At 66.4% G+C, this 57,100-nt stretch carries 51 protein-coding genes (1 of these 51 cut by a window edge); 28 read left to right on the forward strand and 23 right to left on the reverse strand.

The genetic code is table 11. The features are described from left to right. Positions 1–249: 249 nt before the first annotated feature. Positions 250–1,626: a cbb3-type cytochrome c oxidase subunit I gene (locus NFW30_RS14645; protein ID WP_295357096.1), complete on the reverse strand. Its 1,377-nt coding sequence runs from the start codon at positions 1,624–1,626 to the stop codon at positions 250–252. A gap of 18 nt (positions 1,627–1,644) precedes the next feature. Continuing rightward, a complete protein-coding gene (locus NFW30_RS14650; protein WP_295357099.1) occupies positions 1,645–2,094 on the reverse strand; it encodes a cytochrome c in 450 nt (149 codons plus the stop codon). A gap of 473 nt (positions 2,095–2,567) precedes the next feature. On the opposite strand from NFW30_RS14650, the gene NFW30_RS14655 reads away from it, so the two are divergent. From NFW30_RS14655 to dsbD, 4 genes are all read left to right on the forward strand, one after another. After that, positions 2,568–3,050 carry a DUF4124 domain-containing protein gene (locus tag NFW30_RS14655; protein ID WP_295357102.1) on the forward strand — a complete coding sequence of 161 codons (483 nt, stop codon included), beginning with the start codon at positions 2,568–2,570 and terminating at the stop codon, positions 3,048–3,050. A 197-nt stretch (positions 3,051–3,247) separates the two neighbouring features. Next, positions 3,248–4,012, forward strand: a complete 765-nt coding sequence (locus tag NFW30_RS14660; protein WP_295357105.1) for a class II aldolase/adducin family protein — start codon at positions 3,248–3,250, stop codon at positions 4,010–4,012. A gap of 131 nt (positions 4,013–4,143) precedes the next feature. After that, the gene (cutA, locus tag NFW30_RS14665) at positions 4,144–4,476 is read left to right on the forward strand and encodes a divalent-cation tolerance protein CutA (protein WP_295357107.1); all 333 of its coding nucleotides are present in this window, start codon (positions 4,144–4,146) and stop codon (positions 4,474–4,476) included. A 17-nt stretch (positions 4,477–4,493) separates the two neighbouring features. Then, positions 4,494–6,260, forward strand: coding sequence for a protein-disulfide reductase DsbD (gene dsbD, locus NFW30_RS14670; RefSeq protein ID WP_295357110.1), 1,767 nt, complete (start codon positions 4,494–4,496; stop codon positions 6,258–6,260). Between the two features lie 7 nt (positions 6,261–6,267). Here the strand turns inward: dsbD and NFW30_RS14675 are convergent, their stop codons facing one another. Both NFW30_RS14675 and NFW30_RS14680 read right to left on the reverse strand, forming a co-directional pair. Further along, positions 6,268–7,605 (reverse strand): hypothetical protein, encoded by a 1,338-nt coding sequence (locus tag NFW30_RS14675; RefSeq protein WP_295357112.1) that lies wholly within the window; start codon positions 7,603–7,605, stop codon positions 6,268–6,270. 88 nt (positions 7,606–7,693) lie between these two features. Continuing rightward, positions 7,694–9,601 carry a potassium transporter Kup gene (locus tag NFW30_RS14680; RefSeq protein WP_295357114.1) on the reverse strand — a complete coding sequence of 636 codons (1,908 nt, stop codon included), beginning with the start codon at positions 9,599–9,601 and terminating at the stop codon, positions 7,694–7,696. A gap of 194 nt (positions 9,602–9,795) precedes the next feature. On the opposite strand from NFW30_RS14680, the gene NFW30_RS14685 reads away from it, so the two are divergent. Next, on the forward strand, positions 9,796–11,172 hold the full coding sequence (locus NFW30_RS14685; protein WP_295357115.1) for a CorA family divalent cation transporter: 1,377 nt from the start codon (positions 9,796–9,798) through the stop codon (positions 11,170–11,172). Positions 11,173–11,190: 18 nt separating this feature from the next. Here the strand turns inward: NFW30_RS14685 and hemL are convergent, their stop codons facing one another. Genes hemL through NFW30_RS14700 form a run of 3 tightly spaced genes read right to left on the reverse strand, consistent with a single transcriptional unit; the run spans position 11,191 to position 13,952 of the window. Beyond that, complete coding sequence (gene hemL / locus NFW30_RS14690; protein WP_295357117.1) at positions 11,191–12,471, reverse strand: glutamate-1-semialdehyde 2,1-aminomutase; 1,281 nt, start codon at positions 12,469–12,471, stop codon at positions 11,191–11,193. After that, positions 12,443–13,105, reverse strand: coding sequence for a thiamine phosphate synthase (gene thiE / locus NFW30_RS14695; RefSeq protein ID WP_295357118.1), 663 nt, complete (start codon positions 13,103–13,105; stop codon positions 12,443–12,445). The genes hemL and thiE overlap by 29 nt, the downstream gene beginning before the upstream one ends. Beyond that, positions 13,098–13,952, reverse strand: a complete 855-nt coding sequence (locus tag NFW30_RS14700) for a hydroxymethylpyrimidine/phosphomethylpyrimidine kinase (RefSeq protein ID WP_295357120.1) — start codon at positions 13,950–13,952, stop codon at positions 13,098–13,100. The genes thiE and NFW30_RS14700 overlap by 8 nt, the downstream gene beginning before the upstream one ends. 117 nt (positions 13,953–14,069) lie before the next feature. On the opposite strand from NFW30_RS14700, the gene NFW30_RS14705 reads away from it, so the two are divergent. From NFW30_RS14705 to NFW30_RS14730, 6 genes are all read left to right on the forward strand, one after another. Further along, positions 14,070–14,258 carry a rubredoxin gene (locus NFW30_RS14705; protein WP_295357244.1) on the forward strand — a complete coding sequence of 63 codons (189 nt, stop codon included), beginning with the start codon at positions 14,070–14,072 and terminating at the stop codon, positions 14,256–14,258. Positions 14,259–14,353: 95 nt separating this feature from the next. After that, complete coding sequence (locus NFW30_RS14710; protein ID WP_034939125.1) at positions 14,354–14,749, forward strand: response regulator; 396 nt, start codon at positions 14,354–14,356, stop codon at positions 14,747–14,749. Positions 14,750–14,799: 50 nt separating this feature from the next. After that, positions 14,800–15,162: a response regulator gene (locus NFW30_RS14715; protein WP_295357122.1), complete on the forward strand. Its 363-nt coding sequence runs from the start codon at positions 14,800–14,802 to the stop codon at positions 15,160–15,162. Positions 15,163–15,177: 15 nt separating this feature from the next. Further along, a complete protein-coding gene (locus NFW30_RS14720; RefSeq protein ID WP_295357124.1) occupies positions 15,178–15,687 on the forward strand; it encodes a chemotaxis protein CheW in 510 nt (169 codons plus the stop codon). A gap of 72 nt (positions 15,688–15,759) precedes the next feature. Then, positions 15,760–17,934 (forward strand): methyl-accepting chemotaxis protein, encoded by a 2,175-nt coding sequence (locus NFW30_RS14725; RefSeq protein ID WP_295357127.1) that lies wholly within the window; start codon positions 15,760–15,762, stop codon positions 17,932–17,934. A 26-nt stretch (positions 17,935–17,960) separates the two neighbouring features. Then, positions 17,961–23,333 (forward strand): Hpt domain-containing protein, encoded by a 5,373-nt coding sequence (locus NFW30_RS14730; protein WP_295357130.1) that lies wholly within the window; start codon positions 17,961–17,963, stop codon positions 23,331–23,333. Here the strand turns inward: NFW30_RS14730 and NFW30_RS14735 are convergent. Further along, the gene (locus NFW30_RS14735) at positions 23,299–24,759 is read right to left on the reverse strand and encodes a deoxyribodipyrimidine photo-lyase (protein ID WP_295357133.1); all 1,461 of its coding nucleotides are present in this window, start codon (positions 24,757–24,759) and stop codon (positions 23,299–23,301) included. The two genes, NFW30_RS14730 and NFW30_RS14735, sit on opposite strands and share 35 nt — an antisense overlap. Positions 24,760–24,806: 47 nt before the next feature. On the opposite strand from NFW30_RS14735, the gene NFW30_RS14740 reads away from it, so the two are divergent. Genes NFW30_RS14740 through NFW30_RS14760 form a run of 5 tightly spaced genes read left to right on the forward strand, consistent with a single transcriptional unit; the run spans position 24,807 to position 28,567 of the window. Then, the gene (locus NFW30_RS14740) at positions 24,807–25,367 is read left to right on the forward strand and encodes a YqgE/AlgH family protein (protein WP_295357138.1); all 561 of its coding nucleotides are present in this window, start codon (positions 24,807–24,809) and stop codon (positions 25,365–25,367) included. Then, entirely contained in the window at positions 25,360–25,812 is a 453-nt protein-coding gene (gene ruvX / locus NFW30_RS14745; RefSeq protein WP_295357141.1) for a Holliday junction resolvase RuvX, read from the forward strand. Before NFW30_RS14740 ends, ruvX begins: the two co-directional genes overlap by 8 nt. An 18-nt stretch (positions 25,813–25,830) precedes the next feature. After that, the gene (gene pyrR / locus NFW30_RS14750) at positions 25,831–26,355 is read left to right on the forward strand and encodes a bifunctional pyr operon transcriptional regulator/uracil phosphoribosyltransferase PyrR (RefSeq protein ID WP_295357144.1); all 525 of its coding nucleotides are present in this window, start codon (positions 25,831–25,833) and stop codon (positions 26,353–26,355) included. Beyond that, positions 26,348–27,307 (forward strand): aspartate carbamoyltransferase catalytic subunit, encoded by a 960-nt coding sequence (locus NFW30_RS14755; RefSeq protein WP_295357147.1) that lies wholly within the window; start codon positions 26,348–26,350, stop codon positions 27,305–27,307. The genes pyrR and NFW30_RS14755 overlap by 8 nt, the downstream gene beginning before the upstream one ends. Before the next feature lie 3 nt (positions 27,308–27,310). After that, entirely contained in the window at positions 27,311–28,567 is a 1,257-nt protein-coding gene (locus tag NFW30_RS14760) for a dihydroorotase (RefSeq protein WP_295357150.1), read from the forward strand. 36 nt (positions 28,568–28,603) lie between these two features. On the opposite strand, the gene NFW30_RS14765 is transcribed toward NFW30_RS14760, so the two are convergent. Genes NFW30_RS14765 through NFW30_RS14780 form a run of 4 tightly spaced genes read right to left on the reverse strand, consistent with a single transcriptional unit; the run spans position 28,604 to position 30,932 of the window. Continuing rightward, on the reverse strand, positions 28,604–28,894 hold the full coding sequence (locus tag NFW30_RS14765) for a DUF167 domain-containing protein (protein WP_295357153.1): 291 nt from the start codon (positions 28,892–28,894) through the stop codon (positions 28,604–28,606). 3 nt (positions 28,895–28,897) lie between these two features. Continuing rightward, entirely contained in the window at positions 28,898–29,437 is a 540-nt protein-coding gene (locus NFW30_RS14770) for a YggT family protein (protein WP_295357156.1), read from the reverse strand. Continuing rightward, the gene (gene proC / locus NFW30_RS14775) at positions 29,437–30,252 is read right to left on the reverse strand and encodes a pyrroline-5-carboxylate reductase (RefSeq protein ID WP_295357159.1); all 816 of its coding nucleotides are present in this window, start codon (positions 30,250–30,252) and stop codon (positions 29,437–29,439) included. Before proC ends, NFW30_RS14770 begins: the two co-directional genes overlap by 1 nt. After that, the gene (locus tag NFW30_RS14780; RefSeq protein WP_295357163.1) at positions 30,249–30,932 is read right to left on the reverse strand and encodes a YggS family pyridoxal phosphate-dependent enzyme; all 684 of its coding nucleotides are present in this window, start codon (positions 30,930–30,932) and stop codon (positions 30,249–30,251) included. The genes proC and NFW30_RS14780 overlap by 4 nt, the downstream gene beginning before the upstream one ends. Before the next feature lie 69 nt (positions 30,933–31,001). Here NFW30_RS14780 and NFW30_RS14785 point away from each other — a divergent pair, with 69 nt between their 5' ends. Together NFW30_RS14785 and NFW30_RS14790 are read left to right on the forward strand one after the other, a co-directional pair. Then, positions 31,002–32,048 carry a type IV pilus twitching motility protein PilT gene (locus NFW30_RS14785; RefSeq protein ID WP_034939169.1) on the forward strand — a complete coding sequence of 349 codons (1,047 nt, stop codon included), beginning with the start codon at positions 31,002–31,004 and terminating at the stop codon, positions 32,046–32,048. Between the two features lie 26 nt (positions 32,049–32,074). Beyond that, on the forward strand, positions 32,075–33,214 hold the full coding sequence (locus tag NFW30_RS14790; RefSeq protein WP_295357167.1) for a PilT/PilU family type 4a pilus ATPase: 1,140 nt from the start codon (positions 32,075–32,077) through the stop codon (positions 33,212–33,214). Between the two features lie 42 nt (positions 33,215–33,256). On the opposite strand, the gene NFW30_RS14795 is transcribed toward NFW30_RS14790, so the two are convergent. The 3 genes from NFW30_RS14795 to NFW30_RS14805 are packed head-to-tail and all read right to left on the reverse strand — an operon-like array spanning position 33,257 to position 35,731. Further along, on the reverse strand, positions 33,257–34,396 hold the full coding sequence (locus NFW30_RS14795; RefSeq protein ID WP_295357170.1) for a THUMP domain-containing protein: 1,140 nt from the start codon (positions 34,394–34,396) through the stop codon (positions 33,257–33,259). A gap of 19 nt (positions 34,397–34,415) precedes the next feature. Then, positions 34,416–34,832, reverse strand: a complete 417-nt coding sequence (locus tag NFW30_RS14800) for a CopD family protein (RefSeq protein WP_295357174.1) — start codon at positions 34,830–34,832, stop codon at positions 34,416–34,418. Then, complete coding sequence (locus NFW30_RS14805) at positions 34,826–35,731, reverse strand: NAD-dependent epimerase/dehydratase family protein (RefSeq protein WP_295357176.1); 906 nt, start codon at positions 35,729–35,731, stop codon at positions 34,826–34,828. The genes NFW30_RS14800 and NFW30_RS14805 overlap by 7 nt, the downstream gene beginning before the upstream one ends. A gap of 39 nt (positions 35,732–35,770) precedes the next feature. Here NFW30_RS14805 and NFW30_RS14810 point away from each other — a divergent pair, with 39 nt between their 5' ends. Together NFW30_RS14810 and NFW30_RS14815 are read left to right on the forward strand one after the other, a co-directional pair. Next, a complete protein-coding gene (locus tag NFW30_RS14810) occupies positions 35,771–36,844 on the forward strand; it encodes a CDP-6-deoxy-delta-3,4-glucoseen reductase (RefSeq protein ID WP_295357177.1) in 1,074 nt (357 codons plus the stop codon). Then, positions 36,837–38,012 (forward strand): HDOD domain-containing protein, encoded by a 1,176-nt coding sequence (locus NFW30_RS14815; protein ID WP_295357180.1) that lies wholly within the window; start codon positions 36,837–36,839, stop codon positions 38,010–38,012. Before NFW30_RS14810 ends, NFW30_RS14815 begins: the two co-directional genes overlap by 8 nt. 97 nt (positions 38,013–38,109) lie before the next feature. Here NFW30_RS14815 and NFW30_RS14820 read toward each other — a convergent pair whose 3' ends face one another. From NFW30_RS14820 to ilvD, 7 genes are all read right to left on the reverse strand, one after another. Next, entirely contained in the window at positions 38,110–38,814 is a 705-nt protein-coding gene (locus NFW30_RS14820; protein WP_295357247.1) for an ABC transporter ATP-binding protein, read from the reverse strand. A gap of 24 nt (positions 38,815–38,838) precedes the next feature. Further along, on the reverse strand, positions 38,839–39,609 hold the full coding sequence (locus NFW30_RS14825) for an ABC transporter ATP-binding protein (protein WP_295357183.1): 771 nt from the start codon (positions 39,607–39,609) through the stop codon (positions 38,839–38,841). A gap of 2 nt (positions 39,610–39,611) precedes the next feature. Beyond that, a complete protein-coding gene (locus tag NFW30_RS14830; RefSeq protein ID WP_295357186.1) occupies positions 39,612–40,688 on the reverse strand; it encodes an ABC transporter ATP-binding protein in 1,077 nt (358 codons plus the stop codon). Next, entirely contained in the window at positions 40,685–41,608 is a 924-nt protein-coding gene (locus NFW30_RS14835; RefSeq protein ID WP_295357187.1) for a branched-chain amino acid ABC transporter permease, read from the reverse strand. The genes NFW30_RS14830 and NFW30_RS14835 overlap by 4 nt, the downstream gene beginning before the upstream one ends. Before the next feature lie 169 nt (positions 41,609–41,777). Next, the gene (locus tag NFW30_RS14840; RefSeq protein ID WP_295357190.1) at positions 41,778–43,010 is read right to left on the reverse strand and encodes a branched-chain amino acid ABC transporter substrate-binding protein; all 1,233 of its coding nucleotides are present in this window, start codon (positions 43,008–43,010) and stop codon (positions 41,778–41,780) included. A 170-nt stretch (positions 43,011–43,180) separates the two neighbouring features. Then, positions 43,181–43,486, reverse strand: a complete 306-nt coding sequence (locus NFW30_RS14845; protein WP_287462656.1) for a c-type cytochrome — start codon at positions 43,484–43,486, stop codon at positions 43,181–43,183. A gap of 193 nt (positions 43,487–43,679) precedes the next feature. Next, entirely contained in the window at positions 43,680–45,536 is a 1,857-nt protein-coding gene (gene ilvD / locus NFW30_RS14850; RefSeq protein WP_295357196.1) for a dihydroxy-acid dehydratase, read from the reverse strand. Between the two features lie 83 nt (positions 45,537–45,619). On the opposite strand from ilvD, the gene lgt reads away from it, so the two are divergent. From lgt to ppk2, 8 genes are all read left to right on the forward strand, one after another. Continuing rightward, entirely contained in the window at positions 45,620–46,417 is a 798-nt protein-coding gene (gene lgt / locus NFW30_RS14855) for a prolipoprotein diacylglyceryl transferase (RefSeq protein WP_295357198.1), read from the forward strand. Positions 46,418–46,454: 37 nt separating this feature from the next. Further along, positions 46,455–47,840: a malonyl-CoA decarboxylase gene (locus tag NFW30_RS14860; protein WP_295357199.1), complete on the forward strand. Its 1,386-nt coding sequence runs from the start codon at positions 46,455–46,457 to the stop codon at positions 47,838–47,840. 50 nt (positions 47,841–47,890) lie between these two features. Then, positions 47,891–48,364, forward strand: coding sequence for a VOC family protein (locus NFW30_RS14865; protein WP_295357202.1), 474 nt, complete (start codon positions 47,891–47,893; stop codon positions 48,362–48,364). A 207-nt stretch (positions 48,365–48,571) separates the two neighbouring features. Beyond that, positions 48,572–52,006 carry a bacteriohemerythrin gene (locus tag NFW30_RS14870; RefSeq protein ID WP_295372315.1) on the forward strand — a complete coding sequence of 1,145 codons (3,435 nt, stop codon included), beginning with the start codon at positions 48,572–48,574 and terminating at the stop codon, positions 52,004–52,006. Beyond that, positions 52,003–54,414: an ATP-binding protein gene (locus NFW30_RS14875; protein WP_295357208.1), complete on the forward strand. Its 2,412-nt coding sequence runs from the start codon at positions 52,003–52,005 to the stop codon at positions 54,412–54,414. The genes NFW30_RS14870 and NFW30_RS14875 overlap by 4 nt, the downstream gene beginning before the upstream one ends. Further along, positions 54,411–55,475 carry an HD domain-containing phosphohydrolase gene (locus NFW30_RS14880; RefSeq protein ID WP_295357210.1) on the forward strand — a complete coding sequence of 355 codons (1,065 nt, stop codon included), beginning with the start codon at positions 54,411–54,413 and terminating at the stop codon, positions 55,473–55,475. Before NFW30_RS14875 ends, NFW30_RS14880 begins: the two co-directional genes overlap by 4 nt. A gap of 44 nt (positions 55,476–55,519) precedes the next feature. Further along, on the forward strand, positions 55,520–55,858 hold the full coding sequence (locus NFW30_RS14885; RefSeq protein ID WP_295357212.1) for a hypothetical protein: 339 nt from the start codon (positions 55,520–55,522) through the stop codon (positions 55,856–55,858). A gap of 284 nt (positions 55,859–56,142) precedes the next feature. After that, the gene (ppk2, locus tag NFW30_RS14890; RefSeq protein WP_295357250.1) at positions 56,143–56,913 is read left to right on the forward strand and encodes a polyphosphate kinase 2; all 771 of its coding nucleotides are present in this window, start codon (positions 56,143–56,145) and stop codon (positions 56,911–56,913) included. Positions 56,914–57,042: 129 nt separating this feature from the next. Here ppk2 and NFW30_RS14895 read toward each other — a convergent pair whose 3' ends face one another. Beyond that, positions 57,043–57,100, reverse strand: the final stretch of a protein-coding gene (locus tag NFW30_RS14895) for a cache domain-containing protein (RefSeq protein ID WP_295357214.1). Its footprint extends 389 nt past the window's final position; the window shows 58 of its 447 coding nt (coding positions 390–447); the start codon falls outside the window, past its right edge — the gene reads right to left on this strand; it ends in the stop codon at positions 57,043–57,045.

Raw genomic sequence — 57,100 nt, forward strand, 5'->3', positions numbered from 1 at the left:
TCACCCCGGAATAGCTCGGGACGGAGAGGCTTGAATAGGGCGGGACGTAACACCTTGAGCAGCAGCGGCAGGCGGTTGCGCCATGCATGTTCGAACAGCGCCACTTCCTGTCCGGCCGGTTCGTAGTACGGGGTATCGATGGCCGTATCGGCCGGACTGCAGGCGTTCATTTGCGTGATCCGTGATGCTGGCTGGAACAGAAGGGACCGGCCCTCGCCGGCCGGCCCCAGGCTTGCGGCCTGCCGGGCCTCAGGCCACCGCGTTCTCCCTGCCCTTGACGAAGAAGCTGGCGAGATAGGCGATCAGTCCGAGCAGGAAGACGACGCCGGACCACTCGCGCATCCAGTAGAACAGGGCCACCTGCTCCTGGACGACCATGAACGGCGATGGCGTGGCCGAGACGCGCTGCAGCCACACCTGCAGGATGCCGGCGCCGGTGAGGAACAGCGTGATGAAGACCATGGCCACGGTCATCAGCCAGAAGCCCCACATCTCGACGACCAGCGAGGCGTTCGAGTTTGCCGCACGGCCACGCATCTGCGGCATGGCATAGGAGATGATCGTCAGCACGACCATGACGTAGGCGCCATAGAAGGCCATGTGACCGTGTGCCGCAGTGATCTGCGTGCCATGCGTGTAGTAGTTCACCGGCGCCAGCGTATGCAGGAAGCCCCAGACGCCGGCTCCGAGGAAAGCCATCACGCCGGTGCCGAGCGCCCACAGCGTCGCCGCCCTGTTCGGATGCTCGCGACGCCGCCTGTTCACCATGTTGAAGGCGAACAGCGTCATGGCGAAGAACGGGATCGGTTCCAGGGCGGAAAAGACACCGCCCCAGAGCTGCCAGAATTCGGGCGTGCCGATCCAGTAGAAATGGTGCCCGGTGCCGATGATGCCGGTGACCAGCGCCAGCGTGATGATGACGTAGATCCACTTGTCGATGACCTCGCGATCGACACCGGTGATCCTGATCAGCACGAAGCCCAGAATGGCGGCGAGGATCAGCTCCCAGACGCCCTCAACCCACAGGTGGACAACGAACCACCAGTAGAACTTGTCCTTGACCAGGTTGTGCGGGTTGTAGAAGGAAAACAGGAAGAACAGCGCAAGGCCCCACAGGCCGATCAGCAGCACGCTGCTGATCGCCGTCTTGCGCCCCTTGAGCACGGTCAGCGTGATGTTGTACAGGAAGCCGAGCGCGACGACGACGATGCCGATCTTGGTGATCGTCGGCTGTTCGAGGAACTCGCGGCCCATCGTCGGCAGCAGGTCGTTGCCGGTGATCTGCGCCAGCGTCGCGTACGGTACGGCAAGATATCCGACGACCGTCAGCGCGGCAGCGACGAGGAAGATCCAGAACAGAGCCAGCGCCAGCTTCGGGCTGTGCAACTCGCGTTCCGACTCCTCGGGCACGAGATAGTAGGTGGCACCCATGAAGCCCATCAGCAACCAGACGATCAGCGCGTTGGTGTGCACCATGCGGGCGACGTTGAACGGGATGTGCGGGAACAGGAAGTCGCCGACCACGTACTGCAGCCCCATGATCAGGCCGAACAGGACCTGCGCGACGAAGAGCCCGAGCGCGGCGATGAAGTACGGTTTGGCGACCGCTTGCGACTGGTATTGCATGTCCGTTTCCTTTCCCTCTCAGCCCTGGATGCTTGGCGGCCACTTGGCGGTGTCGATCTTCGACGCGTATTCGAGGAAGTCGGCGATCTCGTTCAACTGCCTCTCGCCCAAGTTGAACTGCGGCATCGAACGGCGGTCGCTGATGCCCTCCGGCGGACGGCTCTGGATGAAGGCCTTGACCGCGGCCTTGCCCTCCTCGCCACCGCCGAAGCGATCGACGACGTTGCCGAGTTCCGGCGCGAAGTAGGCACCTTCGCCGAGCAGCGAGTGGCAGCCGATGCAGTTGTTGTCTTCCCAGATCCGTTTGCCGGCAGCGATCTGCGGATTGGCTGCCAGCATTTCGCGGCGGTCGCGTTTCGGCGTCTCCGATTCCGACTGGAATACCAGTGCGGCAAAGAGCAGCACGAAGAACGCCGTTCCACCGTAGAAGACGTTGCGTGCCGATGACGTGCTGAATGATGTGCTCATTCGGAAAACCCTCCATTTCATGGCGCACGAAGCTGCGCGGTGCGAAATCTAGTGCCGACCGGACCCGGCAGAAATTGACCTCGATCAAGAGTGAGCGGGCGCTGCACGCGATGCCGGAAGCGGCAGCACTGGCCTGTGCGGCAACACGGCCGCTGCGACGAGACACGTTGTCGCACCCCGGAATACAGGTCAGCCGCGACGCCCAACCGCCTGCCGGACGGTCGCAGGGGGCGCCACCCCGCAACCGGTCTCAATCGCCGCGCACCTGCCGCGCGACCGCGATTGACGCCACAGCGGCCCGGCTCTATGCTCCCTGCGGTATCGTCGGCGGTTGCCGATGGCAGCGGTGGCGCCGCCACCCCGGGGCGCCCGCCGGCTGCGCTGGCGGATCGCTGCGACACCGGCAGTGCGCGGCTTCGCCGCCGCCGTTGCCGACAGCCTTCCCGCCACCCGTATTGCCAGAGAGGTGATCGATGCGTCTGCAAGCCCTGCTCTTCGTCCTGCTCATCGCGACCACGGCGGCCTCGCGCTCCGAGGTGTACAAGTGGGTCGACGAGAAGGGGGTCACCCACTTCTCGGAGTTGCCGCCACCGGGGCAAGCGGCAGCGCGGCCCCGGCAGCAGCCGGCGGCGCCACAACAGCCGCTGCCCACTTCAGCAACCGGCGGCGACGACCTCAGACCGGCCGCGAAAACCTGGCAGCAAAAGGAGACCGAGTTTCGCCAGCGCCAGATCGAGCGCGACGCTGCCGCCCGCAAGCAAGAGGAGCGGGAGGAAGCGGCGAAGCGCAGGCAGCACGACTGCATGCTGGCGCGAAAGTCTCTCGAAGACCTGCAGAACGCGAACGCCGTCAGCCGCTACGACCAGCAGGGGCAGCGCGTTTATCTCGACGATGGGGAACGGGCGAAGCTGATCCAGCATCGAAGACAGGAGATCGAGGCGAGATGCGCCGGCTAGTGGCGGCGGTCACGGGTCGCTTGCCGCCGGCGCCGATGTTCTCGCCGGCAGCATCGACCGGGCGGCGTCGGCGAAAGCGATTCAGCCGGCAAGCAGCGTCATCCGGTTGGCGAAGTCCGAGCAGAGCAGCAGCGGCTGCAACGCCCGCATTGCTTCGTCGCGGCATCATCGGATAACGACCAGTGGAGGAGTAGGCGATGAACATTTCTGCAAGCACGGTCCGGGCCCGCGTCGGCGACGCGGAATGGCAGCAGCGCGTCGATCTCGCTGCCTGCTATCGCCTGGTGGCGCTGTTCGGCTGGGACGACCTGATCTTCACCCATATCTCGGCCCGTGTTCCCGGCCCCGAGCACCATTTCCTGATCAATCCCTACGGTTTCATGTTCGACGAGATCACCGCCTCGAGCCTGGTCAAGGTCGATGTGCAGGGCAACAAGCTCGACGACACGCCATACGAGATCAACCCGGCAGGCTTCACCATCCACAGCGCGGTGCACGCAGCGCGTGCGGACGCGATCTGCGTCCTCCACCTGCACAGCGTCAACGGCGTCGCCGTCTCGGCGCAGGAGGCCGGTGTGCTGCCGCTGTCGCAGCACTCCATCTTCGTCCTCTCGTCGCTCGCCTACCATGACTACGAGGGAGTGGCTCTGGTCGACGACGAGAAGCCCCGCCTGGTGCACGACCTCGGCGACCGGCGTTTCCTGATGCTGCGCAATCACGGCCTGCTGACGGTCGGCCGATCGGTGGCCGAAGCCTTCGTCGCGATGTACTTCTTCGAGACGAGTTGCCGGATGCAGGTCAAGGCGATGAGTGGTGGCCTCCCCCTGCGCCATATCGCGCAACCGATCGTCGACGGCGCGCAGGCACAGTGGGAGCAGGTGACGCGCGGCGCGGGCGGCGGCCTGGCATGGCCGGCGCTGCTGCGCCGACTGGCGCGCAGCAATCCGGGCCATGACTCCTGAGAAGGAGTGCCGGCGGCGGCGCCAACGGGCGCGGCAGACGGCGCAAGCGAGCCACCCGGCCTGAAGATCGGGGGAAACGACGCCGCGTGACGCGGCTGCCGGCCTGCAGCGGTCACCGCCGATGCGGTAGAATGCGACGCGTGACCGCCCTCCTCGTCCTCACCAATCTGCCCGACCAGTCGGCCGCACGGTCGCTCGCGGAACGGCTCGTCGAGGCGCGCCTTGCTGCCTGCGTCAACATCCTGGCCCCCTGCCGTTCCGTGTACCGCTGGCACGGACAGGTCGAGACGGCCGACGAGGTACCGCTGCTGATCAAGACCAGCGCCGCGCGTCTCGTCGAGCTGACGGCGGCGATCCGCGCCAGCCATCCATACGAGTTGCCGGAGGTGATCGCGCTCGACATCGCCGCCGGCCTGCCCGAGTATCTCGCCTGGGTTGTGGGCGAAACCGCGCCCTCCGCCTGAGCGCGCCGGACGTGTCCATGCTCCGCTGCCTGCTCTCGCTCCTGCTGCTGCTCGCCACTCTGGCCCAGGCGGAGGAGTTCCTCGACCCGGCGGTGGCCTTCAAGCCGAGCGTGCGCGACCTCGACGGGCAGACGCTCGAGGTGCGCTTCAGCATCGCCAGGGGATACTACCTCTACCGTGACAAGTTCCGCTTCGCCGCCGAACCGGCGACGATCCGCCTCGGCACACCGCTGCTGCCGCCGGGCAAGGAAAAGCAGGACGACACTTTCGGTCGCGTCGAGGTGTACTACGACCAGGTACTGATCCGGCTGCCGGTCGAGCGCGGCAGCCCGGGGCCGCTACCGCTGACCCTGCGCGTCGCGTCGCAGGGCTGCGCCGATGCCGGCATCTGCTATCCGCCGCAACAGCACACGCTCGCCGTCGAGCTGCCCGATCCGGCTGCGGCGGGCGCGGTCGGAGCAGCGGCAGCGGCCGGCCCAAGCGGCGACGAGTCCGGCCACATCGCGCAACTGTTCCGGCATGCCGGCTTCTGGTTGCTGATCGGCAGCTTCTTCGGCTTCGGTCTGCTGCTGTCGTTGACCCCCTGCGTCTTTCCGATGATCCCGATCCTCTCGGGGATCATCGTCGGCGCCGGGCGCGACGGCCACGGCGTCTCGCATGCGCGCGGCTTCCTGCTCTCGCTGGCCTACGTCCTGGGCATGGCGGTGACCTACGCCGCCGCCGGTGTCGCCGCCGGCCTCACCGGCACCCTGCTGGCTGCGACGCTGCAGAACCCCTGGGTTCTCGGCGCCTTCGCCGCCGTCTTCGTCCTCCTCTCGCTGTCGATGTTCGGTTTCTACGAGTTGCAACTGCCGAGCATCCTGCAGAGCCGGGTGTCGGAGGAGGCGAGCCACATCCGCGGCGGCTCGCTGCCCGGGGTCGCGGCGATGGGGGCGCTGTCGGCGCTGATCGTCGGCCCCTGCGTCGCTGCGCCGCTGGCCGGGGCACTGCTCTACATCGGCCAGAGCGGGGACGCATTTCTCGGCGGCGCGGCGCTGTTCTCGCTGGCGCTCGGCATGGGTGCGCCGCTGCTCGTCGTCGGCGCCAGCGCCGGTACGCTGCTGCCGAAGTCGGGACCGTGGATGGAGGCGGTGAAGAAGGCCTTCGGCGTCATCCTGCTGGCGACCGCCGTCTGGCTGGTGTCGCCGGTGATCCCGCCGGTGGTGCAGATGCTGGCCTGGGCGCTGCTGCTGATCGTTCCGGCGATCTACCTGCACGCGCTCGACCCGCTGCCGCCGCACGCGAAGGGTTGGCAGCGCTTCTGGAAGGGAATCGGCATCGTCATGCTGCTCTTCGGGGCGGCGATGCTGCTCGGCACGCTGGCCGGCTCACGCGACCCGCTGCAACCGCTCTCGGTGCTGCGCAGCGGCGCCGCCGGCAGCGATGCCCGGCATCTGCCTTTCGAGCGCGTGCGCTCGGTCCCGGAACTCGACAGCCGGCTGGCCAGCGCCGGACGACCCATCCTGCTCGATTTCTATGCCGACTGGTGCGTCTCGTGCAAGGAGATGGAGCGCTTCACCTTCGCCGATCCGCGCGTGCAGGCGAAGCTGGCGGGCTGGACCCTGCTGCAGGCCGACGTCACCGCCAACTCGGCAGCCGACCAGGCCCTGCTGCAACGCTTCAAGCTCTACGGCCCACCGGGAATCATCTTCTTCGACCGCCAGGGACGCGAGATCGAAGGCATCCGCGTCGTCGGCTTCCAGAGTGCCGACGAGTTTCTCGGCCTGCTGACGCGCCTGAACTGACTCGCTCCTACTGCAGCGCGCCCGGCGACAGCGGCTTGCCCGGCAGCAACGGCAGGGATTTCGCCGGCAAGCGGAATTCCGCCGTTGGCGCCAGGCTCTGGCCACGGACGAATCCCGGTGCTTTCGCCCTGCCGCGCAACGGCGACGCCTGCGGCAACGCGAAAGGCAGACCATCGACCTCGACCAGGGTCGCGACCTCGACGGACTGGTTGCCATCGTGGCGTCCCGCGCCCTGCGGCGCGAAGATGCCGCGCCCGACGAGCAGGTTGTTGATCGCCCAGACCTCGGTCGCAGCTGGCAGTCGCTCGCTCCAGACCTGCAGGAAACGCCCGCCGGGCGAGTCGTCGACCAGGGTGTTGTGCGCCAGATGAAGTGCATTGTCCGGCCAGCGCTCACCTTCGGCGCCGTACGCAACGACCACCGGGTTGTCGGTCGTCGCGCTCTGCCCGATGATGTTGCCGATCACCCAGGCGATTCCGCCGTTGGGAAATTCGAGCTCGTACGAGGCGCTGCCGCCGACCCCGTCGACCAGGAGGTTGTAGAGGATCGAACTTTCTCGCGCCCGCGACTTGATCAGGTGTCCGAGGTACCCCTGCTGAAAACGGCTGCCGCTGACCTTCAGGCGGGCGATCGTGCCGGCGTAGAGCAGATGGTGCAGTGCGCCGGCATGGCGGGGAGCAGCGCCGAACTCGCTGTTTTCCACTTCGAGGACGGCGTCGGGCGCGTTGCTCGTGAGAATGCCCATCTCGTTGTCGAAGAAGGCGCAGCGGGCAACCTTCAGGTGACCGCCCTCGAAACGGATGCCGGCGCCGTTGCCGGCGGAGACGCGCGCGCCACGGAATTCGAGGTTGTCGATCGTCATCTGCGCACTGCGCACCACCCACAGTGCCTTGCCCTCGGCGCTGTCCCCGTCGGCGATGAGGACCGGCCGCCTGCCGACGCCGCGAATCGTCAACCGGTCCTGCGTCCACACCACTGCCTGCCGCCGGTATTCGCCCGGGCGAATCTCGATCGTGTCGCCGTCGCGCGCCAGCCGCGCCGCTTCGCTGATGCTGCGTACCGCTTCCCGCTCACCGACGACGATCGTCCGGCCGCCGGCGGCCACCACCGGCTGGCCTTCGGCAGCCGCGCGCTGCCCCCCGGCGCGCCTGGCGGCGGGCGTCTCGACGGGGGACGAAGCGGCTGCCGGGCTGGCGGCCGGCGGCCGCACGACCTCCAGTTGCCCCTGCTCGTTGCGGCGAATCGTGCCGAGCTCGGTCGGCGCCGGCGGCAGATTGTCGGCCGACAGCGGGCTGCCGAGGGTAGCCAGTGCAAGCGCGGCGGTGGCGACGAGTCGCCGGATCATGCGGACCGGTCGCGCGTCGCGAGCGGCTGCGGCAGCCCACCCGCCCGGCGTGTCCGCGAGCGCTGCCGCATGCTTTGCCGACGCGTCGTCAGCACAGCTCGACCTGCGCTCCAAGCTCGACGACACGGTTTGGCGGCAGCTTGAAGAACTCGGTCGCGGTGTCGGCATTGCGGAACATCCAGTTGAACAGGGTCTGCCGCCAGTTTGCCATACGCGCCTGCTGTCCGGTAGGCAAACGGACGACCGTGTCCCGCCCGAGGAAGAAGGAGGTCGACATCATGTCGAAGGCGAGTCCATCGGCGGCGCAGAGGGCGAGTGCACGCGGCAGGTCGGGTTCGTCCTTGAAGCCATAGGCGACATGGACGCGGTGGAAGCCCTGACCGAGCGCCTCGACGCGGATACGCTCGGCCTCGGAGACGTGCGGCACATCGGCAACCGCGACGTTGAGGACGACCACCCGCTCGTGCAGCACCTGATTGTGGTTCAGGTTGTGCAGCAGTGCACGCGGCACCCCTTCGGGATGGGCGGTGAGAAAGACGCCGCTGCCGCTCACCCGCTGCGGCCCGCCGACGGCAATGCCGGCAATGAAGTCGGTGAGCGGAATCGACTGCTGCCGCTGCCTTTCGGCCAGCAGCCGACGCCCGCGTCGCCAGGTCGACAGGAGAACGAAGACGCCAGTACCGACCGCCAGCGGGAACCAGCCACCGTCGACGATCTTGATCACGTTGGCCGCGAAGAAGGCGAAATCGACGACGACGAAAAAGACCAGAAAGAGTGCCGCGCGCGGCCAGCTCCACTGCCACAGGGCGCGCACGACGACGAAGGCAAGCAGGGTGTCGATCATCATCGTCAGGGTGACGGCGATGCCGTAGGCCGACGCCAGGTTGGACGACGAGCGGAAGCCGAGGACGACGACGATCACCGCCAGCAGCAGCAGCCAGTTGATGTTCGGCACGTAGATCTGGCCCTTCTCGCGCTCGGATGTGAATCGTACCTGGATGCGTGGGCAGTAGCCGAGTTGCATGGCCTGGCTGGTGAGCGAGAAGGCGCCCGAGATCACCGCCTGCGAAGCGATCACCGTCGCCGTCGTGGCGAGGACGACCAGCGGCAGGACCAGCCGCTCGTCGGGAACGAGACGGAAGAAGGGACTGGCGATCGCCTGCGGGTCGGCGAGGATCAGCGCGCCCTGGCCCAGGTAGTTCAGGTAGAGCAGCGGGAAGACGAGGGCAAACCACGCCCACTTGATCGCCCGCCGGCCGAAATGTCCCATGTCCGCGTACAGCGCCTCGCCACCGGTGATCGCGAGGACGACCGAGCCCAGGGCGAGGAACGCCATGCCCGGCTGCCCGAGGCAGAAGGACAGCGCGTACCAGGGGTTGATCGCCGCCAGCACCGCCGGGTTCTGGATCACGTTCCACAGCCCGAGCAGACCGAGGGTCGAGAACCAGAGCATCATCACCGGACCGAAGAGGGCACCGACGGCGGCGGTGCCATGGCGCTGGAAGACGAAGAGCAGGACGAGAATGACGACGGTGATCGGCAGAACCCAGGGCTTGAGCAACGGCGTCGCGACTTCCAGTCCCTCGACTGCCGACAGCACCGACATCGCCGGCGTGATGACCGCGTCGCCGTAGAACAGCGCCGCGCCGAAGATGCCCAGCGCCGACATCAGCCAGAGAATCCGCGGCGTCGCATTCGCCGTGCGCAGCGCCAGCGCCGTCAGCGCCATGATGCCACCCTCGCCGCGGTTGTCGGCACGCATGATGAAGAGCACGTACTTCAGCGATACGGTGATCGTCAGCGCCCAGAAAACCAGCGACAGGATGCCCAGGACATTGCCCACGCTGGGCGGCAGCGGGTGATGGCCGCCGAAGACTTCCTTCATCGTATACAAGGGGCTGGTGCCGATGTCGCCAAAGACGACACCCATCGCCGCCACCGCAGTGGCCGCCAGGCCCGATCGCGGTTCGCCGCCCGCTGCTCCTTCTGCAACCATGTCGGTCCCCGGCCGAGTCGCCAAGACGCACCTCCGCAGCCAGTCCACCATCATCCGCGTCCGGCGACGAGCAAGCGCCGCCGGTGATTCCGACCGATCGGCCCGATGGCCGGCGAAAGGTTCACCGCCTTCCTCCGGGAGCGTACAATTCCATTCTTTTTTCCAGTCGCACCCAGCCAGTCAGGAGGACCGCCATGAGCCAAGAATACACCAGGCCGGCCGAACCGGAAACCCTGCAGCAACGACTCGCCGAGGTGCACCTCACCGAGGTGCGGTCGCTGCTGTCGCTGCAGAAACTGGTCGAGGATCTGGTCCGCGAACAGGGAGCGGGTGAGGAGGACGGCGTCGACAGTGAAGTCGAGCAGCAGTACCGTCGCGAACTGCGGCAAAAGCTGAAGCTGATGCCGGCGCGTGAGGTCGCCTACATCATCGAATCGCTCGATGCCGCCGAACGCCTCGTCGTCTGGGAGGAAGTCAAGGAAGGCGCCGACGCGATTCTCGCCCTGCTGCCCGATGAAGTGCTCGAGGAACTGATCGACGACAGCCACTACCGCAACGAGAAGATGGCGATCACCGCCTTCGAGCTGCGCGACGGACGACTGCGCCAGATTTCGGTGAATGGCCCCGAGGATCTGGCGAACGTCAAGCCGATCTGGGTCGACCTGATCGCCCCGACGAAGAAGGTCCGCGGCTGGATCGGCCAGATGTTCGACATCGACGTGCCGGACCCAGGCAACCTGACCGACCTCGAGGCGAGCGCCCGCTTCTACGTCGACGATGAAGGCCACACCCACCTGCACTCGGACTTCCTGCTCGATACGCGGGAGGAATCACGCAACGTTCCGGTGGCGATGATCCTCCACGAGCAGGTGCTGTTCACCGTGCGCAGCGAGGAACTGCCGGTGTTTCGTCTGCAGCGGGCACGCGCGCGCACCCGCCCCGGCTACGTCAGCAACGGCACCGACGTGCTGATCGACCTCTACGCGGCCGACGTCGAATACTCGGCGAGTGCGCTCGAGGACATGTACGGCGAACTCGATCGCATCGGCCGGCAGGTGCTGCGCTCGCACACCAGCGACCAGGAGGCGTCGAGAATCCTGGTGGCGATCTCGGAAGCCGAGGATCTCAACGCCCGCACCCGCCGCAGCGTCCTCGATGCCCGCCGTGGCCTGTCGTTCCTGCTGCGCGGCAAGTTCCTCAGCGAGGCGCAACATGCCGACGTGCGCGAGATCCTGCGCGACATCGAATCGCTCGACGGCCACACCGCCTTTCTCTTCAACAAGATCAACTTCCTGATGGACGCCACCGACAGCGCGATCAACATCAACCAGAACAAGGACATCAAGCGGCTGACCGTGCTCAGCGTCATCTTCATGCCGATCAACGTGATCGCCGGCATGGGCGGCATGTCGGAGTTCTCGATGATGACCGAGGGAATCCCCTGGCCGATCGCATACACCGGCTTCGCCTGCACGATGGTGGCGATCGGCGCCCTGACCTACTATGGTCTACGCCACTTCGAACGGCGCCGCATCAGCGCCCAGCAGCACACGCACCACCACGCGGACTGAGTCGCGGCGCGGCAGGCCTCACCAGAGGCGGAAGATCTCCGCGGCGGCGGCGACCGTCGCGGAGATGTCGTCGGCCGAGTGCGCCGCCGAGACGAAACCGGCCTCGAACGCCGACGGGGCGAAGTAGTGGCCAGCAGCCAGCATGGCGTGGAAGAAGCGTCGGAAGTCCTGCTGCTCCGATTGCATCACCTCGGCGTAGCTTGTCGGGCAAGCCGGACGGAAATAGATACCGAACATGCCGCCGATCGACTGCGCCGAAAAGGGCACGCCGTGCCGCCCCGCCGCCGCTGCCAGACCATCGCAGAGGCTGCGCGTGCGAGCCGCCAGCTGTTCGTGGAAGCCTTCCGCCTGCAGCAGCCGCAGCGTCGCCAGGCCGGCAGCCACCGCCACCGGGTTGCCGGAGAGCGTGCCCGCCTGATACACCGGGCCGAGCGGCGCGATGCTGCTCATGATCTCGCGTCGGCCGCCGAAGGCGCCGACCGGCATGCCGCCGCCGATCACCTTGCCGAGCGTCGTCAGGTCGGGAGTGATGCCGTAGAGGCCCTGCGCCCCCTGTGGGCCGACGCGAAAGCCGGTCATCACCTCATCGAAGATCAGCACCGCACCGTAACGGCTGCACTCCTCGCGCAAGGTCTGCAGGAACGCTGGGCGCGGCGCGATCAGGTTCATGTTGCCGGCGACCGGCTCGACGATCACCGCCGCGATGCGCTCGCCGTGGGCCTGGAAGGCGGCTACGACCTGCTCGCTGTCGTTGTAATCGAGGACCAGCGTGTGCTGCGCCAGATCGGCGGGAACACCGGCCGAGCTCGGATTGCCGAGGGTGAGGAGGCCCGACCCCGCCTTCACCAGCAGGCTGTCGGAATGGCCGTGGTAGCAGCCTTCGAACTTGAGCAGCAGGTCGCGGCCGGTGTGGCCACGCGCCAGGCGGATGGCGCTCATCGTCGCCTCGGTGCCGGAGCTGACCAGGCGCACCATTTCGAGTGACGGCAGCAGTTGGCACAGCAGTTCCGCCATGTCGACCTCGCTCTCGGTCGGCGCACCGAACGACAGGCCAGCCAGCGCCGCCTCGCGGACGGCGGCGACGACCTCGGGATGGGCATGACCGAGGATCAGCGGTCCCCACGAGCCGACATAGTCGATGTAGCTGGTACCGTCGGCGTCGGTGACGCGCGCGCCGGCGCCGGCGACGAAGAAGCGCGGCGTGCCGCCGACCGAGCGAAACGCCCGCACCGGCGAATTGACGCCCCCCGGGATATGCTCCTGCGCACGGTCAAACAGTTGCTGGTTGCGTGAATTCACGTCGCTTGTCCTCGAACAGGGATTGGTAGGCTGCGGCACGCGCCTCTACGTCGGCGGCCGCGAAAAGGTCACTGATCACCGCCAGCATGTCGGCTCCGGCAGCCAGCACGGCCGGCGCATTGCCGATCGTGATGCCACCGATCGCACAGCTTGGCACACCGAGTTCGGCACGGCAGTGGGCAAAGAGCGACAGCGCCGCCGCCGGTGCCAGCGGCTTGGTCGTGGAGGGAGACACGGAACCGAAGGCAACGTAATCGGCCCCGGCCGCAACCGCCGTCCGTGCACGCGCGAAATCGCCGTAACACGAGGCGCCGAGGAGGCAGCCCGTCGGCAGTGCCTGGCGGGCCGCGTGCAGGTCGCCGTCACCGGCTCCCAGGTGCACTCCGTCGGCTGCGACCGCCAGTGCCAGCGCCAGATCGTCGTTGATCAGCAGACGGGCGCCGAACTGGTGGCAAAGCCGCCGCAGGGCGCGGGCAACCGCCAGCCGGCTGGCGGCATCGGCATCCTTGTCCCGATACTGGAGAAAAGCGGCCCCACCCCGCAAGGCCGCCGCGACGACCGCAAGGTCGCCAGAGGCAGTGAGCCCGGGCGGCGTGATCGCGTAGAGGCCGCGCAGGGGTTGCCGTTCAGTCATCGAGTCGCCGGGGGCGCTGACGGGTGGCGAAGAAGCGATCGGGAATGAACTGGCCCATGCCGGGGCGGAAGCCGGCCGCCAACGCCCGCCATGTGTAATCCTGTGCGGCAGCGACGGCATCATCCACCTCCACACCACTGGCGAGATTGGCGGCGATCGCCGAAGCGAGCGTGCAGCCCGACCCGTGGTAGCTGCCGGGCAGGCGATCCCAGGCATCGCTGCGCACCAGCCCGACTCCCTGCCGATACAGCGTATTGATCACGCGCGCGGTGTTCACATGGGTGCCGGTCAGCAGCACGTGCCGACATCCGAGGTCGAGCAGCGTCTGCGCGCAGTCGCCAAGGGGCAGCTCCGATCCATCGTCACCCTCGTCGTATCGCCCGGACACGAGGCGACGAGCCTCCAGCGAGTTCGGAGTGAGGATCGTCGTCACCGGCAGCAACAACTCGCAGAGGCCGGCGATCATTTCATCATCCGCCAGTTCGTCACCGCGACCGGAGGCGAGAACGGGATCGACGATCAACGGCACTGCAGGATGATCGGCGGCGATGCCGGCGATGATGGCGATATTCTCGACGCTGCCGGCCAGCCCGACCTTGAACGCCGCCACCGGCATGTCCTCGAGCAGCGTCCGCGCCTGCTCCTCGACGCAGTCCGCAGCGACCGCGAGAACGCTGCCGACGCCGACCGTGTCCTGCACGGTCAGCGCCGTCAGCACCGACAACGGGTGGCAACCCAACGCGGACAGGGTCATCACGTCGGCCTGCATCCCCGCACCGCCGGATGGATCGCTGGCGGCAAAGCTCAGGACAATCGGCGGCAACGACGTTGCAGTGCGGTGGTTCATGAAGGTAAGGTGGCCTCGGCCGTCGGCATCGAAGGAGAAACCCTTGGCAGCAACGCCGGTGATTGGCTAAAATCGGCGTGTTTCCCCGACGATTTTACTCGAAATTCCCGACGCGCCATGCACAGCGACAGCAGCGAGCCGTATCAGACCTGGATGTGTCTCACCTGCGGCTTCATTTACGACGAAGCGGCCGGCCAGCCGGATGCAGGGATTCCGGCCGGCACCCGCTGGCGCGACCTGCCGGTCAACTGGACCTGCCCGGAATGCGGAGCGCGCAAGGACGACTTCGAGATGATCGAGATCTGAGCACAATGCGGTATAGTGCCGACGGCACGCAACGATCAGGATTCCGGGGCTTGGGCTGTTGATGACGATTGCCTGGAACGTATTGGAGGAGCGAGTTGGCTGAAGCGGACAAGCTGCGCGGTGTCAAGGTGATGGTCATCGATGACAGCAACACGATCCGGCGCAGTGCCGAGATTTTTCTCGTGCAGGCAGGCTGCCAGGTGCTGCTCGCCGAGGACGGCTTCGACGCACTGGCGAAGGTTGCCGATCACCAGCCGGCGGTGATCTTCTGCGATATCGTCATGCCGCGACTCGATGGCTACCAGACCTGCGCCCTGATCAAGAAGAATCAGCGTTTCCGCTCAACCCCCGTGATCATGCTGTCGTCGCGCGACGGTCTCTTCGACCGCGCCCGGGGTCGCATGGTCGGCTCGGACCATTACCTGACGAAACCGTTCACCAAGGACAGCCTGCTGCAGACCGTCGCCGCCTTTGCGCCGGCACCGGGCTGAACGAGCGGCAGCGTGTCCACCTTCACGGGTACCTGCAGAGGGCAGACGCAATGACCATCAAGAGGATTCTCGTCGTTGACGATTCACCGACCGAACGCTACGTCCTCAATGAACTGCTGACCAGCAACGGTTATCAGGTCATTACCGCAGAAAACGGTGAAGAGGGGATCGCCAAGGCGCGCAGCGACCTCCCCGACCTGATCCTGATGGATGTCGTCATGCCCGGGCTCAATGGCTACCAAGCGACACGGACCCTGACGCGCGACCCGGCGACCCGCAGCATACCGGTCATCGTGTGTACGACGAAGGGCCAGGAGACCGACAAGATCTGGGGTTTGCGCCAGGGTGCCCACGATTACATGGTCAAGCCGGTGAATGGTCAGGAGTTGCTGGCCAAGATCGCAGCCCTCTGAAATGGTGGCCGACGAATGAGCAAGAAGATCCGGCTGCACGAGTTCCAGTCCTATCTGGCGGCCCGTCTGACCGGCACCAGCGCGCAGACGGCGGCAGGACTGCTCGGCGTTCAGGCTGGCCCGGACCACTGGCTGCTCGACCTGGCGGACTCCGGCGAGATCGTGCCGCTGACGTCGCTCACCACGGTGCCGCTGACGAAAGCTTGGTTCGCGGGATTGGCCAACATCCGCGGCAACCTGTACTCGGTGGTTGACCTGTCCGCCTTCGTGGGCAAGGAGGTGACGCCCCGCACCACGAGCTCGCGGCTGCTCCTGATCGGCACCCGGCATGGCAGCAACGCGGCACTGCTGGTGAACCGGATGATCGGCCTGCGCAACGTCGACGCGCTGACTCCGGAAGCCGCCGCCGCCGACGCCCCGGCCTGGGCGCCGGAGATCTATGCAGACAACGAGGGCCGCCGCTGGAAGAAGCTCAAGGTACGCGAACTGCTGGCCGACGAGAACTTCATGGACATCGCCGCTTGAGGCGGCCGCAGATCACGCGACACGTGACGACGAGTCCTGGCATCGTCGAGGCAACGTAACCGGAGGAGGAAGATGACGTTCAAACTCAAGCTGCCGGCCTTCCTGTCCCGCCTGCAGGATGCGGCGGGCGAAACGGTACCGACGCGGACGATTGTCGATCCGGTCGCACCGCTGAAAGGGAAGCGGCCGATCCCCTGGTCGACGGCCTTGCTGAAACTGTCGCATCTGCCGGTTGTCAAGCGGCTCCAGCTTCTCGGCGGCGCCCTCGTTCTCGTCATGCTGCTGGTTGCCGTCGTCGTCTACCGCGACAACCGGCAGGCGGGCTACACCGCCGCCTACATCGCGACGGCGGGCGACATGCGCATGCTCTCGCAGCGACTGGCCAAGGCTTCCAGCCTGGCCCTGCTCGGCGACCCGACAGCGTTCAGACAGCTGCGCGAGTCGCGTGACACCTTTGCCGGCAACCTCGAAAGACTGAGCAACGGCGGCGAACTCGCGGCCGGCTGGGTGCCGCCATCACCGGCCCGCGTTCAACCGCAACTGCAGGAACTGGCTGCGGTGTGGGACAAGACCGACCGCAATGCCGCCCGCCTCCTGGAAATGGAGAAGAACCTCGTTTCACTGGGCAAGGAGGTCGCCTCGATCAACGACCGCAATCCGCAGTTGCTCGACCTGGCTGAACAGCTCGCCGCTCTGAAGCTGCAGGGCAACGCGAGTACGCGGGACATCGCGGCGGCAAACCAGCTCGTGATGCTGACGCAGCGGATCGCCAAGAATGCGAACGCGCTCCTGCTCGGCGATGCGATCGACCCGGAAGTGGCTTTTCTCCTTGGCAAGGACACCAACACCTTTCGCGACATGGTTCATGCCCTCGGCAAGGGGAGCGAATCGCTCCGCATTGCCGCTACGACCGACCCCGAAACCAAGGCCAAGCTGGTTGAACTCGACGCCAGCTTTGCCGATTACCGGGCGGCAGTGGGTGGCATCCTGGGCAACATGCAACGCCTGATCATCGCCAAGCAGGCAGGCTCGCAGATCTTCCGCGACAGTGAGGAACTCCTGCACGTGACTGACCTGCTCGCACAGGCGTATCAGGATCGCGGACTCGATCGCGCGCTCTACGGCCTCATGATGGTCGTGCTGATCGGCCTGGCGATCGGCTTGGCCGTGCTGCTGGCGAGAACCTACCTTGCCGAGAGTACGCGACAGGCTGAGGAGGCCGACCGCGGCCGGCGCGAGACCGAAGCCATCAACCGGCAGAATCAGGACGCGATCCTGCGCCTGATGAATGAGCTGGGCGATCTGGCGGACGGTGATCTGACGGTAACCGCGACCGTCTCCGAAGACATCACCGGCGCCATCGCCGACTCGATCAACTACACGATCGAGGAACTGCGGCTGCTGGTGGGACGCATCAACGATGCCGCCGGCCGCGTGACACTGGCAACCGAACTGGCGCAGCAGACCTCGACCGAGCTGCTGGCCGCTGCCGAGCGCCAGGCGACGGAAATCAAGGCGGCCGGCCAGTCGGTTCTCGGCGTGGCGTCCACGATGACCGGCGTTTCCGGCGATGCGAAGCAGTCGGCAAAGGTGGCACGGCAGTCGCTGGCGGCCGCCGGCAAGGGAGCGCAGGCCGTCGAGGACTCGATCACCGGCATGAACCGCATTCGCGAGCAGATCCAGGAGACCTCGAAGCGCATCAAGCGCCTCGGCGAGTCGTCGCAGGAAATCGGCGAGATCGTCGAGCTGATCTCGGACATCACCGAGCAGACCAACGTGCTGGCGTTGAACGCCGCCATCCAGGCTGCCTCGGCCGGAGAAGCCGGACGTGGTTTCACGGTCGTCGCCGAGGAAGTGCAGAGGCTGGCCGAACGCTCGGCCGAAGCGACGAAGCAGATTGGCGCGATCGTCCGAACCATCCAGACCGATACCCAGGACACGGTTTCGGCGATGGAGGAGTCGACGCGCGGCGTCGTCGAGGGCGCGCGCCTGTCCGACGCCGCGGGCCAGGCCCTGGCGGAGATCGGCGCGGTGACGAGAACGCTGACCGACCTCATCGAGAACATCTCCGGCGCCACGCGCCAGGCCGCCGACTCGGCAACGAGGGTCGCACGCAAGATGCAGGAGATCCTCCTGGTCACCGGGCAAACGACCGCCGGAACCCAGAAGACTGCGACGGCGATCGGCGAGCTGGCCGGACTGGCAACCGAACTGAAGGGCTCGGTCGCCGGGTTCAAGGTCTCTTGAGTGCCTGATTGGAGAGGCTGCCCCGGATGAATGCCCCGACTGACTTCGACATCGGCCCGCTGACCTGGGTCAAGAGCGAGATCGACCTCGCGCTGGAACGGGCCGAACAGGCACTGCCGGCGTTCCCGGACGACGCGGTCGACGCGGTGGACGATGAGAGCAATCGCAAGCAGATCAGGTTCTGCCGAACGCACCTGCATCAGGTACAGGGAGCGCTGACGATCGTCGGTCTCGACGGTGTCACACAAGTGGCAGAGGCCATGGAGTTCCTCCTCGAAGCGATGGAGAAGCAGGAACAGCCTGTCGATGCTACCGCGGTCAGCTTGGTGAATCGATCGCTGACCGCACTCCGCCATTATCTCGACGACCTGATCAGCGGTCAGCCCAACCAGCCGCTGCGACTGCTGCCGCTTTATCGTGAGCTGCAGGCGGCACGTGGTCAGAGCCGGGTGATGGCGAGCGATCTCTTTTTTCCCGACCTGCGCGTCCGACCGCCGGCGCGCAGCACGGCGACGCCGAAGCTCGAACGTAGCGAGTTCGAACACCGTCTGCGGCAGCAGCGGGCACATTTCCAGCGCGGTCTGCTGGCATGGTTGCGCGCGCCAAGGGAGCGCGCGGGCGTACCCGAGATGCTCAGCGCCGTCAAGCGCATCGAGGCCATCCAGGACCTGCCATCGGCGCGGGCCTTCTGGTGGGTCGCAACGGCTTTCCTGACCGCACTGGGCGAAGGTGGCCTGCCCCCGGATGCCGATGCGCGACAGTTGTGCAGTCGTATCGACCTGCAGACCCGGCGCCTGCTGGAAGGTTCGAGCAACGTCGCCGAGCGCCTGATGCGTGACGCGTTGTATCTGGTCGGTCTTGCCCGCAGCAGCCATCGAACGGTGCAGAAGGTCAAGCAGGCGTACCGGTTGCCGGCCCTGATGGCGGCCGAGGTCGCTTCGGCGCCGGTGGCAGAGGATGCCGTCAGGCGCCGTCTGCGCGACGTGATCACCGCCACCGAAGAGGCGTGGAACCGGTTCTCGGCCGGCACCGCCCAGGCCCTGCCACTCTTCCGTGCCCACGCGGCGACTCTGACGACGGTTGCCGAGGAGGTCGGGCAACCCGACTTCCTGCGCCTGACCCGGGCGATCGCCGAGGTCGCAGCCTTCCTCGGACAGTCCCCGGCGCGCCACACCGATGCGCTGGCCATGGAGAACGCAACGGCCATCCTCCTCGCCCAGAACGCGCAGGAGAACCTCCAGTACCTGGGCGGCAGCTTTGCGCACCAGGTTGACGTTATGGCGGCGAGAATTCACGACTGCATCGCTGGTACGCCGCTGCCGCCGGAGTCGGAACTGCCGGCACTCGACGAGATGTCGCGCCAGGCACAGGAAAAGATGCTCGTCGGGCAAGTCGCTCGCGAAATAACGAGCAACCTCGCGCAGATCGAACAGGTACTCGACGGCTTTTTCCGCGACGCGGACAGACGAGGGGACCTGGTTCAGCTCGATGCGCCTCTACGGCAGGTCATCGGTGCGCTGGCGATGATGCGGCACGAGGGTGCCGTTGCCGTTCTCCGTCACTGCACGGCTGAAGTGGCACGCTTCTCCGACCCGGGATACGAACCGCAACAGACCGACTTCGAACGGTTGGCGGAGCAGTTGTCGCTGGTGGGCTTCTTCGTCGACGCCATGCAGACAGGGGCCGGGGACTTCGACGCGTTCGTCAGCCGCATGCGGGCAGGAGGCGAACCGGCTGCGATCGAAACCGAGGTGGCAACGGTCGAGCAGGAGGTCGAACAACAGAAGCGAGAAGCCCATGCCCTGCTCGTCGCCCTCAAGGAACAGCCCAGCGACGCCGCACTGCGGCAAGAGGTGGCGCAGAACCTGACGGCATTGCAGAAGGACGCCGACCTGGTTGCCGACAAGGAACTGGGACAGCAGGCAAAGCACGTGCTCACGGCGCTGGCTGCCGGCGGCGACGCCGCCTCACAGATCGACGCGGCGATGGCGACCCTGAAGCCCGAGGTTCCGGTCGCGCCGCCGCCATCGGCAGAGACCATCCAGCTCTCGCAGGCAACGGCGGCAGAGGTCGATGCCGAGTTGCTGGGAATCTTCCTCGAGGAAGCCGACGAAGTCCTGAGCAGCATCCAGGACAATCTGGGCCTGCTGCACAAGGAGCCGCACGACGTCGAGGTCCTGACCGCTCTCCGCCGCTCGGTACACACCCTCAAGGGCAGCGGCCGCATGGTCGGGCTGAAGGACTTCGGCGAAGCCGCGTGGTCCGTGGAGCAGGTCCTGAACCTTTGGTTGCGACAGGAACTGGAGGTGACACCGCAGATCATCGACCTCATCGGCCAGGCCTACACGGCGTTCTCCACCTGGGTCGAGCATCTGAAGACCGGACTCGGCGAAGTACCCGACGTCGGCCGCATGTGCGTGCTGGCCGCAGCCCTGCGCGACGGCGACGAGACCGGACTGGCCGCTGCCGAGGGACCCGTCCCGACGGCGGGCATTGCCGAACGGCCTGACAGCGGGGTCGCCCAGGCGGCGCCAGCCATCACCAGCGGAGCGGCGGCAGCGCCGGATCGTCCCCGCCTGTCGATTGCACCGGCATTGGCCGGTATTTTCCGCGATGAAGCGGCGGCCCACCTCGCCACGCTGCAGCGCGAGTTCTCGCTCCTCGAGGGAGACCTGGCGGCACCATCCAGCCACGAGATGTATCGCGCCGCGCACACCCTGGCTGGCATCGCGGGAACGGTCGGACTGGAGGCCATCAAGCACCTTGGGCACGCACTGGAACTGGCTCTCGTGCGGCGCAATCATGCCGCCGGCCGCGACAGTCTGGAAGCCTTCGAGACTGTCCGCCAGGCGATTGCCGAACTGGCACTGATGCTCGCCGACGTCGCCCGCGAGCACGAGCCCGAGCCGATCCCGAGCCTGCTCGCAGCTCTGGATTCGCTCTACCCGGAACTGGCCTCGCCCGAGAGCGGCGAAACGGCCGCGACCACCGACGAGGAGCAGGCCGCAGCAGAACTCGCCCTGGCGATGCCGGCCGTCGTACCGGCAGCGATCGCCCCGCCGGCGGCGGCCGCCGAGGCAGAACCGCCGCTCGTACAGGACGAGTTCGACGAACAGCTGCTGCCACTTTTCATCGAGGAGGCGGTCGACCTCAACCAGAACATCGCCGCACAGCTGCGCGCCTGGCGCAGCAACCCCGCCGATCCCGAGCCCATACGCCGGCTCGCACGCCTGTTTCACAGTCTCAAGGGCAGCGCGCGCATGGCCGGTGCGATGAGTCTCGGCAACCTGACGCATGCGATCGAAACACGCATGAAGGAGGCGCAGGACGCCGGCGCCGCACCGATCGAACTGATCGACGACATCGACAATGCATTTGACGTGATCGTCCAGGTGGTCGAAAGATTGCAGCGCGGAGAAACGGCCGATGCGCCGCTCGAGATTTCCGACGCTGCAGCGCTCGAGATGGTCGGCGAAGCGTCCACCGATGCCGCAGCGGTTGACGTCGAGCGGGCAACCACCGGCGTACCCCGCCCCGAGGCACAGGAAGCCGAGGCCGAGGCTGCCGCACAGCGGGCGAACCTGCGCGTGCGCGCCGACCTGATCGACCGGCTGGTCAACGAGGCCGGCGAATTGTCGATCGCCCGCCTGCGCATCGAAGGCGAGATGCGCGGCATCAAGGCTTCGCTGCTCGACCTCACCGAGAACGTGATCCGTCTGCGCCGACAGTTGCGCGAGATCGAGATACAGGCCGAACTGCAGATGCAGTCCCGCACGGCCGTAAGCGACGAGCAGCATGCCGACTTCGATCCACTCGAATTCGACCGCTTCACCCGCTTCCAGGAACTGACCCGGATGATGGCCGAATCGGTGAACGACGTCGCCACCGTGCAGCAGAACCTGCTGAAGAACCTCGACGACGCGAACGCGGCGATCATCGCCCAGGCCCGCCTGAATCGTGAGGTGCAGCAGGAGCTGATGTCGGTGCGCATGGTTCCGTTCGCCAGCATCGCCGACCGTCTGTATCGCATCGTTCGCCAGGCGAGCAAGGACACTGGCAAGCGGGCGAACCTCGAGATCCGCGGCGCCCAGCTCGAACTCGACCGCAGCGTGCTCGACAAGATGCTGGCGCCACTGGAGCATGTGCTGCGCAATGCCGTGGCACACGGACTCGAGGATGCGCCGTTGCGTCTCGCCCGGGGAAAGGCGGATATCGGCGAGATCACCTTGACCCTGATGCAGGAAGGAAACGAGGTCATCCTGTCGATCGCCGATGACGGCACCGGCCTCGACCTCGCACGGCTGCGGGAACGCGGCCTGCGCTCCGGTCTCTTGCGCGAGGAGGATGCCGACGACGCGGAACGGGTGATCGACCTGATCTTTGCCCCCGGCATCTCGACAGCCACCCAGGTGTCCCAGCTGGCCGGTCGCGGCATCGGCATGGACGTCCTGAAGAGCGAGGTGACGAGCCTTGGTGGTCGCATCGAGGTTCTTTCCAGCGCCGGTCAGGGAACCACCTTCCGGCTCTACCTGCCGCTGACACTGGCCGTCACCAAGGCTCTGCTGGTCCGCTCCGGAGACCGCCAGTACGCGATCCCGGCAGCCATGATCGAACAGGCGCTGGACCTCAAGGAAAAGAGCCTGGCGCGAATCCGAGACGGTCGCGAGGCGGTGTGGACCGGCAACCGCTACCCGTTCAGCTACCTGCCGCATCTTCTCGGCGAGCCGCAGGCGCTGCCCGAGAAGCACGTGCAGTACTGGGTCCTGCTGCTGCGCAGCGGCAGCAAGCGCGTGGCGCTGCAGGTCGACGAACTGCTCGGCAACCAGGAAATCGTCGTCAAGAACATTGGCGCCCAGCTGGCGCGGGTGATTGGCGTCGATGGCGCCACGGTCCTCGGCAACGGGCAGGTCGTGCTGATCCTGAATCCGATCGCCCTCGCCAGTCGTGACCGCCTGCCGCAAGCGGTCGCACCGGTGCCGACGGTGCGACAACCTCTGGCTGCCGATCGCAGCACGGCGACCGCCCCGACCGTCATCATCGTTGACGACTCGCTGACCGTACGCAAGATCACCAGCCGGCTGCTGGCACGCGAGGGTTACCAAGTGATGACCGCCAAGGACGGCGTCGACGCCCTCGAGCAGATGGTCGCCGTCGTTCCGGATGTAATGCTGGTCGATATCGAGATGCCGCGCATGGATGGTTTCGAGCTGACGCGAAACGTGCGCGCCGACAAGCGGCTGGGATCTGTCCCGATCATCATGATCACCTCACGAACGGCTGAGAAACACCGGCAGTACGCGCTCGAACTCGGCGTCAATCATTATCTGGGCAAGCCTTTCCAGGAGGACGAGCTGTTGCGCCTCGTCAGCGGTCACGTCGAGGAACTCCGCCACGCTTGACGACGCCATAGCGCTGCAGTGTCCGGCGCCGGGCCTCGTCGTGGTCAACGATCGGTGCCGGTGTCTGCAGTCCGACGTGAATGCCACATGCGGCCTGCGCCGCCGCGCTCATCCGCCAGGGCGCATGGATGAAGCGATCGGGAACGCTGGCCAATTCAGGCAGGTAGCGACGGATGAACCTGCCGCCCGGATCGAAGCGCTCGGATTGCGTGACGGGATTGAAGATCCGGAAGTAGGGCTGCGCGTCGCAGCCGGTCGATGCCGCCCACTGCCAGCCGCCGTTGTTGGCCGCAAGATCGAAGTCATTCAGCTGACGGGCGAAATAGGCCTCGCCCCGGCGCCAGTCGATGCCCAGATCCTTCGTCAGGAACGACGCCACCAGCATCCGTAGGCGGTTGTGCATGTACCCGGTTCGGTTGATCTGGCGCATGCCGGCGTCGACCAGAGGGTAGCCCGTCCGCCCGGCGCACCAGTCGGCGAACGCCTGCTCGGCGACAGCGCCCTGTTCCCAGGTGATGGCGTCGTACTCCGGCCGGAAGGAGCGCTCGACGACGTGCGGAAAGCGGTCGAGAATCATGAAGTAGAAGTCGCGCCACACGAGTTCGGACAGCCAGGTGGCCGCGCCCTCGGCCCCCGGCCGCAGGGCACCGGCGGTGACCGCCAGGGCGACGAGCTGCCGCACCGAAACCGTTCCGAAACGCAGGTGCACCGAGAGATAGGAAACCCCCTTGACGGCAGGAAAGTCGCGCTGCTGCCTGTAGAGATGCAGGCGCCCGGCGAAATCCTGCAGCCGCTCACGGCCACCGGACATGCCGGGAGCAATGCCCAGCGCCCGCAGCCCGGCTTCGCCAAAGCCGAGTTCGACGAGCGAAGGCACACCAAGCGCCAGCGGCGATGCCACCAGCCGGCCACCCTTTCCCCTGTGCGGCTGCCAGTCGTCCTGGCTCAGCCGCTTCAGCCAGGCATTGCGGTATGGTGTGAAGACCGTATGCGGTCGCCCTGCCTGGGTCAGGACCTCCTCGCCGTCGAACAGCGCCTGGTCCTTGAACAACTCGAAACCGATGCCCTGCGCGCGCAGCGCCATCGCCACAGCTGCGTCGCGTTGCCGCGCCTGCGGCTCGTAATCCCGATTGGCGAACACCGCCGTCACCGCCAGTTCGCGCGCCAGAAGAGGAATCTCCGCACGCGCCCAGCCGTGGCGGACGACCAGCGCGCCGCCCTGCGCCCGCAGCGCGTGGTCGAGCTCCAGCAGCGATTCGCGGATGAACTCGACGCGCCGATCAGGCGTGTGGCGCAGCGGATCGAGGATCTCGCAATCGAAGACGAAGGCGCAGTGTACGCGTCTGGCGCGCCGCAGCGCCTCGCACAATGCCGCATGATCATGATCCCGCAGGTCACGCCGAAACCAGACAAGTATGGAGTCCACCGCCGATTACCTTTGTGTCGGCTGCCAGCGCCGATTAGAATGAGAACATGCAGAGCATCGATCTGACTGATCATTTTCTCATTGCCATGCCAGCGATGGTGGACTCCTATTTCGCCAAGTCGCTCGTTTACGTGGCTGAGCACAACCCGCGAGGCGCCCTCGGGCTGATCGTCAACCGACCAATCGACATGAGCCTCGGCAGCCTGCTCGAGCGCATCGAGGTGCCGCTGCAGGCCGATGGAGTCGCCAACCTGCCGGTTTTCTTCGGTGGCCCGGTACAGACCGACCGCGGTTTCGTACTGCACCGACCGGTCGGCAACTGGCAGTCCACTCTGGTGGTCAATGAGCACGTCGGCTTGACCAGTTCACGCGACATCCTGCAGGCAGTCGCCCTGCACGGGCAGCCGCGCGACCTCATGGTGACGCTCGGCTATGCGGGCTGGGCCGCTGGCCAGATCGAGCACGAGCTGGCGCAGAATGCATGGCTGACGGTACCCGCCGAACTGCGCATCCTGTTCGAGCTGCCATACGAGGAACGACTGCCGTCGGCACTCGAACTGCTCGGCGTCAGCCTGACCAACCTCGTCGACGAAGCGGGACATGCCTGACACGGATGCACGGCGGCGGGGCACCGTCCTCGCGTTCGATTTCGGCGAGAAGCGCATCGGCGTGGCGGTCGGCGACTGGCAACTGCAGCAGGCGCATCCCCTGACGACGATCGATGCCGAAGCGAGCAGGACGCGCTTTGCCGCCATCGCCGCCCTGATCGCCGAATGGCAACCGGACAGTCTCGTGGTCGGACGCCCGCTCGCGCTCGATGGCACGCCGCATGCCATGACGGCGCGCTGTGCGCGCTTCGCCAACCAGCTCCGCGGCCGCTTCGGCCTCGGCGTCGAACACGCCGACGAACGGCTGAGCTCGGCGGACGCCGCCGCGCGCTTGCGCGCAGCCGGACACCGCGCCCACGAGGCACGGCGGCACCTCGATGCCGTCGCCGCCCAACTGATCCTGCAGGGCCATTTCGACGCCGCGGGCGATCGTGTCGCCTGCTGAGCCAACCCGGGAACTCAGATGAACGCCGAGAAGAAGCGCCCGACGGTCGTACTGCCCGACGCCGAACTGCTGTGCGTTCAACTGGCCGGACTGATCCGGCCGCGCCTGCGACCGGAAACAGTCCTTGTCGGCATCCATAGCGGCGGCGTCTGGGTGGCGCAGCGCCTGCACGCGCTGCTCGGCCTGGGCAATGAGATCGGCCTGATCGACGTCTCCTTCTACCGCGACGATTACGGGGCGCGCGGCCTGCATCCGCGGGTGCAGCCAAGCTCGATTCCGTTCGACGTCGAAGACCGCACGCTGGTTCTTGTGGACGACGTCCTGTACACCGGCCGCACGACCCGCGCTGCAATCAACGAGCTGTTCGATTATGGCCGCCCGGCAATGATCCAACTCGCCGTCCTGGCCGATCGTGGTCACCGCCAACTCCCCATCTGCGCCGACTTCTGCCCGTGGCGAGTCGATCTCGACCCGTCCTCCGAACTGGTTCTCTCGCAGAACGACAACGGAGGACTGCAGTGGAGCCTCGACGAGCATGCGTAATCCCCAGCTCAACGCCAATGGCGCGCTGACCCACCTGCTGTCGATCGAGGGCCTGCCGCGCGAGGTGATCACACACATTCTCGACACCGCCTCGAGCTTCCTGAAGGTGTCGCATCGCGAAGTCAAGAAGGTCCCCCTGTTGCGTGGCAAGAGCGTCTTCAACGTCTTCTTCGAGAACTCGACGCGCACCCGCACCACCTTCGAGATCGCTGCCAAGCGCCTTTCCGCAGATGTCATCAATCTCGATGTCACCCGCTCATCGACCGCGAAAGGCGAAACCCTCCTCGACACGGTCGACAATCTGGTAGCCATGCACGCCGACATGTTCGTCGTCCGGCATGCGGCGAGCGGCGCTCCGCACCTCATCGCCGACCACCTGCGCCGCCTCGGGCGCGAGGACGTACACGTCGTCAATGCCGGCGACGGGCGCCACGCCCACCCGACGCAGGGCCTCCTCGACATGTACACCATCCGTCACTACAAGCAGGAGTTCACCAACCTCGTGGTGGCGATCGTCGGCGACATCCTGCACTCACGCGTGGCCCGCTCGGACATTCACGCCCTGACCACGCTCGGTGCTGCCGAGGTGCGCGCGGTGGGCCCGCAGACGCTGCTGCCGACCGCCATCGAGAAGATGGGGGTGCGCGTCTGTCACGATCTGCGCAGCGCCATCCGCGATTGCGATGTGGTGATCATGCTCCGTCTGCAGAACGAACGGATGAACGGTGCCCTGCTGCCGTCGGCGCGCGAGTACTTCCGTTGCTACGGGCTGACACCGGCGGTCCTGGCGCTCGCGCGCCCGGACGCCATCGTGATGCATCCGGGACCGATGAATCGCGGCGTCGAGATCGACTCCGACGTCGCCGACGGCCCACAGGCAGTGATCCTGCCACAGGTGACGTTCGGCATCGCCGTGCGCATGGCGGTGATGGGCATTCTGGCAGGGAACTGAGGCATGGGCGAGGCAGCGCTGCAGATCCGCAACGGCCGTCTGGTCGATCCGGCCAACGGGGTGGACGCACCACTCGACCTGTTCATTTCCGGCGGTCGCGTCGCAGCGATCGGTCAGCCACCAGCTGGCTTCACGGCGCAGCGCGTCATCGACGCCAGTGGCCTGATCGTCTGCCCGGGACTGGTCGATCTGTCGGCGCGCCTCGGCGCCATCGAGCCCGAACTCGCGGCAGCCGTCGCCGGTGGCGTCACCTCGCTAGCCTGCCCGCCCGACAGCAAACCGCCGCTCGACGAACCGGGTCTGGTCGAACGACTGGTCAGGCGCAGCGCCACCGTCGGTCTGGCGCGCGTCCATCCGATCGGCGCCCTGACCGAGCAACTCGCCGGCGAGCGACTTGCCGAGATGAACAGCCTCGCGCGTGCCGGCTGCATTGCCTTCTCGCAGGCCAAACGGGCGATCGTCGACACGCAGATCCTGCTGCGGGCCATGCAGTATGCAGCCACCTTTGGCTATGCCGTGCGCTTGCGCCCGCAGGATGACTTTCTTGCCCGCGACGGCGTCGCGCACGATGGCGAAGTCGCGTCGCGGCTTGGCCTGACCGGCATCCCGGTGGTCGCCGAAAGCATCGCCACCGCAACCGCCCTGCAACTGGCCGCGCACACCGGCGTACGACTGCACCTGTCCCGCCTTTCGTCGGCGGCGGCGATCGACCTCGTGCGTGCGGCCAGGGACGCCGGCATGCGGGTCAGCTGCGACGTCGCGGTGCACCACCTGCACCTTTCGGAAATGGACATCGGCTTTTTCGACAGCAATGCACGCTTCGACCCGCCGCTGCGTTCGGCGAGCGACCGCGACGCGCTGCGCAGCGCGGTCGCCGACGGGCTGGCGGCGATCTGTTCCGACCACACGCCGGTCGACGCGGACGGCAAGCAGTTGCCGTTCGCCGAAGCCCTGCCCGGTGCTACCGCCGTCGAACTGCTGCTGCCATTGACCCTGCTCTGGGCAACTCAGTCCCGGCTACCGCTGCTGCAGGCGCTCGCCCGCATCACGTCGGATGCAGCGGCGATCCTCGGCATCGCGGCGGGTTCCCTTGCCGTCGGCGAGGCGGCCGACGTGTGCGTCTTCGATCCCGACGAATCCTGGCGCGTCACCCCCGAAAGCTTGCGCAGTCAGGGCAAGCACACGCCCTATCTCGGCTATGAGCTCAGCGGCCGGGTCCGCCTGACACTGGTCGGCGGCAAGGTCGTCTTCGAGGGCTGAGGCGGCAGCACGGCCGGGCGCCCGCCGCCAGCCCTCTCATTCGCCGCGCAGGCGCAGCACGGCGTCGGCCGGCGCCCCGTTGACCAGCAACAGCTTGCGCCGCGACTTCTCGCCGCTGCGGATCGTCACCGCCGACCGTGGCACGTCGAGCCGTTGTGCGATCAGGTCGATCAGGGCCGCATTCGCGCGGCCATCGACGGCCGCTGCCGCCAGACGAACCTTCAATGCATCAGCATGCTCACCGACCACCTCGGTGTGTTTCGCCCCCGGCTGAACATGCACCGTGATGCTCAGCGTTCCCGCAAGCTGCCGCGCCCATTGGCCCACGAGCTAGAGGAACATCAGCAGCAACTGCGCGAAGACGATGGCGACGAGCGGTGACAGATCGACGCCGCCAATCGTCGGCAACAGGCGCTGGATCGGACGCAGGACCGGCCGGGTCAATTGTGATACGGGCTGCCCCAGCGGGGAATACGGGCTGATCCATGACAGCACCGCCTGCAGCAGCAGCGCCGCGATCAGCAGATAGATGGCGAGGCGCAGCGTAGCCAGCAAACCGTACCAGAAGACGAGCGGCAGCCACGCCCCGGCGGCAGCGCCATCGAGCCCCCCTCGCAGGATGAACACCGCCGACGCATAGACGATCTGCAGCAGGCATGCCGGCAGCAGGCTTGCCAGATCAAGACCGTAGAATCCGGGCAGGGCCCGGCGCAGCGGCCTGACGAGCCAGTTGGTCAGCGCGACGACGAAAGTACCGAGCTGATTGTTGAAGGACACCCGGCAGGCCTGCATGAAAAAACGCAACAGCAGAGCGACGGTCAGGAACGACGCCAGCGCATCGAGCAGGAAAAGGCCGGCAGCGACAATCATCAGCCATCCTGGCCGAGCAGCTCACCAAGCTCGCGGCCGCGCGAGTTGGCGGCAAGAACGCCGGCGATGAACCCTTCCTTGACAGAGCGCTGCTCCATCGTCCGCAGCGCCGCTTCGGTCGTGCCACCCTTCGAAGTCACGCGCTCGCGCAGCACACACGCCGCCTCGTCCGACTGGGCCGCGAGTCGTGCCGCGCCGAGAACCGTATCGATCGACAACTGCCTCGCCTGTGCTGGCGTCAGTCCGAGATCTCCGGCTGCCTGCTGCAGCGCCTCGATGAACAGGAAGACATAGGCCGGCCCACTTCCCGAGATGGCGGTCACCGCATCCATCTTCTCTTCATCGGCAATCCAGAGCGTGCTGCCGACGGCCTGCAGGATACGCTCCGCACCCAGTCTCTCGGCCATCGAGACGGCGGCCATGGCACACAAACCGGTCACTCCGGCGCCGATCAGGGCCGGCGTGTTGGGCATCGCGCGCACGATCCTGCCATAGCCCCCCAGCCAGCGCGACACATCCGCCAGACGCAGGCCGGCGGCGATGCTGATGACCAGCTGTTGTCTGAGGAACGGCAGCAGCGGCGGACAGGCCTCGCGCATCTGCTGCGGCTTCACCGCCAGCAGAAGGGCGTCGCAGTCGAGCGCCACCGCACTGGCAGCCTCATAGCAGCGCACGCCGTAGGCCACGCGCAGCTGCGCCCGCCCCTGCGCACCGAGCTCGATGACCGCGATGTCCGACGCAGCAAAACCGGTCTTCAGCAGCCCGCCGACCAGCGCATTGGCCATGTTGCCACCACCAAGGAAAGTGATCTTCATCGTCTCTCACCAAAAATCGCCGTACCCACGCGCAGCAATGTCGCCCCCTCCGCTATGGCCGCCTCGAGATCGTGCGACATGCCCATCGACAGGGAATCCAGCGCCAACCCATCGGCCTGCAAACGCTGCGAAAGTTCCCGCAGGCGACGAAAGGACGAGCGTTGTGCGGCGAAGTCGCTGTTTGCTTCCGGAATTGCCATCAGACCGCGCAGGCGGAGTCGCGGCAGCGCCGCCACCGCCTGCGCGAGAGCCGGCACCGCCGACGGCGTGGCACCTGCCTTGCTCGCCTCGCCACTGATGTTCACCTGCAGGCAGACCGACAGCTCGGGCATCGTCGCCGGACGTTGCGCGGCAAGCCTCTGGGCGATGCGCAGCGAATCGACGGAGTGCACCCAGTCGAAGGACTCTGCCACCAGCCGGGTCTTGTTGGCCTGCAGCGCGCCGATGAAATGCCACTCGATATCCAGGTCGCGCAGTTCGTCGATCTTGCCGACGGCTTCCTGCACGTAGCTCTCGCCGAAGGCCTTCTGGCCTGCGGCAGCCAGTTCGCGCAGTGCCGCTGCCGGCCAGGTCTTGCTCACGGCGAGCAGCCGGATGGCAGCCGCATCACGGCCGCAAAGCCGCGCCGCGTCGGCGATTCGGGCGCGGACGGCTTGCAGCTTGGCGGGAAGTGTGGTCATAATCGGGCGTCGCGCAGGTTGTTCGCAGTATAACACCGCGCCCTGCCCACCGCCCGAGGACCGAACCGGATGGACATCACCGAACTCCTGGCTTTCAGCGTCAAGAACAAGGCTTCCGACCTTCACCTTTCTGCCGGTCTGCCACCGATCATCCGTGTCAACGGGGATGTCCGGCGGATCAACCTGCCGGCGATGGAACACAAGCTCGTGCACGGCATGGTGTACGACATCATGAGCGACGCGCAGCGCAAGCAGTACGAGGATACCCGGGAGTGCGACTTCTCCTTCGAAATTCCCAACCTCGCCCGTTTTCGGGTCAATGCCTTCGTGCAGAATCGCGGCGCCGGTGCCGTCTTCCGGACGATTCCGTCGAAAGTCCTGACCCTGGAGGATCTCAACTGCCCGCGCATCTTCAAGGACATCTCGGAGTATCCGCGCGGAATCGTCCTCGTCACGGGTCCGACCGGATCCGGCAAGTCGACCACCCTGGCGGCGATGATCAACCACGTCAACGAAAACGCCTACCACCATATCCTCACGGTCGAGGACCCGATCGAGTTCGTACACCAGCCGAAGCGCTGCCTGATCAACCAGCGCGAGGTCGGACCCCACACACTTTCCTTCCAGAACGCGCTGCGCTCGGCACTGCGCGAAGACCCGGACGTGATTCTCGTCGGCGAGATGCGCGACCTCGAAACCATCCGGCTCGCACTGACCGGCGCCGAGACCGGCCACCTGGTGTTCGCCACCCTGCATACTTCGAGCGCAGCCAAGACGATCGACCGCATCATCGACGTCTTTCCGGCAGCCGAGAAGGAAATGGTGCGCTCGATGCTCTCCGAGTCACTGCGGGCGGTCATCTCGCAAACCCTGCTGAAGACGAAGGACGGACAGGGACGCGTCGCGGCACACGAAATCCTGATCGGAACGCCGGCCATCCGCAACCTGATCCGCGAGAACAAGGTGGCGCAGATGTACTCCTCGTTGCAAACCGGGCAGCAGTTCGGCATGCAGACGCTCGACCAGGCATTGATCGAGCTCGTCCGGCGCAACATCGTCTCGGCACCGGAGGCACGCATGAAGGCGGCCAACAAGGACGCCATCCCTGGCGCATAGCCACTCGTTCAGTCAGGAGGAACAGCATGGAAAACGATCAGGCTTTGAAGTTCATGCATGAACTGCTGCGCCTGATGGTCCAGAAACACGGATCCGACCTCTTCATCACGGCGAACTTTCCGCCGGCGATCAAGGTCGATGGCAAGGTGATCCCGGTGTCGAGCCAACCGCTGCTGCCGCAGCACTCGGCAGAACTGGCGCGAGCGCTGATGAACGACCGCCAGGCATCCGAGTTCGAGGCCACAAAGGAGTGCAACTTCGCCATCTCGCCCTCCGGCATCGGTCGCTTCCGCGTCAATGCACTCGTGCAGCAGGGACGCGTCGCCGTGGTCTGTCGAACGATCAACCTCGTCGTGCCGACCCTCGACGAACTCGGACTGCCGCCGGTGCTCAAGGACATCGCGATGACGCTGCGCGGCCTGGTGATCTTCGTCGGCGGAACCGGCACCGGCAAGACGACCTCACTGGCGGCACTGGTCGACCACCGCAACCAGAACAGCCAGGGACACATCATCACCATCGAGGATCCGATCGAGTTCGTGCACGATCACAAGAAGTCGATCGTCACGCAGCGCGAGATCGGTGTCGATACCGATACCTGGGAAGTGGCACTCAAGAACACCCTGCGCCAGGCACCGAACGTCATCATGATGGGGGAGATTCGCGATCGGGCGACGATGGACTACGCCATCGCCTTTGCCGAAACCGGGCACCTCTGCCTGGCGACGCTACACGCCAACAGCGCCAACCAGGCCATCGACCGGGTGATCAACTTCTTCCCCGAGGAGCGCCGGCACCAGTTGCTGATGGACCTCTCGCTCAACCTGCGCGCGCTGGTATCGCAACGCCTGCTGCCGAAGAAGGACGGCAAGGGGCGCGTGCCGGCGATCGAGATCATGCTCAATTCGCCACTCATTTCCGACCTCATCTTCAAGGGACAGGTCCAGGAGATCAAGGATGTCATGAAGCGGTCGCGCGAGCTTGGCATGCAGACCTTCGACCAGGCGCTCTTCGACCTCTACGAGGCGGGCCTGATCACCTATACGGATGCCCTGCGCAACGCCGACTCGCTCAACGACCTGCGGCTGCAGATCAAGCTGCATGGCAAGGAGTCGAAGGACCGCGATCTCACCGCCGGGCTCGGTCACCTCGGCATCGTCGAGTGAAGGCTCTGCCGCACCGACACGCGATCACACCGCGGCGATCCTTCAGCCGCGGTTGCTGCCGGCGACCATGCGGAACTCGTAAAGCCGGCACTCCAGAGCGCCGTTGAACAGCGGCGTCCTGCGGCTGGGTGTCAGCCGCACCATCCGCGGCAGGCGCGTATCGGCGCTGATCAGGCAGCAGGTCCAGCCGGCGAAACGGCGCTTCAGGGCACTGCCGAGCAAGGGGTAGAACCGCGCCAGTTCGTCGTCGTCGGAAACCCGCTCGCCGTACGGCGGATTGCTGACCATGATGCCACTCGCGGCCGGCGCCTCGATCTCGAGCAGATCGCCGGCAGCGAGACGCACTGCCGGCAGCAGAGCGGCGCGATCGAGGTTGACAAGGGTCGCGCGTACCGCCATCGGCGAGACGTCACTGCCGAAGATGGCCATCTCCGTCGCCGGACGCTCTGCGGCGCGCGCCCGCTCGAGAAGACCTTGCCAGAGGTCCGGCTGGAAGTGGCGCAGGCGCTGAAAGGCGAACTCGCGCCGAGCGCCCGGCGCCCGACCGAGCGCCATCTGCGCCGCCTCGAGAAGGAAAGTGCCACTGCCACACATCGGATCGAGCAGGGGGATGCCCGGCCGCCAGCCGCTGAGCCGAAGGATGCCGGCAGCAAGGTTCTCCTTCAACGGCGCGTCGACGGTCTTCTGCCGAAAGCCACGCTGATGGAGCGGCGCGCCCGAGGTATCGACATAGAGGGTGCATTCGCTCTGGCTAAGGAAAGCCTGAATCCTGACCTCGGGCTGGCGCGTATCGACGCTCGGGCGGCTGCCGGAGTCGCGTCGGAAACGGTCACAGACGGCGTCCTTGATGCGCAGCGTGATGAACTCGATGCTCCTGAGCGGACTCTTCTGCGCCGTGACATCGACCCGGATCGTCTGCCGCGTCAGGAACCAGCGTGGCCACGGTGTCTCCAGCGCCAGACGATAGACGTCGTCCTCGCTGGCATAGGGCGCCCGCGCGACCCGCCAGAGGACGCGGGTGGCAATCCGCGAGTCAAGATTGGCGCGGTAGCAGACCGGCCATTCACCTCTGAAATGCACGCCGCCGGCAATCGCTTCCAGTTGGCCGGCGCCGGCCGCCAACAGGTCGTCAGCCAGCAAATGTTCCAGGCCGCGTGGGCAACTGGCAAAGAATCGTTCCATCGTCGTTCGCCGCTCCAGGCTAGAAAGGCTTGACCACGGCGAGGTAGGTTGCCGCCAGCAGCAACAGTACCGGCAACTCGTTGAACCAGCGATACCAGACGTGCCCGTGCCGATTGAGCCCGGCCGCGAAGTCGTGCAGCAGGCGCCCGCAGTACGCATGATAGGCGACCAGCAACAGCACCAGCGCCGTCTTCGCGTGCAGCCAGCCGCCGCCGAAGCCAAAGCCGAACCACAGCCAGAGACCCAGTGCGATCGCCAGCACGCCGATCGGCGTCATGAAGCGATACAGCTTGCCGGCCATCAGCAGCAGTCTCTGCCGCTCGGCCTCGCTGCCCGATGGCACCATCGCCAGGTTCACGAAGATTCGCGGCAGGTAGAACAGCCCCGCGAACCAGCTCACCACCATCCACAGATGCAGCACCTTGACCGTCAACATCGAGCGTTCCTCTCTCTCGCCGCCGCCGCAACGCCATCAGCCACCTGCGGATAGCGCAGGCGAGCCTGCAGTTCCTCCCGGGCACGCCGGTTCAGCAGGCGGCGTGACTCACTCATGAACGACAACTGCAGCGGCGACAGCAGTTCTTCCGCCTCGCACCGCGACACGCGCGGGACCTTCGGCAACCCCAAGTGTTCGGCGACCAGGTCGAAGTATTCGCCCATCTTGATGCGCGAATCGTCGCTCGCGTTGTATGCCCGGTTGCTCCGTCCGTAACGCAGAGCGGCACAGGCCAGCAGCGCCAGATCCTCGGCGTGGATGTGGTTGGTATACACATCGTCGGCATCGCACAGCGCCGGGCTGCCCCTGCGCAGCCGCTCGATCGGCAGACGGTCGGCGGCGTAGATGCCGGGTGCCCGCAGGATGCTGACGACGACGCCGAGCCGGCCAAGAAGGCGCAAGCGCCGCTCGGCATCCAGCCGGCGGCGAGCGCGGCTGGTGGTCGGTCGCAGGCGCCGCGTCTCGTCTACCAACTCCCCGGCACAGTCGCCGTAGACACCGGTGGTGCTTATATAGACGATTCGCTGTGGTAGACTCCTCCCCCGAGCCAGAGCTGCCAGCAGCCAGCGGGTCCGGGGGTCGCGGCTGGCGCCATCCTGGCGCTCGCCGGCAGGTGCCGGTGGCGGCGCCAGATGGACCACGACATCGGCCAGGCCGGCGAGTCGCTGCAGGCTTCGTGGCTGATCGAGGTCGGCGACGACCGGTCTGGCGCCGTGTTCTCGCCAGAAAGCGCACTGCTCGCGATCCCGTACCAGCGCCAGGACGTGGTAATGGCCGAGCAGGTGGGGGAGCATGCGACGCGCCACGTCACCGCAACCAACGATCAAGAGTCTTCGCACCACATGATTCTACCGGATCGGGACCCGCACGGAGAAACAATGGATCATCAGGTGGTTGTCAAGCCGAGCGGACATGCCTTCTCCGTCGCTGCCGACGAAAGCATCCTCGCCGCTGCACTCCGGCAAGGGCTGAACCTTCCCTACGGCTGCCGCGACGGTGTCTGCGGCAGCTGCCGCGGCCGCGTCCTGAGCGGTGAGGTGGACCACGGCAACGCGTCGACCGCCGTTCTCGGCGAAAGCGACCGTCTGGCCGGGTTCGCGCTACTCTGTTGCGCGACGGCAAGGACAGACCTCTGCATCGAGACCGCGGAAGTGAGGGCGCTCGCCGACATACCCATCCGCACCCTGCCGGCGCGCGTGCACCGGCTGCGGCACGTCGCGCCCGAAGTGATGATCGTCGAACTGCGCCTGCCGAGCAGCGAGCGGCTGCAGTTTCTCGCCGGCCAGTACGTCGACATCCTGCTCAAGGACGGCAAGCGGCGCTCATTCTCGCTCGCCAATGCACCGCACGACGACAGCGTCCTGCAGTTGCATGTCCGCCGCGTGGCGGGTGGCCGGTTCACCGAACACGTCTTCAGCAACATGCGCGAGCGCGACCTCCTGCGCTTGCGAGGTCCATTGGGCAGCTTCTTTCTGCGCGACGACTCGCCGCGGCCGATGCTCCTGGTCGCTGGTGGCACCGGCTTCGCGCCGATCAAGGCGATCGTCGAACATGCGCTGGCGCAACGCAGCACGCGACCGATGGACATCTACTGGGGTGCGCGCCAGCGAGCCGACCTCTACCTTCTGCAACTTGCGCAGCAATGGGCAGCGGAGCATCCCTGGATTCGCTTCGTCCCGGTCCTTTCGGAGTCGCCGCCTGCCGACCGCTGGCATGGCCGCACCGGTCTGGTGCATGCGGCAGCGATGCAGGACCACCCGGACCTGTCGCAACACCAGGCCTATGTCTGCGGCGCTCCGGCCATGGTTGCTGCCGCCCGCACGGACTTTCTTGCCCACTGCCGGTTGCCGACCGACGAATTCTTCGCCGACTCCTTCGAATACGCGGCCGATACGCAACTGGCCATCGCCACCGGCCCGGCGCCGGAGATGAACGGAACACCGCATGACTGAGGTCTTCATATCGCGCCAGCCGCTGGTCAACCGGCAGAGCCGGATCATCGCCACCCGCCTGATGCTCCATCTCCCCGCCGACGGCGGCATGCCGGCCGCCGTGATGGCGCTCGACTCTCTCGCCAGCGTCTGGCCCATGGGCGGCAAGCCACTCTTCGTCAGTTGCCCGGCAGCCGCCATCGATGCTCGCCTCCTCGACTGGTCGGCACCCGAAAACGCGACGATCGAGCTGCCCGCGACATGCCTGCTCGGCGAGCACGGCCCGGATCTGATCGCCGCCATCCAGACCTGGCAACCGACGATCTGCCTGCATTTCGATCCGCAGGCGGCGCAGGCGCTGTCGCTCGGACTGCAATGCCGCTTCATCGGCTTCGACACGGAACGTCTGAACAGCGCCCAGCTCAAGCTCCTCGCCGCGCGCACCAGGAGCCACGGCATGGGCATCGCCTTCAAGGTGCCAACGACGGCCGACTTTCGCGCCAGCATGGACGCCGGCATGACGGCCGCTGCCGGCTGGTTTTTCACCACGCCCAGCGGCGTCCCGGCCAAGACACTCAGCGCCAGCCAGGCAAACATCATGCGCCTCGTCAATCTGGTGCGGAACAATGCCGAGATGCGGGAGGTCGAGGCGGCGCTGAAGCAGGATGTGGCGATCTCCTACAGGCTGTTGCGCTACATCAACTCGGCGGGCTTCGGCCTGTCCTGCGAGATCCAGTCGTTTCGCCATGCGGTGACGATGCTCGGCTACGACAAGCTCAATCGCTGGCTGTCGCTGCTGCTCGCGACTGCCAGCAAGGATCCGCTGGCCCCGGCGCTGATGCACACTTCGCTGGTCAGGGCTCGCCTGATCGAGTTGCTGGCCGCCGGCCTGGTCGACAAGTCCGAATACGACAACCTGTTCATCACCGGTGCATTCTCCCTGCTCGACGCGCTGCTCGGTCTGACCATGGAGCAGATCCTCGAAGCGATGCGCTTGCCGGAACCGATCACCGACGCGCTGCTCGGCAACGGCGGGCGCTACCAGGCCTTTCTCGACCTGGCACTGGCCAGCGAAGCCGGTGACGGACCTGCCATCGCCGAGCAGTCGGCAATGCTCGGGCTGACCGCGACACAGTTCAACAGCGCGCAACTGCAGGCACTCGCATTCGCCGACGCAATGGAGTTCTGAACGCGCCGGCCCCCCCCCGAGGGGACAGCCGACGCCAGCCGATGACGTGGGTGGGCCGATCGCCGGAACACTTCCGGCAACCAGCCATGCTTGCCGGTCATTCCCCCAGGTACGCGGCGCGCACCTTCGGGTCGGCCAGCAGACGGGTGGAGTCGTCAGTCACCGTGATCTCGCCACTTTCCATGACGTAGCCGCGCTGACTCACCTCCAGCGCCAGCTTGGCGTTCTGCTCGATGAGCAGGATCGTCATGCCCTCGCTGGCAACGGTACGGATCACCTCGAAAATCTTCTGCACCATGATCGGCGCGAGCCCCATCGACGGCTCGTCGAGCAACAGCAGGCGCGGCTTGCTCATCAGTGCGCGACCGATCGCCAGCATCTGCTGTTCGCCACCCGAGAGCGTTCCCGCAACCTGCTGCGCCCGCTCCTTGAGGCGCGGGAAGAGGCCAAGCACATGTTCGAGATCACGCGCGACCGCGGTCTTGTCGTTGCGCGCGTAGGCGCCCATGTAAAGGTTTTCGAGCGTCGTCATGCGCGGGAAAACCCCCCTGCCCTCCGGCACCAGGGCAATGCCCTCGGTGACCAGGCAATGCGGCGGCACCTGCAGGAGTTCCTTGCCACGGTAGCGCACGTTGCCGCCGGCGGGCTCGAGCAGGCGCGCCAGAGCCCGCAACGTGCTGCTCTTGCCGGCACCATTGGCACCGATGAGGGCCACCATCTCGCCCTCGCTGACGTGGAAGCTGATGCCACGAACCGCCTGGATGCCGCCATAGGAGACACGCAAGCCGTTGACTTCCAGCATGTTCATCCGTTTCCTTCGCGTCGCCTAACCACCGAGGTAGGCCTCGATGACGCGCGGATCCTTCTGCACCACCGCCGGCACGTCCTCGCAGATCTTCTCGCCGTAATCAAGGACCGCAACCCGGTCACACAGTCCCATCACCAGCTTGACATCATGCTCGATGAGCAGCACCGTCACGCCATCGCGGCGGATTCCCTCAACCAGCACGCGCAGAGCCTCGGTTTCGGTGCCGTTCATCCCCGCCGCCGGCTCGTCGAGCGCCAGCAGCTTGGGTTCCGTGGCCAGCGCACGAGCTATCTCGAGCCGCCTCTGGTCGCCGTACGACAGGTGCCGCGCATAATCATGCGCCCGCTCCTGGATCCCGACGTAGTGCAGCAGCTCGTCCGCGCGGCGCGCGATCGCCGCCTCTTCGGCACGCGTCGCCGGGTTTCGGCTGATTGCGCCGAAGACGCCGGCGCTGGTGCGCAGGTGGCGCCCGACCATGACATTCTCGATCGCCGTCATGTTGCCGAACAGCCGGATGTTCTGGAACGTCCGCGCGATACCGACCGCGGCGGCCTTGTGCGGGGCATCGGCGGCGAGCCTCACGCCGTCGAAGACGAAGTGGCCGCTCTCGTTCGTGTAGAGACCTGTAAGGCAATTGAAAAAGGTTGTCTTGCCGGCGCCATTCGGTCCGATCAGGCCGTAGATCTCGCCCCGATGGATGGTCAGGGAAACGTCGTGCAGCGCCTTGACGCCGCCGAAGTGTTTGGCGACCCCGTGTGCCGCGAGAAGAATCTGCCGCTGCTCCGCCATGCTCAGTCCGTCACCTCGCTCAGTTCCCGACGGCGCAGCGACGACGGCCACAAACCCGCGGGGCGGAAACGCATCACGAGCACCAGTGCCAGACCGAAGACGAGCATCCGCAGGCTTTCGGGATCGATGATCATGCGCCCGAAGACGGCTTTCTGCACCGGCTCGATGCCGTAGCGCAAGGCCTCTGGCAGCCCGGTCAGCAGGACCGCGCCGAGAATCACGCCCGGAATGTGCCCCATGCCGCCGAGAACCACCATTGCCAGGATCGTGATCGACTCCATCAACGAGAAGCTCTCGGGACTGACGAACCCCTGCATGGCAGCAAACACTCCTCCGGCGATGCCGCCGAAAGAGGCCCCCATGGCGAAGGCCAGCAACTTGATGTTGCGCGTGTTGATGCCGCACGCCTTGGCCGCCACCTCATCCTCGCGAATTGCCTGCCAGGCCCTGCCGATGCGCGAATTCTGCAGGCGGATGTTGATGACGATGACGAGCGCCGCCAGCGCGACGAGCAGGAAGTAGTACTTCTGCGGACCGGAAAGGGAAATTCCGAACAGCGTACTGGTCTTGGCAAAAGAGAATTCGCCGATGCGGATCGGGTCGATCAGCGTGATCCCCTGCGCACCGTTCGTGATGTTGATCGGCGCGTTGAGGTTGTTCATGAAGATGCGGATGATCTCGCCGAAACCGAGGGTGACGATGGCCAGATAGTCGCCGCGCAACTTCAGCGTTGGCGCGCCCAGAAGGACGCCGAAGAGACAGGCCAGCGCCGCGCCGAAAGGCAGGATCACCCAGAACGGCAGGTGGATGCCAAAATGTGGCGACGCCAGCAGCGCATAGCAATAGGCCCCGACCGCGTAGAAGGCGACGTAACCGAGGTCCAGAAGACCGGCGTAGCCGACGACGATGTTGAGGCCGAGCGCGAGGAAGACATAGAGAATCGCGAAGTTGGCGATGCGGACCCACGCCTGGCCACCGAGAGCGGCGACAAAGGGCACCGCCAGCAGGACACCGACGAGCAGCAGCAACCCCAGCCACTGCCGCAGCCCGCGCGGACTGCGTCTCGACTCGCCGGTCATGCCCGGTCTCCGGTACGCTCGCCGAACAATCCGGACGGACGGAACATCAGTACGATGATGAGCACCATGAAGGCGAAGATGTCCTGATAGTGGCTCCCGAGGAAGTTGCCCGTGAGGTCACCGATGTAGCCGGCACCCAGCGCCTCGATGATTCCCAGCAGCAGGCCGCCGGCCATGGCACCCGCCATGTTGCCGATGCCGCCGAGTACGGCCGCGGTGAAGGCCTTCAGGCCGAGCATGAAACCCATCTGGTAATGCGCGATCTCGTAGTATGACCCGACCATGCAGCCGGCCAGTGCTCCGAGAGCGGAGCCGATGATGAAAGCCATGGCGATCACGCGATCGATGTCGACCCCCATCAGCAGCGCGACATGCTGGTTCTGCGCCGTCGCCCGCATCGCCATGCCCATGCGGGTACGCTGCACGAGGTAGGTCAGTCCGATCATCACCAGCGCGGCGAGAACGACGATCGCCACCTGCACGTTGGTGAAACTGGCGCCACCGACCTCGTAGATCCGCTTGTCGATCATCGGCGGAAAGGTGATGTAGTTACGGCCCCAGATGATCATCGCCACGTTCTGCAGGACGATCGACATGCCGATTGCCGTGATCAGCGGCGTTAGTCGCGGTGCGTGGCGCAGCGGTCGATAGGCGACGCGCTCGAGACCCCAGCCCAGGACCATGCACGCGACGACTGCGATCAGCAGACCAATGGTGAGGATCAGCAGCGGCGGCATGCCGCTGCCGGCAAGCGAGACGATGACGGTGAACGCGACCATGGTGCCGATCATCACCACTTCACCGTGGGCAAAGTTGATCAGGCCGATGATGCCATAGACCATCGTGTAGCCGAGCGCGACGAGCGCATAGACGGCGCCGAGCGTGAGGCCGTTGACGAGTTGCTGCAGGAGAGTGTCCATGGTCAGGCTTTCCGCAACGAAGCGCTTTGGGCGAACCAGGGTATCCGACTCATGGAGCTGTTGCCCGAAGACCGGGGACTGATCCGGGAAACCGAAGGAAGACGGCGGACACGGCCAGACCGAGGGAATGGCTCCCGCCATTCCCTCGCCGCCGGTTGCCCGGCGAGCCTTACTTCTTGGCTTCTGGAGCGGCCGCCGCAGTGCCACCCTCGGACTTGAGGGTGACGAGCTTGCCGTCCTGGATCACGAATACGGTGATCGCACCGTTCTTGATGTCGCCCTTGTCGTCGAACTCGATCTTGCCGGTGACTCCGTCGTAGGCGGTCTTGCCGACTTCCGGCAGATACTTGACCGGATCGACCGAATTGGCACGCTTCATCGCATCGACCAGCACCATCACGGCGTCGTAGCTGTACGGCGAATAGATCTGGATCTGGCCGTACTTCTTGGTGAAGTCCTCGACGAACTTCTGGCCGTTCGGCAGCTTGTCGACCGGCAGACCAGCTTGCGTGCAGATGACGCCTTCCGAGGCGGCACCCGCGAGCTTGATCAGTTCCGGCGAGCAACCACCGTCACCGGTGGTGAACTTCGCCTTGATGCCGAGTTCCTTGATCTGCTTCAGCATCGGACCACCGACCGCGTCCATGCCACCCAGGAAGATCACGTCGGGATTCTTGGCCTTGATCTTGGTCAGGATTGCCTTGAAATCGGTCGCCTTGTCGGTGGTGAACTCGCGCGCGACGATGGTGGCGCCCGCGGCCTTGGCAGCCTTCTCGACCTCGTCGGCAAGACCCTGGCCATAGGCGGTACGGTCGTCGATGATCGCCACCTTCTTCGCGCCCATGTCCTTGACAGCGTAGGTGCCCACCACGGAACCCTGCTGGATGTCGTTGGCCATGACGCGGAAGGTCGTGTTGAAGCCCTGCTGCGTATACTTCGGATTGGTCGCCGAGGGCGAGATCTGCGGCAGACCCGCCTGGTTGTAGATCGCCGAAGCCGGGATCGTCGTGCCCGAGTTGAGGTGGCCGACGACTCCGGCGACCTTTGCGTCGACCAGCTTCTGTGCCACCACGGTGCCGGTCTTTGGATCGGCCTGGTCATCCTCGCCGAGCAGCTCGAACTTGACGATCTTGCCGTCGATCTCCAGCTTCTTGGCGTTGGCGTCGTCGACGGCGAGACGGGCGCCGTTCTCGTTGTCCTTGCCGAGGTGGGCGATCGGTCCGGTCAGCGGCGCGACGTGGCCGATCTTCACGACCACCTCCGGCTTCGGCGCCGGTGCCGGCGCAGCGGCCGGTGCCGGCGCCGGTGCAGCAGCCTTGGGTTCCTCCTTCTTCCCGCAGCCGATCATCGCCACCGAGGCGGCCAGGGCCATCAGTACGCCAGGAATGTGTGCATGTTTCATGGGTTCATCTCCAGTATTGTCTTCTTACGGGGCCAGCGAACGCGCGATTGTCCAAGCCCATCAGGAACTTGTCAACCAGCATATGGCACTCGCAAACGCCGTTTCACCCGTCATCGATGTCGCAGAAACGAAAAACCGGCACCCGGCCGGTCTTTCTGCTGCCTCAGCCCTCACTTCTGGCTGAGAATCCACTTGACGAGCTTGTTCGCCTCGTCGGGGGTGACGGAGGGATTCGGCGGCATCGGCACGGGACCCCAAACACCCTTGCCGCCCTTGATCACCTTCTCGGCGAGCATGGCTTCATCCTTGGCCGTGTACTTCTTGGCCACATCCTTGTACGCCGGACCAACGACCTTCTTGTCCACCGCGTGACAAGACAGGCAGTTCTTCGACTTGGCCAGGGCCTCATCAGCCTGGACAGCACCCGCAGACATCACGCCGGCAGCCGCCAGCAGGCACGCGTAGATCGCTTTCATGCTCACACTCCGTTCAGGTAAAGGGATTGAAACGCCGCGATAGTATTTCAGTTTGGCCCGCTTGCAAAGCATCGCGAGCCGGTCGAGGCCGCGATGCGCTAACGGCGCGCGTCGAACCTGCACGGTTCAACGCAGCGGGCCGTCTGGCGTTGACCCCGCCGCTACGGTCGAGCGTGGCGAAGACGGCGCGTCGTCAGGCGCCGCGCAACCGGCCGAGATCGCGTACGGCGCCGGTGGCGGCCGACGTCGCCATCAGTGCGTACGCCTGCAGGGCCCGCGAAACGGCGCGCGCGCGCTCGCCCGCCGGTTGCCAGGCGGAATCGCCGCGCGCATCCATTGCCGCCCGCCGCCGCGCCAGTTCGCCATCGCTGACGGAAAGATGGATGCGCCGACCGGGAATGTCGATCTCGATCAAGTCGCCCTCTTCGACGAGGCCGATCGCCCCGCCTTCGGCGGCCTCGGGCGAGACATGGCCGATCGACAGGCCCGACGTGCCGCCGGAGAAGCGTCCATCGGTCAGCAGCGCACAGGCCTTGCCCAGCCCCTTCGACTTGAGGTAGGAGGTGGGGTAGAGCATCTCCTGCATCCCCGGACCGCCCTTTGGCCCTTCGTAGCGAATCACCACCACCTCGCCGGCACGCACCTCGTCACCAAGGATCGCCTGCACCGCGTCGTCCTGGCTTTCGAAGACCCGCGCCCGCCCGCTGAACACCCAGATCGCCTCATCGACACCGGCCGTCTTGACGATGCAGCCGTCACCGGCGATGTTGCCGTAGAGCACCGCCAAGCCGCCATCCTGCGAGTAGGCATGCGCGCGGTTGCGGATGCAGCCAGCGGCGCGGTCGAGGTCGAGGTCCGGGTAACGACGGCCCTGCGAGAACGCGGTCTGCGTCGGAATGCCTCCGGGTGCGGCGCGATAGAACTCGCTGACCGCCGCATCCTGCGCGCGCAGTACGTCCCAGCGGTCGATCGCTTCGCCCAGCGTCGCCGCATGTACGGTCGGCACGTCGCGATGGATCAGTCCTGCCCGGTCGAGCTCGCCGAGAATCGCGAAGATGCCGCCGGCGCGGTGCACGTCCTCCATGTGGTAGTCGGGCGTCGCCGGAGCGACCTTCGCCAGACACGGCACCCGGCGCGAGATGCGGTCGATGTCGGCCATCGTGAAATCGACGCCCCCTTCCTGCGCTGCAGCAAGAATGTGCAGCACGGTGTTGGTCGAGCCACCCATCGACACGTCGAGCGCCATCGCGTTCTCGAAGGCAGCCAGGCTGCCGATCGAACGGGGCAGGACAGCAAGGTCGTCGCGCTCGTAGTACCGGCGGCAGAGATCGACGATCCGGCGGCCGGCTTCGAGGAACAGTCCGCGACGATCGGCGTGCGTGGCCAGCAGGCTGCCGTTGCCGGGCAACGAAAAACCGAGCGCTTCGGTGAGGCAGTTCATCGAGTTGGCGGTGAACATGCCGGAGCAGGAGCCGCAGGTCGGGCACGCCGAACGCTCGAAGGCCTCGACCTCGGCGTCGGAGCAGTTGCTGTCGCCGCCCTTGACCATCGCGTCGACGAGGTCGATCGCCACCACCTTGCCGCCCCACCGTACCTTGCCGGCCTCCATCGGGCCACCGGAGACGAAGATCGTCGGGATGTTCACGCGCATCGCCGCCATCAGCATGCCGGGAGTGATCTTGTCGCAGTTCGAGATGCACACCATGGCGTCGGCACAGTGGGCATTGACCATGTACTCGACCGAATCGGCGATGAGGTCACGCGAGGGCAGGGAATAGAGCATGCCGTCGTGCCCCATGGCGATGCCGTCGTCGATCGCTATGGTGTTGAATTCCTTCGCCACGCCGCCGGCGGCCTCGATCTCGCGCGCGACCAGTTGCCCGAGATCCTTGAGGTGCACGTGCCCGGGGACGAACTGCGTGAAGGAATTGACGACGGCGATGATCGGCTTTCCGAAGTCGCCATCGACCATGCCGGTGGCACGCCAGAGGGCGCGCGCGCCAGCCATGTTGCGACCGTGCGTCGAGGTGCGGGAACGATAGTGCGGCATCGCTGATCTCCATTCGGGAACCCGCCTTGAAGCGACGGGCTATAATGCCGATTCTATCCGAAAGCCCTCGGGGTGTTGGCACCGTGTTGACCCATCCGCAGTTCGACCCAGTCGCCGTTTCGCTCGGCCCGCTGAGTGTGCACTGGTACGGGCTGATGTACCTGGTCGCCTTTCTCCAGTTCTGGTGGCTCGGCAAGTACCGCCTGTCGCGGCAGCCGCAGTTCGCCCGCGCGGGCTGGACCGTCCGCCAGCTTGACGACCTGCTCTTCTACGGCGTCCTCGGGGTGATCGTCGGTGGCCGCCTCGGGCAGGTCCTCTTCTACGAGCCCGCTCACTACCTGTCCGAGCCGCTGCAGATCCTGGCCATCTGGCGCGGTGGCATGTCCTTCCATGGCGGTCTGCTGGGCGTCCTGCTGGCGATGGCGCTGTACGCGCGCAAGAGCTCTCGCCACTGGCTCGAAATCACCGACTTCATCGCGCCGCTGGTGCCCCTCGGGCTCGCCGCCGGGCGCATCGGCAACTTCATCAATGGCGAGTTGTGGGGCCGCGCAGCCGATCCTTCACTGCCCTGGGCGATGGTCTTCCCGGCTGTGGACGGACTGCCGCGCCATCCATCGCAACTCTATCAGGCTGGGCTCGAAGGCCTGCTGCTGTTCGTCGTGCTCTGGCTGTACGCCGGCCGCGAGCGGCCACGCGGCGCCGTCTCGGGCGCCTTTCTCGTCGGTTATGGAATCCTGCGCTGGCTCGCCGAGTATTTCCGCTCGCCGGACGCCGGGATCTTCGGCTTTTCCCACACCGTCAGCATGGGGCAGTGGCTGTCACTGCCGATGATCGCTGCCGGCATCATGTTGATCGTCACCGCGGGCCGCCAGCGCGCCTGAGCTGCCCCGTTGCCGGGCCGCGGCCAAGGAGAATGAGATGGCAGAAGGTATCGTGGTTCGCGGGCTACGCCGTGTGCGCACGCTGCTCGCGGAGGGTGGTGCCGCCCGCAGCCTCGCGGGCAAGCAGCTGGTACAGGTGCGCGCGCTGCTGCACGAGTGCGCCAGCGGCATCGGTGGCGAGATCTCGGCCAGGCAACGCGCCGCCCGTCTCGCCGGCGCCTATCAGCATCTCGACGACGAGGGACGGGCCACGTTCCTGCGACTCGTCGCGACTGAGTTCGGGCCCGATCCGCAGCGCGTCGCCGAGGCGCATGCCGGTTACCAGGCTGCCGTCGGCAGCGATCAGCAATGGGCGGCCGAATCGGCGCTGCGCAATGCCATGCGCTCGACGCGCCTGCGCATCCTGACGCAGTTCAACGCCCTGCCGCAGGGCGTCAAGTTCCTCGTCGACCTGCGCGCCGACCTGCTGCGCTATGCGCCGCAGGATCCGGCGCTGCGCTCGCTCGATCGCGAGCTCGAATCGCGGCTCGGTGCCTGGTTCGACGTCGGCTTTCTGGAGCTGCAGCGGATCACCTGGAACTCACCGGCCGCCCTGCTCGAGAAACTGATCGAGTACGAAGCGGTGCATGAGATCCGTTCGTGGAGCGATCTCAAGAACCGCCTCGATTCCGATCGCCGCTGCTACGCCTTCTTCCATCCGCGCATGCCGATGGAGCCGCTGATCTTCGTCGAGGTGGCGCTCGTCGATCGCCTGGCCGACAACGTGCAGGCCCTGCTTGACGAGCACGCGCCGGTGTTCGACGCGCAACGCGCGACGACCGCGATCTTCTACTCGATCTCGAACACGCAGGCCGGCCTGCGCGGCGTCTCGTTCGGCAACTTCCTGCTCAAGCGGGTGGTCGACGACCTCAAGCGCGACTACCCGCGACTGGTCAGCTTCGCCACGCTGTCGCCGCTGCCGACCTTCCGCCGCTGGGCCGAGAAGAACCCCGAGGCCTGGGCAAAGGCGTTCAGCGCTGCCGACCTCGAACGGATCGGACGCCACCTGCCGGCCGACGCCCTGCCGCCGGCAGGCGCCAGCGACCTGCAGAGCCTGCTCGCCGACAGCCGCTGGTGTCAGGATCCGCGCCTGACGCGCGCCCTGCAGCACGGGCTGCTGCGCCTGGCGGCGCGCTATCTTCTGGCGACGGCCAAGGGCGGCCGCCCCTACGACCCGGTCGCCCGCTTCCACCTGGGCAATGGCGCCCGCATCGAGCGCCTCAACTACCTGGCCGACACCTCGCCGCGCGGCCACAAGCAGTCCTACGGCCTGATGGTGAATTATCTCTACGATCCTGATACCATCGAAGCCAATGTCGAAGCGTTTTCGCGCAGCGGCGAGATTGCAGCCGCTGCAGCCATCCGGCGCTCTGCCCGTGACTGAGATCCCGCGGCCGGAGCGTTCCCTGTTCCCCTCTCGAGAAAGTACAGCACATGAGCCAACGTCCGTTCAAGGTCCTCGGAATTCAGCAAATCGCCATCGGCGGTCCCGACAAGATGAAGCTCCGGCAGCTCTGGGTCGACATGCTCGGCCTCGAAATCACCGGCAACTTCGTCAGCGAGCGCGAGAACGTCGATGAAGACATCGCCGCCATGGGCAAGGGCCCGTTCAAGGTCGAAGTCGACCTGATGCAACCGGTCGACCCGGAGAAGAAACCGGCGGTCCACGCCACGCCGCTCAATCACGTCGGCCTGTGGATCGACGACCTGCCGAAAGCCGTCGAGTGGCTGACGGCGAACGGCGTCCGTTTCGCGCCGGGCGGAATCCGCAAGGGTGCCGCCGGCTTCGACATCACTTTCCTGCACCCGAAAGCCAGTGCCGAATTCCCGATCGCCGGTGAGGGCGTGCTGATCGAGCTGGTGCAGGCGCCACCCGCAGTCGTCGAGGCCTTCGCCCGCATCGCCTGAGCGCGGCGCGCGGCCAGCCGGCGGCAACGGGCGACCGTTGCCGCCGCAGCGCTCGCCCGCCACTGCCGCGTCCAGTCCCAATCCCCGAACCCTTCCCGTTCGCCAGCCGCTGTTCGCGCGTCCTGCCGCACTGGCGCCCCACCACCTCCGGCAACGACGCCGGCCAGCCGACGGCTGCGCAGCGGCGAGCCGAGCGCTCCTGCGGGAATGCCGCTACAGTTTTCCTCGCGGCTGCCGTTCACCCGGACGTACCCTCTTGCCCTCATCCAGCCGTTGACCCTCAGCGCCATGCACGCCGTCGACTTCCTGCCGTGGAACGAGAGCTTCGAAACCGGGCTGCCGGCGGTCGACGCACAGCACCGCCGCCTGGTGCAACTGATCAACGCCCTCGCCACGCATGTCGCGTTCCGCACGAACATCCCGCAAATCGAGGCGATGTTCGACGAACTCGCCGCCTACGCACTCCACCACTTCGAGACCGAGGAGGTCGTCTGGCGGCAGCACCTCGCCGACGACGAAGCCGAGGTCCGCCATCGACAGGTGCACGCCAGCTTCGACGACGAGGTCGCGCGCCTGCGCGGGCGCTGGCAGACGATCCGGACCGCCACCGTCGCCGAGGAGTCGATGGCCTTCCTCGCCCGCTGGCTGATCGCGCACGTCCTCGAGGACGACCGCTACATGGCTTACCTGGTGGCGGCGCGGCGTTCCGGTCACAGCCGCGAAGAAGCTCGGCGGCAGGCGGAGACGCAGATGGCGCGGCACGCACGCGCGGTCGCCGACGTCGTCCTGTCGATCAGCGCGACGCCGGCCACCAACGCGCTGCACCTGGTCTCCGAAGTCACCGAGCTGCGCCGCGTGCAGGCCGAGCTGCAACGCGCCAGCGAGAAGAACCGGGCCCTGCTGCGGGCCGCCAGCGACGGCGTCCATGTGCTCGACGGCGACGGCCGCATCGTCGAGGTCAGCGATTCCTTCTGCGCCATGCTCGGCTGTTCGCGCGACGAGGTCGTCGGCAGCACCATCGACTCGTGGGATGTCCGCTGCACCGGTGCCGACGGCCTCTCCCTGCTGCGGGGCGAGCTCGCAAGTCCCTCGCGGCGCGTGTTGCAGACCCGCTATCGGCGCAAGGACGGCAGCCTGATCGACGTCGAAGTCAGTGGCGAGCCGGCGACGATCGACGGCGAGCGCCTTCTGTTCTACTCGGCGCGCGACGTCGGCGATCGCAAGCGGGCGGAGAAAGCCCTTGCCGACGAACGCCAGCGCCTGGCCGACCAGCTCCGTTTCACCGACGGGCTGCTGAACACGATTCCCAACCCGGTCTTTTTCAAGGACGAGAACGGTCGCTACCTGGGTTGCAACGAAGCCTTCGAGAGATACCTCGGCATCAGCCGTGGTGAGCTGATCGGCCGCTCGGTCCACGACGTCGCGCCCGCCGCGCTCGCCGACAGATACCTGGCCGCCGATCAGGCCCTGTTCGAGCAGCGAGGAACGCAGACCTACCAGGCGACGGTTGCCCACGCCGATGGTTCGCTGCGCGATGTCGTCTTCAACAAGGCGACGTTCAACCGCGTCGACGGGGCCCTCGGCGGTCTGGTCGGCGTCATGCTCGACGTCACCGATCTCGTGCAGATGAAGGCGGTGGTGCAGCAGCAGGCGGCGTTCACCAACTGCCTCATCGACTCGATGGTCGACGGCATCGCCGTCTGCCACGAGATCGAGACGCCACCGCTGGTTCGTTTCACGGTCTGGAATCCGGCGATGGAGAAACTGACCGGGTACGGCGTGGACGAAGCCAACGAGCTCGGCTGGCAGGAGATCCTGCGCGTGGACGGCGAACGACCGGAAGAAGCGCTGCGGCGTGCCGAACGCGTTCGCAGCGGCGAGGAGTGGACGATCCGCCATCGCGACGGCAGCCAACGGACGTTGCTGGTGCAAGGCACCTCCGTCACGGCGCCTACCGGTGGCGTTCATCTGCTGCTGGTCCTGCGCGACGTCAGCGCGCACAGGACCGCCGAACAGCTCGTGCGGCAGCAGCGGGATCTCGCGCAGCGCTATCTGGACACGGTGCAGAGCCTGATGCTGGCGCTCGATGCCGACGGCCGGATCACGATGATCAACCGCGCCGGCCGCGAGTTGCTCGGCTATACCGAAAGCGAGCTGCTCGGTCGCTGCTGGTTCAGCACCTGCCTGCCACAACCGCGGGGCATCGAGCAGAGCCTGCCGCTCTTCCGGCGCATCATCGCCGGTGCGACCGACGCCGATCTGTCGTCCGAGGACAGCGTCCTCTGCCGCGACGGCTCGCAACGGCTGATCGGCTGGAAAACCGGCCCTCTGCTCGACGACGCCGGACACATCGTCGGTACGCTCAGTTCCGGCGCCGACATTGGCGAGCGCAAGGCGATCGAAGCCGAACTCGAGCGCCATCGAGCCCATCTCGAAACCCTCGTCACGCGGCGCACGGCCGAGCTGTCGCTGGCCAAGGACGCTGCCGAGAGCGCCAACCGGGCCAAGTCGGAATTCCTGTCGAGCATGAGTCACGAACTGCGGACGCCAATGAACGCCATCATCGGCTTTGCCCAGATGCTCGAGTACGACGGTGAGCTGAGCACCGACCAGCAGGACAGCGTGCACGAGATCCTCAAGGCGAGCCGCCACCTGCTGGATCTGATCAACGAGGTCCTCGACCTCGCGCGGATCGAGTCGGGACGAGTCGACCTCTCACTCGAGACCACCGACGTCGCGGCCGTGGTCGATGATTGCCGACACCTCATCGAACCGCTGGCGCTGGCCCGTGGCATCGGCCTGACCATCGATGTCCCTGCCGCGGCGGCGGTGTGCGCCGACCGGGTCCGCCTCAAGCAGGCGATCCTCAACCTGCTGTCGAACGCAATCAAGTACAACCGCGAAAACGGCAGCATCCATCTGCGGATCGAGGAGTTGCGCACGGCGGCCGGACTGCGCCAGCGGATCAGCGTCACCGACAGCGGCGTCGGCATCGCTGCCGCGCGCCTCGCCGACGTCTTCCAGCCCTTCACCCGCCTGCAGGGCGAGGAGAGCGGGATCGAGGGAACGGGCATCGGCCTGACGATCACCAAGCGCCTGGTCGAACTGATGGGCGGCGAGATCGGCGCCGAGAGCGAGCCGGGCCTCGGCAGTCGCTTCTGGATCGAACTCCCCGCCGCCAGTCTCGGTCGCCAGAGCAGCGCCCACGACGACGGCGGCGGCATGCAGGAGGCAACGCCGGCGGCCAGCGACGAACAGCGCGTCCTGTGCATCGACGACAACCCATCCAACCTCAAGCTGATGACCCAGATCCTCGGCCGCCACGGCAAGCTGCGCCTGCTCACCGCGCACGCGCCGCAGCTGGGAATCGAGCTGGCGCTGGCGCACCGGCCACATCTCATCCTGCTCGACATCAACATGCCGGGCATGGACGGCTACGAGGTCCTCTCCGTCCTGCAGGAGAACGCGGCCACCTGCCGCACACCGGTCATCGCCATCACCGCCAACGCCCTCGCCCGCGACGTCGAACGTGGCCGCGCGGCAGGTTTTCTCGACTATCTGACGAAGCCGATCGACATCGCCGCCTTCCTCCGCATCGTCGACCAGGCTCTCGAGGAGCAGCGATCGGCACGCCCGGAGTGAGTCCGGCAGCGCCGCCGGAGCGCAGCGATACGGTTGCGCTGCGACCTGTCGTCTGGTCGTTGAAGACGCGCATCACCGCCCTGACGCTGGCTCTGTTCCTGCTCGCAATCTGGTCGCTGACCCTGTATGCGACGCGCAGCCTGCGCCAGGACATGACGCACCTGCTCGGCGAGCAGCAGTTCTCGACGACCTCGATCATCGCCGTCCAGCTCAATGCCGAACTCGACACGCGGCTGCAGGCCCTCGTCCGGGTCGCCGACGAGATTTCTCCTGCCCTGCTCGGCAAGCCGGCCGAACTGCAGCGATTCCTCGAACAGCGCACGACCCTCCAGCAACTGTTCAACGGCGGCACGCGCATCCGCGACGGCAATGCCCTGACGCTCGCCAGCGTTCCCTACCTGCCGCAGCAGATCGGCAGCAGTTATGCCGACCGCGACTACATGGTCGCCGCCCTTAGGGAAGGTCGGGCCAGCATCGGCCGGCCGGTCATCAGCCGGACGCTCAATTCTCCGGCCATCGCACTGGCGGCACCCATCCGCGGCGCCGGCGGCAAGGTCATCGGCGCACTGAGCGGGGTCATCGACCTGGGCCAGCCGAACTTCTTCGACCGCATCGTCGACCAGCGCTACGGCAGGACCGGCGGCTACCTGATCATCGCGCCACAGCACGCACTGATCGTCACCGGAACCGACCGCTCGCGCACCATGTCGCCGATGCCGGCGGCCGGCGTCAACCGCAACCACGACCGCTTCGTCGGCGGCTACGAGGGCTACGGTGTCGCGCTGAACTCACGTGGCGTCGAAGAACTGGCGGCGGCGAAGCGCATCGCGGTCGCCGGCTGGTTCCTGGTCAGCGTCCTGCCGACCGGCGAAGCCTTCGAGCCCGTGGTCGCGCTGCAGCAACGGGTCCTGCTGGCGGCGCTGCTGCTCAGCCTGCTCGTCGGCACGCTCGGCTGGTGGTTCCTCAGCCGCATGTTGCGCCAGCAGTTTGCGCCGATGCTGGCGGCCTCGGCACTCCTTGCCGACATGTCGCACGCCGCCGGCCCGGTCCCGAAGCCCCTGCCGACGGCGGCTGCGGACGAGGTCGGGCAACTGATCCGCAGCTTCAACCTGCTGCTCGAGTCGCTGGCGCAGCGCGAGGCAGCCCTGCAGGAGAGCGAGCAGCACTACCGCACGCTGGCCGACGGCGGTTCAGCACTGATCTGGACCTCCGGCAGCGACCGTCGTGCCAACTACTTCAACGAACCCTGGCTGCGCTTCAGCGGCCGCTCGCTGGTAGAGCAGGTCGCTGCCGGATGGGCGGCGGGGATTCATCCCGAGGACCGCGATGCCTGTCGACGCGGCTACGACGAGCATTTCGAGAGCCGTCAGCCATTCCGCATGGTGTATCGCCTGCGTGCCGGCGATGGTGAGTACCACTGGATCGAGGATGCCGGCAATCCACGCTTCGATCGTGCCGGCGCCTTCATCGGCTACATCGACTTCTGCCAGGACATCTCCGAGCGCAAACGCGCGTCGGATGAACTCGAACAGCACCGGCACCACCTCGAAGCCCTCGTCGCGGCGCGAACTGCCGCCCTGGCCGCCGCCAAGGAGGCTGCCGAGTCGGCCAATGCCGCGAAGACCGAGTTCCTCTCGCGCATGAGCCACGAACTGCGGACGCCACTGAACGCCATCCTCGGTTTCGGCCAGTTGCTCGCGATGCCTGGCGACGCCCCGCTGTCGGCCGGGCAGAGCGACAGCGTGCAGGAGATTCTCCGTGCTGGCCGCCACCTGCTCGAGCAGGTCAACGAAGTGCTTGACCTGGCGCGAGTCGAAAGCGGGCGGATCGAGCTGACGCTCGCGGCGGTGCCCCTGGCACCGGTCGTTGCCGAGTGTGTGGCGCTCGTCCGGCCGCTTGCCGAGGCGCGGGGCATCCGTGTCACCAGCGAGATCGACGACGTGGTACTGTTGGCCGACGGCAGCCGCCTGAAACAGGTGATCCTCAACCTGCTCTCGAATGCCATCAAGTTCAACAGCGAGCAGGGCACGATCGACATTGGCAGCGCGCGCCGCGGCCGGCGGCTGCAGGTCGCCGTTCGCGACAGTGGCCGTGGCATCGCCGGCGAGCATCTGCCGCGCCTGTTCCAGCCTTTCGAGCGCCTGACGTCATCGTACGATGGTGTCGAGGGCACCGGCGTCGGACTGGCGCTGACGCAAAGGCTGCTGACGGCGATGGGTGGCACGATCCGCGTTGTCAGTGAGGTCGGCGTCGGCAGCACCTTCAGCTTCGAACTGCCGCTGGCGGACGCCAGCGACCGGACGCCTGTTGCGTCGGCGAACGATGTCACCGTGGGTCCGGACGCCCCGCGGTCCTCACCGAGGGGCCACAGGGCTGCGCTCGACACGACCAACCCGGAGGGAGCATGAACGAGCAACTGCGCAACCAGGCCCGCATCTTCATCATCGACGACGAACCGGCGAATCTGAAGCTGCTCGGCAAGATGCTCGGCAGCCGGAACTACCAGCAGCTGGTGACCATCCAGGATCCGCGCCAGGTGCTCGACCGCTATCGCGCCGGGCGCCCTGACCTGATCCTGCTCGACATCAACATGCCGCATCTCGACGGCTATCAGGTGATGGCCCAACTCAAGGCGCTCGACGACCCGCTGCTGCCACCGATCGTCATCCTCACGGCCCAGCACGGGCGCGACACCCTGCTCAAGGCGCTCGCTGGCGGCGCGCGCGATTTCATCGGCAAGCCGTTCGACATGGCCGAACTCCTGATGCGCGTCAACAACCTGCTCGACGCCCAGCTCGCACACCGCATGCTGCATGATCAGAAGGGCATTCTTGAAGAGATGGTGCGCATCCGCACCGATGAACTGACCCAGACCCGCCTGCAGGTGGTGCGGCGACTCGGTCGCGCGGCCGAATACCGCGACAACGAGACCGGCTACCACATCCTGCGCATGAGCGAGTACTCCGCCCTTCTCGCCCGCCGCCTCGGCTGGAGCGACGCAGCCAGCGACCTGATGCTCAACGCCAGCCCGATGCACGACATCGGCAAGATCGGCATTCCCGACGCCGTCCTGCTCAAGCCCGGCCGGCTCGCTGCGGACGAAATGGCGATCATCCGCACCCATCCCGAGATCGGCGCCAGCATCCTCGCCGGCGACGAATCGGGTCTTCTCCGCCTGGCCCGGACGATCGCGCTAACCCACCACGAGAAGTGGGATGGCAGCGGCTACCCCGCCGGCCTCGCCGGCCTTGCCATCCCGCAGGCCGGACGCATCGTTGCCGTCGCCGACGTCTTCGACGCGCTGACCTCGCGCCGCCCGTACAAGAGAGCGTGGCCGGTCGACGAGGCGGTGGCCTGGGTCATCGCCAACGGCGGCAGTCATTTCGATCCTGAGGTGGTCGGCTGCTTCCAGGCGCACCTGCCGGAGATCCTCGCCATCCGCGACCAGCATCAGGAGCCGCAGGACTGAGCGCAAGCGGGGCGAGTGGCGGCGAAGCCGGACTCGCGCTGGCGTTGGCGATCACGCCGGACCTCGTCCGGCGCGACCTCGAGCTGCCGCGTGAAGACGGCCTCGCCACGCGGCGCCACTTGCGGGTGCAGCCGGCGACCGCGGCGATACCGGTGATCGCCAGCACGGCCAGCGGCGCGGCTCGCGATCCCGCCCGCGGCACACCGTCGGGCACGGACCTCTGGCACGACGACCGGCGCATTACACGTTTCGTGCAGATACTCGTCGATTTCTGCGGAAAAATGTACGATAATGTCGTCCGCGAACGTTTCGAGCGCAAACTTGCAGGCAATTGTGCCCGCACTGCACGAGTGCAGTCAGCCACATGGAGGAGGTGTCAATGAGTGAACTGAAACCGACCAACGAGGAGGCCGTGACCGCGACCGCGAGTCCGGTGGCGAACGAGAGCGCCAGTCACGAAGCTGCGGTGCCCGCAGCTGCGGCCGCTCCGGCCAAGGCCACGGGCAAGGCTTCGGCACGCGCTGCCAAGACTGCGGAGCGGCAGGCGGAGAGCAAGCCGGCGAAGGCGAAGGGCACGAAGGGCACGGATGCGAAACCCGCCACCGCGGCTGCCGCACCGACGCCGACGGTCGGCCTCGGCGAGATCGTACCCGTGCGCAAGCCAAAGATGGACGCCAAGACCTATGAGAAGGCGCTCTCCAAGCTGCAGATCGAGCTCGTCAAGCTGCAGGAGTGGATCAAGTTCAAGAAGCTCAAGGTAGTGGTGATCTTCGAAGGTCGCGATGCCGCCGGCAAGGGGGGCTGCATCAAGCGCATCACCGAGAGCCTGAGTCCGCGCGTCACGCGCGTCGCCGCACTGCCGGCACCGACCGAGCGCGAGGCGACCTCGTGGTATTTCCAGCGCTACGTGCAGCACCTTCCCGCCGGTGGCGAGATGGTCCTCTTCGATCGCAGCTGGTACAACCGGGCCGGCGTCGAGCGCGTCATGGGCTTCTGCACCGAAGAGGAATACCGCGAGTTCCTGCGCACCTGCCCGGAGTTCGAGAGAATGCTCGTGCGCAGCGGCATCATCCTGATCAAGTACTGGTTCTCGGTCAGCAACGAGGAACAGGAGCGCCGCTTCCAGAAGCGCATCTTCCATCCGGAAAAGCACTGGAAGCTGAGCCCGATGGACCTGCAGTCGCGCGCCCGCTGGGTCGAATACTCGAAAGCGAAGGATGCGATGTTCGCGCACACAGACATCAAGCAGGCCCCGTGGTATGTGGTCAACGGCGACGACAAGATGCGTGCCCGCCTGAACGTCATCACGCACCTGCTGAACATGATCGACTACGAAGACCTGACGCCACAACCGATCGTCCTGCCGCCGCGTCAGGACGAAGGTGGTTACGTCCGCCCGCCGATCTCCGACCAGACCTTCATTCCCGAGGTCTACTGAAGGAGACCGTGCAACGGCGCCTGTCAGGCAACAGGAAGCCAACAAAAAACCCCGCCGCAGCGGGGTTTTTCTTGGCTGTCGCGGCACAGGACACAGCATCCGGAGATGCCCGCTCCGCGCCCTCTCCCGTTACTTGTAGTAGCCGACGGCGCAAACCTGGTCGCCGATACGGGTAACGTAGGCGACC

The sequence above is a fragment of the Accumulibacter sp. genome (assembly GCF_023806635.1).
Lineage (GTDB): Bacteria > Pseudomonadota > Gammaproteobacteria > Burkholderiales > Rhodocyclaceae > Accumulibacter.

Coding starts and splice junctions, on each gene's coding strand:
- NFW30_RS14780 (WP_295357163.1), bottom strand. CDS start 30,932: ATGACCACACTTCCCGCCAAGCTGCAAGCCGTCCGCGCCCGAATCGCC.
- NFW30_RS14880 (WP_295357210.1), top strand. CDS start 54,411: ATGAACGAGCAACTGCGCAACCAGGCCCGCATCTTCATCATCGACGAC.
- NFW30_RS14795 (WP_295357170.1), bottom strand. CDS start 34,396: ATGGAACGATTCTTTGCCAGTTGCCCACGCGGCCTGGAACATTTGCTG.
- NFW30_RS14700 (WP_295357120.1), bottom strand. CDS start 13,952: ATGAACCACCGCACTGCAACGTCGTTGCCGCCGATTGTCCTGAGCTTT.
- NFW30_RS14645 (WP_295357096.1), bottom strand. CDS start 1,626: ATGCAATACCAGTCGCAAGCGGTCGCCAAACCGTACTTCATCGCCGCG.
- pyrR (WP_295357144.1), top strand. CDS start 25,831: ATGAACGCCGAGAAGAAGCGCCCGACGGTCGTACTGCCCGACGCCGAA.
- NFW30_RS14655 (WP_295357102.1), top strand. CDS start 2,568: ATGCGTCTGCAAGCCCTGCTCTTCGTCCTGCTCATCGCGACCACGGCG.
- NFW30_RS14740 (WP_295357138.1), top strand. CDS start 24,807: ATGCAGAGCATCGATCTGACTGATCATTTTCTCATTGCCATGCCAGCG.
- NFW30_RS14660 (WP_295357105.1), top strand. CDS start 3,248: ATGAACATTTCTGCAAGCACGGTCCGGGCCCGCGTCGGCGACGCGGAA.
- NFW30_RS14825 (WP_295357183.1), bottom strand. CDS start 39,609: ATGGCGGAGCAGCGGCAGATTCTTCTCGCGGCACACGGGGTCGCCAAA.
- proC (WP_295357159.1), bottom strand. CDS start 30,252: ATGAAGATCACTTTCCTTGGTGGTGGCAACATGGCCAATGCGCTGGTC.
- ilvD (WP_295357196.1), bottom strand. CDS start 45,536: ATGCCGCACTATCGTTCCCGCACCTCGACGCACGGTCGCAACATGGCT.
- NFW30_RS14870 (WP_295372315.1), top strand. CDS start 48,572: ATGCCGCTACAGTTTTCCTCGCGGCTGCCGTTCACCCGGACGTACCCT.
- NFW30_RS14860 (WP_295357199.1), top strand. CDS start 46,455: ATGGCAGAAGGTATCGTGGTTCGCGGGCTACGCCGTGTGCGCACGCTG.
- NFW30_RS14675 (WP_295357112.1), bottom strand. CDS start 7,605: ATGATCCGGCGACTCGTCGCCACCGCCGCGCTTGCACTGGCTACCCTC.
- NFW30_RS14705 (WP_295357244.1), top strand. CDS start 14,070: ATGCACAGCGACAGCAGCGAGCCGTATCAGACCTGGATGTGTCTCACC.
- NFW30_RS14800 (WP_295357174.1), bottom strand. CDS start 34,832: ATGTTGACGGTCAAGGTGCTGCATCTGTGGATGGTGGTGAGCTGGTTC.
- NFW30_RS14790 (WP_295357167.1), top strand. CDS start 32,075: ATGGAAAACGATCAGGCTTTGAAGTTCATGCATGAACTGCTGCGCCTG.
- NFW30_RS14820 (WP_295357247.1), bottom strand. CDS start 38,814: ATGCTGGAAGTCAACGGCTTGCGTGTCTCCTATGGCGGCATCCAGGCG.
- NFW30_RS14685 (WP_295357115.1), top strand. CDS start 9,796: ATGAGCCAAGAATACACCAGGCCGGCCGAACCGGAAACCCTGCAGCAA.
- NFW30_RS14720 (WP_295357124.1), top strand. CDS start 15,178: ATGAGCAAGAAGATCCGGCTGCACGAGTTCCAGTCCTATCTGGCGGCC.
- NFW30_RS14760 (WP_295357150.1), top strand. CDS start 27,311: ATGGGCGAGGCAGCGCTGCAGATCCGCAACGGCCGTCTGGTCGATCCG.
- NFW30_RS14840 (WP_295357190.1), bottom strand. CDS start 43,010: ATGAAACATGCACACATTCCTGGCGTACTGATGGCCCTGGCCGCCTCG.
- ruvX (WP_295357141.1), top strand. CDS start 25,360: ATGCCTGACACGGATGCACGGCGGCGGGGCACCGTCCTCGCGTTCGAT.
- NFW30_RS14770 (WP_295357156.1), bottom strand. CDS start 29,437: ATGATTGTCGCTGCCGGCCTTTTCCTGCTCGATGCGCTGGCGTCGTTC.
- ppk2 (WP_295357250.1), top strand. CDS start 56,143: ATGGACGCCAAGACCTATGAGAAGGCGCTCTCCAAGCTGCAGATCGAG.
- NFW30_RS14865 (WP_295357202.1), top strand. CDS start 47,891: ATGAGCCAACGTCCGTTCAAGGTCCTCGGAATTCAGCAAATCGCCATC.
- dsbD (WP_295357110.1), top strand. CDS start 4,494: ATGCTCCGCTGCCTGCTCTCGCTCCTGCTGCTGCTCGCCACTCTGGCC.
- NFW30_RS14755 (WP_295357147.1), top strand. CDS start 26,348: ATGCGTAATCCCCAGCTCAACGCCAATGGCGCGCTGACCCACCTGCTG.
- NFW30_RS14845 (WP_287462656.1), bottom strand. CDS start 43,486: ATGAAAGCGATCTACGCGTGCCTGCTGGCGGCTGCCGGCGTGATGTCT.
- NFW30_RS14835 (WP_295357187.1), bottom strand. CDS start 41,608: ATGGACACTCTCCTGCAGCAACTCGTCAACGGCCTCACGCTCGGCGCC.
- thiE (WP_295357118.1), bottom strand. CDS start 13,105: ATGACTGAACGGCAACCCCTGCGCGGCCTCTACGCGATCACGCCGCCC.
- NFW30_RS14715 (WP_295357122.1), top strand. CDS start 14,800: ATGACCATCAAGAGGATTCTCGTCGTTGACGATTCACCGACCGAACGC.
- NFW30_RS14815 (WP_295357180.1), top strand. CDS start 36,837: ATGACTGAGGTCTTCATATCGCGCCAGCCGCTGGTCAACCGGCAGAGC.
- NFW30_RS14650 (WP_295357099.1), bottom strand. CDS start 2,094: ATGAGCACATCATTCAGCACGTCATCGGCACGCAACGTCTTCTACGGT.
- cutA (WP_295357107.1), top strand. CDS start 4,144: ATGCGACGCGTGACCGCCCTCCTCGTCCTCACCAATCTGCCCGACCAG.
- NFW30_RS14680 (WP_295357114.1), bottom strand. CDS start 9,601: ATGGTTGCAGAAGGAGCAGCGGGCGGCGAACCGCGATCGGGCCTGGCG.
- NFW30_RS14725 (WP_295357127.1), top strand. CDS start 15,760: ATGACGTTCAAACTCAAGCTGCCGGCCTTCCTGTCCCGCCTGCAGGAT.
- NFW30_RS14830 (WP_295357186.1), bottom strand. CDS start 40,688: ATGACCGGCGAGTCGAGACGCAGTCCGCGCGGGCTGCGGCAGTGGCTG.
- NFW30_RS14810 (WP_295357177.1), top strand. CDS start 35,771: ATGGATCATCAGGTGGTTGTCAAGCCGAGCGGACATGCCTTCTCCGTC.
- NFW30_RS14785 (WP_034939169.1), top strand. CDS start 31,002: ATGGACATCACCGAACTCCTGGCTTTCAGCGTCAAGAACAAGGCTTCC.
- NFW30_RS14730 (WP_295357130.1), top strand. CDS start 17,961: ATGAATGCCCCGACTGACTTCGACATCGGCCCGCTGACCTGGGTCAAG.